Consider the following 57671-nt stretch of genomic DNA (forward strand, 5'->3'; position numbering starts at 1 on the left):
CCAGGGCTTCCTCGACCGAATCCAGCAGCGTGTCCTGCAGCAGGATGTCGTCGATCGAATAACCCGACAGCGTGAGCTCGGGGAACACCGCGAGCGCGACGTTGTCGTCGTGGCAGTCCCTGGCCATCCTCAGCACCGATTCGGCGTTGGCAGGTGGGTCGCCGAGTGCGGTGTGGTGGGTGCAGGCAGCGACCCGCACGAAGCCCTGGTGGTACGCCGAGTAGAAGTCCATCGCGTTCATTGTCGCCCGAGAAGTGTCAAGAACGGGTGACGGGGTATCAACACTTGATGAGCGATACCGCCGTTCTCGTCATCGACATGCTCAACGCCTACGAGCACGAAGACGCCGAAGAGCTCGCTGCCAACGTCACCGGGATCATCGAACCGCTCGCCAAACTGGTCGCGACCGCGAAGGGACGCGACGACGTCGACCTGATCTACGTCAACGACAACTACGGCGATTTCACCGCGGACTTCAGCGACCTCGTGCGTGCGGCGCTCGACGGCGCGCGGCCGGATCTGGTGCAGCCGATCGTCCCCGAGGACGGCTGCCGGGTGTTGACCAAGGTGCGGCACAGCGCGTTCTACGCGACCGCGCTGGACTATCTGCTGGGCCGGCTGGGAACCCGCCGGGTGGTGCTGACCGGGCAGGTCACCGAACAGTGCATCCTCTACAGCGCGTTGGACGCCTATGTCCGGCATCTGGAGGTCGTCGTCCCGCAGGACGCGGTCGCCCATATCGATCCGCAGCTGGGCCAGGCCGCGCTGCGGATGATGCAGCGCAACATGAGCGCCGACATCGTGCCTGCCGCGCAATGCTTGTGAGCCCGGCCGCGCCTATCCTCGTTGACGTGGATGCCCCCGAACTCGTCGCCCTGCTGCAAGGACGCCGGGTCGCGGTGCTCACCGGTGCGGGCATGTCGACGGATTCCGGCATCCCGGACTACCGCGGACCGGATTCCCCGCCGAGCAATCCGATGACCATCCGGCAGTTCACGGCCGACGCGGCGTTCCGGCAGCGGTACTGGGCCCGCAACCACGTCGGCTGGCGGCACATGGACCTGACCATGCCCAACGCGGGCCACCGCGCACTGGCCACGCTGGAGTCCGCCGGCGTGGTGACGGGTCTGATCACGCAGAACGTGGACTTGCTGCACACCAAGGCCGGCAGCCGCGCCGTGGTGAACCTGCACGGCACCTATGCGCAGGTGGTGTGCCTGCGGTGCGGCCACACCATGACGCGGGCCGCGCTCGCCGACGAACTGGAACTCCTCAACCCGGGCTTTCTCGAGCGGGCGGAGCAGGTCGGCGGGATCGCGGTGGCCCCTGATGCCGACGCGGTCGTGACCGATACCGCAACGTTCCGCTATCTCGACTGCCCGGCCTGCGGCGGCATGCTCAAACCCGACATCGTGTATTTCGGCGAGAACGTGCCGAAAGAGCGTGTGGAACGGGCATATTCACTCGTCGACACGGCAGACGCCCTACTGGTCGCCGGATCGTCGCTGACGGTGTATTCGGGCTACCGGTTCGTGCGGCACGCCGTCGCCCGCGGCATGCCCGTCGCGATCATCAATCGAGGGCCGACGCGCGGTGACGAACTCGCGACCGTGAAGATCGACGCGGGATGTTCGGAGCTGCTGACCCTGCTGGCCGGCGAACTCACGAGAACGTACACGGCATCGCTCGGATAGCGTGCACGAAATTGCCCTGCAGATAAGCGGGTTCACCGGCAGCGAGGTCGGGCAGCTGGTGCAGCAGCTCACCGAAGATCGCGCGCAGCTGCGTCCTGGCGACATGCGCCCCCAGGCAGAAGTGCCGTCCGCCACCGCCGAAACCGAGGTGCGGGTTGGGCTTACGGCTCAGGTCGAACACCTCCGGGTGGTCGAACACCTCGGTGTCCCAGTTGCCTGACGCGTAGAACATCACGACCTTGTCACCCGCGGCGATCTGCTGTCCGCCGAGTTCGACATCGACCGCGGCGGTGCGGCGGAACGTCATCACCGGCGTCGCCCACCGGACGAACTCCTCGACTGCTCCGCCGATCCGATCGTCGAAATCTTCCATGAGCCAGGCTCTTTGGTCGGGGTGGTCGGTGAGCGCCTTGAGCGCGTGGCTGGTGGCCTGGCGCGTGGTGTCGTTGCCCGCGACCGCGAGCAGCACGAAGAAGGCGGCCACCTCGGCGTCGGTCAGCCGGTCACCGTCGACCTCGGCGTGCACCAGAGCGCTGATCAGGTCGGTGCCGGGGTTCTCGCGACGGTCGGCAGCCAGCTGATTGGCCACCTGATGCAGGTAGAACTGGTTGGCCACCAGCACTTCCAGCGCATTGCGGCCGTCGAGGTAGATCGGATCGGCCCACGACACCAAAGCGTCGGCGGCATGGGCGACCTGCTGGCGCTCGGATTCGGGGATACCGACCATGTCGGACAGCGTGCGGATGGGCAGTTCCTTGGCGCACTGCTCGACGAAGTCGACACCGCTGCCCGCAGCCTTGAGCTCCGCCACGATGGCCCTGGCGTTGTCCTTGATCGACGTCTCGATGCGGGCGACCTGCCGTGGCGTGAACGCCGAGTGCACGAGCTTGCGGATCAGCGTGTGGCGCGGCGCGTCCATCGCCAGAAACGACTGCGAAGCCTCGAGCAGCTCCTCGGGCACGCTGTCGAACAGCACGCCCTTGCCCGAGAGGAATGTCTCGCTGTCCCGGCTGACGGTGAGGATCTCGGCGTGGCGGGTGACGGCCCAGAACCCGGGATCCTCGGGATCGGGCATAAGCGTCTCCTCGACCGGCCGGTGCCAGCTGACCGGCCGCTCCGCGCGCAACTGCGCGAAGGACTTCTCGCGTTCGGCGGCGGTGGTGGACCAGAAGGCCTTCGAGGAGATGTCGATCGGATCGTACGGACGCGACGACATCGTTGTGATCGGCGACACAGTCATGAGGCTGACAATAAGTCTAGACACTATGTCTAGTCAAGATGTGCCAACGGCCGATACGCTGGTACGCATGCCATCGGTGACCCGAAAGCCGCAGGCCAAGCGCGAGGAACGGCGCGAGCAGATCGAAAGGCAGTTGCTTGATGCCACCGATCGGCTCATGGCCGACGGCACCAGCTTCACCGAACTCAGTGTCGACAAACTCGCCACCGAGGCAGGCATCTCGCGCGCGAGCTTCTACATCTACTTCGAGGACAAGGGACATCTGCTGCGGCGGCTGGCCACTCAGGTCTTCGCGGATCTGACCCGCGATGCGCAGCAGTGGTGGGGTGTCGCGGGCCGTCACGATCCCGCCGATGTGCACGCCGCGATGTCGGCCATCATCTCGAGCTATCGCCGCCACCAGCCCGTGCTCATCGCGCTCAACGAGATGTCGGGCTACGACCCGCTGGTCGGCGAGACCTACCGCGAGTTGCTCACCGGCATCTCGGCACAGCTGACCCGCGTGATCGAATCGGGCCAGGCTGACGGGTCGATCCGGGCGGGGCTACCGGCCGAGCCCACCGCGAGCGCGCTGACCTGGATGGTCGAACGCACCTGTCACGTCAATCTGCCGTCACAGCCCGCGTCCTACGATGCCGAACTCGCCAAGACACTCACCGAGATCGTCTGGGGTGCACTGTATCTGGAGTCCGCCCAGCTGTGATTTGTGTGCGTTTATCGGCGGTGAGCGCCGGTGGACGCACACAAATCACTCAGGTGGCGACCAGGTCGTCGGCGTGCACGGCCGGCCTGCGCATCTCGGCGGGCAGGTCCGGGGTCGAGCGGCCGATGATGCCTGCCAGCTCCGACGCCTCATACGCGACCACACCCCGCGCGACGGTCCGCCCGTCAAGCGCCCGCAGGTCGACGACATCGCCACCGTGGAATCGCCCTGACACCTCGGTGATTCCGGCAGGCAGCAGCGACCGGCGTTGCTTGACCACCGCGCGCACCGCACCGTCGTCGAGGGTCAGCACCCCCGCCGACTCGGCCGCATACCGCACCCAGAACCGCCGCGCCGACATACGTTCGGGACGCGGCGCGAACACCGTGCCCACCGACGCGTCGTCGAGCGCGGCCGCCGCGTCCGAGGCCGCCGCCAGCAGCACGGGCACCCCGGCGTCGGCCGCAAGAAGAGCCGACGACAGCTTCGACGCCATTCCGCCGGTGCCCAGGTGGCTGCCGCGGCCGGCCACCACACCGTCGAGATCACCCTGGGCGGCCACCTCGGGAATGAAGCGCGCGTTGCCTTTTCGGGGATCCGAATCGTAGAGCCCGTCGATGTCGGAGAGCAGGATCAGCGCATCCGCGCCGACCAGTTGGGCCACCAAAGCCGACAGCCGGTCATTGTCGCCGAATCGGATCTCGTTGGTGGCCACGGTGTCGTTCTCGTTGACGATCGCGACCGCGTGCAGTGCCCGCAACCGGTCCAGGGTGCGCTGGGCGTTGTTGTGCTGCACGCGCATCGAGATGTCGTGTGCGGTCAGCAACACCTGGCCCACGGTGCGGTTGTACGCCGCGAATGCGGTGCTCCAGGCGTTGACCAGGGCCACCTGGCCCACGCTCGCGGCGGCCTGCTTGGTGGCGAGATCGGTCGGCCGCTTGGACAGCCGCAGCGGTTCGATACCCGCGGCGATGGCGCCCGACGACACGATCACCACGTCCGAGCCGGCTTTCATCCGGCCTTCGATGGCTTCGACCAGGCTGGCCAACCGGCCTGCGTCGAACACCCCGGACGGCGTGGTCAGTGCGGTGGTGCCGATCTTGACGACGACGCTGCGCGCGGTGCGCACAGCGTCGCGGTGCACACTCACGATTCCTCACCGTCGTCGTGCTGACGGCGCCGTTCCTTTCGGGCGGCCTTGCGCTCGGCAGCGCCGACCCGGTCGCTCTGCTCCAGCCGCACGTCGGTGCCGCGGCCCGTCAACGGCACATCGACACCGGCCGGGGTCTGCGGTTCCCAGTCGAACGTCATGTCGCCGATCGTGACGGCGCAGCCGGGCTTGGCACCCAGCTTCAACAACTCGTCCTCGACCCCGAGGCGGGCCAGCCGGTCGCCCAGATAGCCGACGGCCTCGTCGTTGTTGAAATCGGTCTGCGCGATCCAGCGTTCCGGCCGAACGCCACGCACGATGAACCCGCCCTCGCCGTCGGACGACACGGTAAACCCGCTCTCGTCCACCGGGATCGGCCGGATCACGGGGCGCCGCGGCGCCACCTCGGGCTGCGCGTCGCGGTAGGCCTTGACCATGTCCCACAGCGCAAAGGTCAAGGGGCGCAGGCCTTCCCGGGCGACGGTCGAAACCTCGAAGACCGGCCAGCCGAACCGGCGGGCCACCTCGTCGCGGACGAAGTCGGCAAGTTCCCGCGCGTCGGGCACATCGATCTTGTTGAGCACCACCGCGCGCGGCCGCGACGCCAGGTCGCCCAGCGTCGAATCCCCCTGCAGCGTCGGCGTGTAGGAGGCCAATTCAGCCTCCAGCGCCTCGATGTCGGAGATCGGATCCCGGCCCGGCTCCATGGTCGCGCAGTCCACCACGTGCACCAGCACCGCGCACCGTTCCAGGTGACGCAGGAATTCCAGGCCAAGGCCACGCCCTTCAGACGCGCCAGGAATGAGCCCAGGGACATCGGCGACCGTGAACGTGTTGTCGCCCGCCGACACCACACCCAGGTTGGGCACCAGAGTGGTGAACGGGTAGTCGGCGATCTTGGGTTTGGCCGCCGAGATCGTGGACACCAGAGACGATTTCCCGGCCGACGGGAACCCGATCAGACCGACGTCGGCGACGGTCTTGAGTTCCAGGGTGAGATCGCGGGCCTGGCCCTTCTCCCCCAGCAGTGCGAAACCCGGTGCCTTGCGGGCCCGGGACGCCAACGCGGCGTTGCCGAGTCCGCCCCGACCGCCTGCGGCTGCTTCGAAACGGGTTCCCGCACCGACCAGGTCGGCCAGCATGCGGCCGTCCTCGTCGAGCACAACGGTGCCGTCGGGAACCCGGACCTCAAGGTCCGTGCCCGCGGCACCGTCACGGTTGCTGCCCGCGCCCTGTTTCCCGGAGGGGGCAACGACATTGGGATGAAAATGGAAGTCCAGCAGGGTGTGCACCTGCGGATCGACGACGAGCACGACGCTGCCGCCGCGACCACCGTTGCCGCCGTCAGGCCCGCCGAGTGGCTTGAACTTCTCGCGGTGCACTGAGGCGCAGCCATTGCCGCCGTTGCCGGCGCGCGCATGGATGACGACGCGGTCGACAAACCGGGGCATCGGACATCCTTTCCGTCGAATGTGAAGCTATCGCGAAGTTCTATCGAGAACTCGCAGCTGCTTCACATTCGCGGGCGGTGTCCTCGAAGTCTCAGGCCTCCGGGCGCGGAACGGGAACGATGTTCACCAGTTTGCGTCCGCGCTTGGTGCCGAACTCGACGGCGCCGGGAGCGGTGGCGAACAGCGTGTCGTCACCGCCACGGCCGACGTTGACGCCGGGGTGGAAGTGGGTTCCGCGCTGACGGACGATGATCTCGCCCGCCTTGACGACCTGGCCGCCGAAGCGCTTGACGCCGAGCCGCTGTGCGGCTGATTCGCGGCCGTTACGAGAGCTGGAAGCGCCCTTCTTGTGTGCCATATCCGAACGCCTCCTACTTGATTCCGGTGACCTTGAGCACGGTCAGCTGCTGACGGTGCCCCTGGCGCTTGTGGTAGCCGGTCTTGTTCTTGAACTTATGGATGCGGATCTTCGGACCCTTGGTGTGCTCGAGCACCTCGCCGGTCACGGCGACCTTCGCCAGGTCGTCGGCCTTGGTGGTGACGTTGGCGCCATCGACGACCAGAGCCACGGGCAGCGAAACCGACGCACCGGGCTCGGAGTCGAGCTTCTCAACCTTCACCACGTCGCCGACGGCAACCTTGTACTGCTTGCCGCCAGTCTTGACGATTGCGTATGTCGCCATCGTGTCCTCTGCTCTTGCTCTGCGGGCGCGCGCTACCGGTCGGTGCGTGCGCGGGTCTTGGGTGGCGGGGAGACCCCGCCGTCGCCGGCCTGCGTCTGCAAGCTCTGACGACAACTGGTCAAGGGTACGTGACCAGCTGGTAGAGGGTCAAACCGGCCCTACTCGTGGGTGGGTGGCCCGGCCGGTCGTGCAGCGGCCCGCCGCCGTGGCCGCCGTGCGGGCGCCACCGCGATCGGGGGCTGATAGCCGTCGTCATCGTCATCCGAGTCGTCGTCCTCATCGGAGTCATCGTCGGATTCGGTGATCACCTCGATGTCTTCATCGAGGTCGTCACCGTCATCGTCGTCGTCGAGGTCGATCTCGTCCTCGTCGGACTCGTCATCGGAATCCTCGTCCTCGTCGGACTCGTCCTCGTCGGATTCGTCGGTGTCCTCGAGATCCTCGTCGGTGTCCTCGGAGTCGGACTCGTCGTCGCGTTCGCCGGCGAAGGCGGTCGACTCCAGCTCGGTCTCGTCGACCTCGTCCGTGACGTCCCGCTCGTCGTGATCCTCGGCCTCGTGCGACTCGTCGGTGTCGTCCTCGTGGCGGCCGTTGGCCGCGGCCATCGCCTTGAACATCGGGTGTTCGCCCGGCGTGTGCGTGGGCACCTTGACGACCTGCACCTCGTCGGTGCGCGCGGCGCCCTTCTTCCCGCGCTTGCCGCGACGGCCTCCGCCGCCACCGCCGCCGCTGGATTCAGCTTTCCGCGCCCCGCCGGACGACGCCGAGTCGACCGGGTCACCGTGCAACACGATGCCGCGCCCACCGCAATGCGTGCACGCAGTCGAGAAGGCTTCGATCAGGCCCGTCCCCAAGCGCTTTCGGGTCAGCTGCACCAACCCCAGCGACGTCACCTCGGACACCTGGTGGCGCGTGCGGTCGCGGGCCAGGGCCTCGGTCAGCCGCCGCAGCACCAGATCGCGGTTGGACTCGAGCACCATGTCGATGAAGTCGATGACGACGATGCCGCCGATGTCCCGCAGCCGCAGCTGTCGCACGATCTCCTCGGCGGCTTCGAGGTTGTTGCGCGTGACGGTCTGCTCCAGGTTGCCGCCCGAGCCGGTGAACTTTCCGGTGTTGACGTCGACAACGGTCATGGCCTCGGTGCGGTCGATGACCAGCGTGCCGCCCGACGGCAGCCACACCTTGCGGTCCATCGCCTTGGCGAGCTGTTCGTCGATGCGGTGCACGGCGAACACGTCCGGTCCGTCACCGCCCGCGGGCTCGTACTTGGTGAGCCGGCCCATCAGGTCGGGGGCCACGGTGTTCACGTAGGAGTTGATGGTGTTCCAGGCCTCGTCGCCGGAGACGATGAGCCCTGAGAAGTCTTCGTTGAAGAGGTCGCGGATGACCTTGACCAGCACGTCGGGCTCTTCGTAGAGCGCGACGGCCGCCCCGGCCTTCTTCGCGGTGATCTCGGCGGCCTTGGCCTCGATCTCGGTCCAGCGCTGCTGCAGCCGCTCGACGTCCGAGCGGATGTCCTCTTCCTTGACGCCTTCCGACGCGGTGCGGATGATCACACCGGCATCGGCAGGCACAACCTCTTTGAGGATTTCCTTGAGCCGCTGGCGTTCGGTGTCGGGCAGCTTGCGGCTGATCCCGGTCGACGACGCACCCGGCACGTACACCAGGTAACGGCCGGCCAGGGACACCTGCGTGGTGAGACGCGCACCCTTGTGGCCGACGGGATCCTTGCTGACCTGCACTACGACGTAGTCGCCGGGCTTGAGGGCCTGTTCGATCTTGCGGTTGGCACCACCGAGACCCGCGGCCTCCCAGTTCACCTCACCGGCGTACAGCACACCGTTGCGGCCGCGACCGATGTCGACGAACGCGGCCTCCATCGAGGGCAGCACGTTCTGCACGATGCCGAGATAGATGTTGCCGACCAGGGATGCCGATGCGGCCGACGTCACGAAGTGCTCGACCACGACGCCGTCTTCGAGCACAGCGATCTGGGTGTAGCGGGCGCCCTCGTGCGGCGGCTCGGTGCGGACCTTGTCCCGCACGATCATCGTGCGTTCGACGGCTTCGCGGCGCGCCAGGAATTCCGCTTCGCTCAGGATCGGCGGCCGACGCCGGCCGGCATCGCGACCGTCCCGCCGGCGCTGCCGCTTGGCCTCCAACCGGGTCGATCCGCTGATGCCCTGGATCTCCGAATCGTCTCCTGCGGACTTGTCCGCACGGTCGGACCGCGGAGCGCGCTCGTGCACGACGGTGTTGGGCGGATCGTCCGGCGAACCGGCATCGTCGGCGTCACCCGCACCGGCCTTGCGACGGCGTCGGCGCCGGCGCCGGCGGGTGCCACCGTCGGTACCCGTGCTGTCCTCGTCACCGCTCTCGTCGGAGTCATCCGACTCGTCGGACTCCTGGTCGGACGCGTCGCCCTGTTCGTCGGAGTCGGTGTCGGAGTCACCGGCGGCGTCGTCGCTCTGCTCGCCGCGGCCCCGCCCGCGCCCGCGGCGCCCGCGCCGCCTGCGTCGCGCGGCCGGGCGATCGGCCTGCTCCTCGTCGGTGTCGGTGTCGGTGTCGGAGTCCGAATCGATGTCGGTGTCGTCGTCCTCGTCGTCGTCGTGGTCGACGGGTTCGAAACTCACGGGCTGCGGCGCGACGAACAGCGGCAGGTAATCGGCCCGCTCGATGTGCGCCTCGCGGGCGGCCGGGATGTTGGCGCTCTCGAGGATCAGCCGCGACTCGGGCTCGTCACCCACGAGCACCTTGCCCGTCGTCGCGGCGACCTCGGGCGCGGTTTCCTCGGCTGCGCCTTCCACTGCTTCCGGCTCGGCGGAAGGCTCGGCCGCCTCCGGTTCGGCAGCGGGGACTTCGGCGGCCGGGGCTTCGGCGATCTCGGTCGCCGGAGCCGGGACCGCCGCTTCGACCGGGGCCACCTCGACGGTCTCGGTGACGCTGACGGTGACGGATTCGGTCTGCGCGGGCGCGGCCTCGGCGGCCGACACTGCCAACGCCTCACGCACACGTTCGGCGTCGACCTTGTCGACTGTCGAATGGGCGCTGCGCTGACGTCCGTCGAACTCGGCGAGCGCGTCGAGCACCCGTCGGCTGGTGGTTCCCAGCACGCGAGCCAGCGAATGAACTCTCAGCCGCTCTGGGAGTCTTTCCTGCTCCGGAGTCTGGGTGGATAGGTCTTCGGTATGGGCATCTTCGGCCACGTATTCTCCTCAAGCCCCCGGGCGCGTCTTTACGACGCGGCCACGCGAGGGCTTCCGCTATTGGCCCGGGACACGTTCCCCGGACTTGTTGTGGTCTCGCTCCGAGCGGCTCGATACCGAACCCACCCGGTGCCTGGCTGAATGATGGCTGGACGGTCGGCGCCACACCGGATTGCGGTGGTCGCGCACGTCGAAGTCTTCATTCGGGTTTTCAGCCTCGGTTGAGGCCGGCAACCCGCGACCAGTATCCCACATCACTGACGCGGTACTGACCAGACGGCGCAAAGCGTCCGCACAGGCCCTTCACCACCGGGGCAAAGGGCCCGCGGAAAAGCTAGGAGGCCGTCGCCTGGGCCGGGAACCAGAGCGCGATCTCGCGGGCTGCCGATTCCGCCGAATCCGAACCGTGCACCAGGTTGTCCTGGGTGATCAGAGCGAAGTCCCCGCGGATCGTGCCGGGAACGGCCTTCTCCACCGGATCGGTGCCGCCGGCGATCTGACGGAACGCGGCCACGGCCCGCGGGCCTTCCACGATGGCCGCCACGACCGGTCCGGACGTGATGAATTCCAGCAGCGAGTCGAAGAAGGGCTTGCCGTCGTGCTCGGCGTAATGCTGCCGCGCGAGCTCGTCGCTGACGTTCTTCAGTTCCAGCGCCGCCAGGGTCAGACCCTTGCGCTCGATCCGGCTGATGATCTCTCCGACCAGGTGTCGCTGCACGCCGTCGGGCTTGATCAAAACAAGGGTCCGCTCAGTCACGGAGTGAGAGCGTACCGGTCGGTAATGGGGTGCGCCATCACGGTCCCCCCGGCTATTCGGGCGGGTTTTGCTGCCCGGGCAGCAGACCGCGGGCCTGGCGGCGCTTGACCTCGGCGCGCAGGTACAGGATCAGCAGCCAGACCACCGCGAAAATGACTCCGATGAAACCGATCCCGCCGTGGACGACGACACCGGCGATGACCACAAGTTGCAACCCGAGGTTCGCCCAGATCGCCCACGGCCTGCCCTGGACGCCTGCCATCAGGATCAGCACGACCGCGAGCCCGACCAGGTAGCCGCCGGACCACACCGTCAGACCGCTGCCGCCGACGGCCACCACGGGCAGTGCCAGCAGCACCACGATCGCTTCCAGGATCAGCGTCCCGGCCATCACCCCGCGGAAGCTCTTCCACGGATCGGGCGGTGCGCTCACTGGGGATCCTTCCCGAACAGGGTGCGTGCGGCGCCCGCGGTCACCACCGAGCCCGTGATCACGATGCCGACGCCAGAAAATCCCTCGGCGTCGGCCCCGGACTCCTCGACCATGGCCGTCGCGGTCTCGATGGCGTCGGGCAGGGTCGCGGCGGTGATCACCCGCTCCGGACCGAACCGCTCTTCGGCGTGCAACGCCAGCGCCTCTACCTCCATCGCACGCGGAGAACCGTTGTGGGTCACCACGATCTGATCCAGCACCGGCTCCAACGCGGTCAGGATGCCGTCGACGTCCTTGTCGGCCATCACCGACACCACGCCCACCAGGTACCGGAATTCGAATTCCTCGCGCAGCGTGTCCGCCAGCGCCGCGGCGCCGGCGGGATTGTGCGCGGCATCGATGAACACCGTCGGCGCACTGCGCATCCGCTCAAGCCGGCCCGGGCTGCGCACGGAAGCGAATCCGGCGCGGACCGCCTCGACATCGAGCTGCCGGTCGGCACCGGCCCCGAAGAACGCCTCGACCGCCGCCAGCGCCACCACTGCGTTGTGCGCCTGGTGCTCACCGTGCAGAGGCAGGAACATGTCCGAATAAACGCCGCCGAGGCCCTGCAGTTCGAGCACCTGCCCGCCGATCGCGACCTGGCGGCCCAGCACCGCGAATTCGGAATCCTCGCGGGCCACCGCGGCGTCCGCGCGCACGGTCTCGGCCAACAGCACTTCCATCGCCTCGGGAACCTGACGGGCGATGACGGCGACCGTGTCGGTCGGCACCAGGTCGTCTTCCTGCCTGGTGATGATGCCTGCCTTCTCCCCCGCTATCTCGGCGATGGTGTCACCGAGATAGTCGGTGTGGTCGATACCGATCGGCGTGATGACGGCCACCGGAGCGTTGACGACATTGGTGGCATCCCACCGGCCGCCCATGCCCACCTCGATGACGGCGACGTCGATCGGCGCGTCGGCGAACGCGGCGAACGCCATCGCCGTGAGCACCTCGAACTTGCTCATCTTCGGGCCGCCCGCCGCCTCGGACTGCTGGTCGACCAGTTCGACGAACGGCTCGATCTCCCGGTAGGTCTCGACGTACTGCGCCGGCGTGATGGGCTTTCCGTCGATCGAGATGCGCTCGACCGCGGACTGCAGGTGCGGGCTGGTGGTCCGCCCGGTGCGGCGGTGCAACGCGGTGAGCAACGCGTCGATGATCCGCGCCACCGACGTCTTGCCGTTGGTGCCTGCCACATGGATGGACGGATAGGCCCGCTGCGGGGAGCCAAGCAGTTCCAGCAGCGCCGCGATGCGGGTGGTGCTCGGCTCGAGTTTGGTCTCCGGCCACCGCTGATCCAGCAGGTGCTCGACCTGCAGCAGCGCCGCGATCTCGTCCGGCGTCGGGACCGGATCGGTCATCGGTGCCACCGGCTCTTCGCGCAAGCGCTCATCGGTGCACTCTCCTCTTCGCGCAAGCGCTCATCGGCGCCTCCGGCTCTTCGCGCAAGCGCTCATCGCAAACCCTCCAGGCGCGCGGTGATGCGTTCGACTTCCTCCCCGGCCAGCTGTTGCCTGCCGCGGATCTTGTCGACGACCTCTGCCGGTGCCTTCGCCAGGAACGCATCGTTGCCGAGTTTGGCCGTCGTGGTCGCCAATTCCTTCTGCGCAGCCGCGAGATCCTTCTCCAGCCTGCGCCGCTCGGCGGCCACGTCGACCGTGCCCGACGTGTCGACCTCGACGACCACGGTGGCCTGCGACAACCGCACCTCCACCGAAGCAGACGGGGTGAATCCGTCACCGGGCTCGGTCAGCCACGCCAGCGAGCTGACGGCGGGCAACTGCGCCTGCAGACCGGCCCCGGCGATGTCGGACAGCCGGGCCGGAACCTTCTGCCGGTCGGCCAGGCCCTGGTCGCTGCGGAACCGGCGCACCTCGGTGATCAGCTTCTGCATATCGGCAATCCGTTGCGCGGCAACAGGATCAGGCGCGAATCCGGATGCCTGCGGCCACGGTGCGATCACCACCGACTCACCGCCGGTGAGCGCCTTCCACAAAGCTTCGGTGACGAACGGCATGACGGGGTGCAGCAGCTTGAGCAGGGCATCGAGCACGAAGGCCAGCACCCCAGTCGTGTGAGCGGTGTGGACCTCTTGTCCCAGCTGCACCTTGGCCAGTTCGACGTACCAGTCGCAGAACTCGTCCCACGCGAAGTGGTACAGCGCCTCGCACGCGCGGCTGAACTCGTAGCTGTCGAACGCCGAATCCACTTCGGCGCGAACCGCTTCCAACCGGCCGAGTATCCAGCGGTCGGCGTCGGTGAGCTCCGCGGCGTCGGGCAGCGGCGCCGGGGCGGCGCCGTTCATGAGGGCGAAGCGCGTCGCGTTGAACAGCTTGGTGGCGAAGTTGCGCGACGCGCGCGCGTGGTCCTCACCGATCGAGAGGTCGCCGCCGGGGCTGGCGCCGCGGGCCAGCGTGAATCGCAACGCGTCGGCTCCGAACTTCTCGACCCACTCCAGGGGGTCGATGCCGTTGCCGCGCGACTTGCTCATCTTGCGGCCGAACTCGTCGCGGATCAGCCCGTGCAGGAAGACGTTCTCGAACGGCACCTGGGCGCCGCGCCTGCCCTCCGATGTGATGGCCGGATCGTCGGCGACGAACATGCCGAACATCATCATCCTGGCCACCCAGAAGAAGATGATGTCGTAGCCGGTGACCAGCACCGAGGTCGGATAGAACTTGGCCAGATCCGGGGTGTGGTCGGGCCAGCCCATGGTGGAGAACGGCCACAGCGCCGACGAGAACCACGTGTCGAGGACATCGGGATCCTGCTCCCAGCCTTCGGGCGGCGTCTCGTCGGGGCCGACGCACACGGTCTCGCCGTTCGGGCCGTGCCAGATCGGGATCCGGTGCCCCCACCACAGCTGCCGGGAGATGCACCAGTCGTGCATGTTGTCGACCCACGCGAACCACCGCGGCTCCAGGCTTGGCGGGTGAATCACGGTGTCACCGTTGCGAACTGCATCGCCGGCCGCCTTGGCCAGTGCCTCCACCTTGACCCACCACTGCAGGGACAGCCGCGGTTCGATGGGCTCGCCGCTGCGCTCGGAGTGCCCGACGCTGTGCAGGTAGGGCCGCTTCTCGGCGACGATCCGGCCCTGTTCGGCCAGCGCCTCACGCACCTTGACCCGCGCCTCGAACCGGTCCATGCCGTCGAATTGCGTTCCGGTGTCGGCGATTCGGCCCTTGGCATCCATGATCGACGGCATCGGCAACGCGTGACGCAATCCGATCTCGAAGTCGTTCGGATCGTGTGCAGGTGTGACTTTCACTGCGCCGGTACCGAATTCGGGGTCGACATGGGTGTCGGCGACGATGATCATCTCGCGGTCGGTGAACGGGTGCGGCAAGGTCTTGCCAACCAGGTGCCGGTACCGCTCGTCGTCGGGATGGACCGCGATGGCGGTGTCGCCGAGCATGGTCTCGACGCGAGTCGTGGCCACGATGATGTGCGGCTCGTCGTCGTTCATCGAGCCGTAGCGGAACGAGACCAGTTCGCCTTCGACATCCTCGTACTTGACCTCGAGGTCGCTGATCGCGGTTTCCAGCACGGGCGACCAGTTGACCAACCGCTCGGCCTGATAGATCAGGCCGGCATCGAAGAGGCGCTTGAAGATGGTGCGCACCGCGCGCGACAGTCCCTCGTCCATCGTGAAGCGGTCGCGGCTCCAGTCCACGCCGTCACCGAGGCGGCGCATCTGCCCGCCGATGGTGCCGCCGGACTCCCGCTTCCAGTCCCACACCTTGTCGACGAACAGCTCGCGGCCGAAGTCTTCCTTGGTCTTGCCGTCGACGGCCAGCTGCTTTTCCACCACGGTCTGGGTCGCGATACCCGCGTGGTCCATGCCGGGCAGCCACAGCACCTCGAATCCCTGCATGCGTTTGCGCCGGGTGAGCGCGTCCATGAGGGTGTGGTCCAGGGCGTGGCCCATGTGCAGGCTGCCGGTCACGTTCGGCGGGGGCAGCACGATCGAGTACGGCGGCTTGTCGCTCGCGGCGTCGGCGGTGAAGTATCCGGCATCCACCCAGCCCTGGTACAGCTCGGCTTCTACCGCACCCGGATCCCAGGACTTGGGGAGGGCATCGGCGCGGTTGTCAGGGCTGGGAGTCACCGCGCCATTCTAGGAAGGATGCACACGAATCGGCGAAAGCCCCCGTCACCAGGAGTGTTCACCCGGTGATCAGGGGCTCTCGGGACAGCGAACGGGGCTACTTCTTGCCGCCGAGCAGGCCACCGAGGATCTCGCCGATGGCGTTGCCCTGGCCGCCGCCGAGCACGCTGCCGAGGATGCTGCCCAGCGGGTTGTTGCCGCCGGAGGAGCCCTGCGACGCGCCACCCAGGATGCTGCCGAGGATGTCGCCGAGGCCACCACCGGAGGACTGCGCCTGCGCCTGTGCCGGCTCGGCGTTCTTCTGCGCGAACTGCTTGCCGATGTAGGCGAGCACGATCGGAGCCAGGATCGGCAACAGCTGCTTGACGAGGCCGCCGCCGGCGCCTCCGGTGCCCGCCAAAGCCGAGGCCACCGAATCGCTGTTGTTGCCACCGAAGATGTGCGCGACGAGCTGGTCGCCTTCCTTCTCGTCGACGTCGTTGACGTTGACGCCGCCGTCGAGCAGTCCGCTCGCGGCCTGCTGGGTGACCGCCGATTCGAGCTTGCTTGAGTCGATCTCGTTGGATTCGACGTTTTGCTGCAGACCGCCGACGAGCGCCGGGACCAGCGTCTTGATCGCGTTGTTCACCTCGCCTTCATCGGCGCCAAGCTTGTTCGCAATGTCCGCGACAGGGATCTGCGCGAAAAGTTCGTCGAGACCGGCCATTTTTCCCACCTTCGTTGCTGGCGAACTGTGTGCTCGCCGACGACACTAGTCGAATTTGATCTTGTCCCACAGGCGTTCCGCGCGCGCAGATCCGATCAGCCCAGCGCGTCGGTTTCCAGCGTTACCCCCGCCGCAGGCAGCCGCGCCAGCAGCGCCTCACCCATCGCGGCGGCAGGCGTGAGCACGCCGCGAAGCTCCGAAAGTTTGTCGCGATCCTGCGCCAGGGCCAACCCGCACTCCCCCAACAACACCGCGGTGGCCTTGTAGCCCGGGTCGCCCTGCTGCGCCATGGTCGCCACGTAGCGGGCGCCCGACGACGTCGTGGTGTAGGTCTCGACGCGGTAATGCCCCTTCTCGCGGGTCTGTTCGCTGGGGCCGGTGCCGGGCTTGGGCGCCAGCCGCTCGACGAGGGCGGACGGCAACCGGTCGAAGTACCGCCCGCCGAGGCCGAGCGTTACGGCGTTGGATCCGGTCACCAGGGCAGCGGCCACCGGTGCCACGACCGACCGACCAAGGCTCATCTGCTCGGCATACTCGAACCGGCGGCCGTAGGCGTAATCCAGTAAAGCGTTGCTGCGCCGCACGATTCGAGTGTTGGGACCGGCCATCGCAAACGCACCGGTCCAGTATCCGGCCAGTTCGGGAGCGATCTCCGCACCCCTGCGCCACCGCACGTCGGGCTGGCCACCGAGCTCGGGTTCGGCGGCGCGATCCGGGCTCAACGTGTAGGGATCGTTCATCAACCGGCGGGATTCGGGATCTTCCGATGCCGTGCGCAGCACCTCGAACATCGATGCGACCGTGCCGCCCGACACCCCGCCTGCGAAGGTACGGACCACCAGGTTGGTGTCGCCCAGGTCGCCCGCGCCGTCGGCGAGCGCGCGGCGGTACAACGCGTAGACGGTGAGATCGGATGGGACGGAATCGAATCCGCACGAGTGCACGATGCGCGCACCGGTGTCGGCCGCTTGCTTGTGGTGCAGGTCGATGCTGCTGCGGATGAACATCGTCTCACCGGTGAGGTCGGCATAATCGGTGCCCGCCGCGGCACACGCCGCCACCAGCGGCAGCCCGTATTTCGTGTAGGGCCCGACTGTCGTCACCACCACCTGGGTGCGAGCTGCCATGGCGTCGAGGGTCGACGGCGCCGACGCGTCGGCGACGATCAAAGGCCAGTCCTGCGCACCCGCGCCGAGGGTGTCGCGCACCGCGCGCAACCGGTCCTCGGAGCGGCCGGCCAGCGCGATGCAGGTGGTTCCCGCGGCGGTGGCCAGATACTCGGCGGTCAGTTTGCCTGCGAATCCCGTCGCGCCGTACAGCACCAGGTCGAATTCACGCTGCGTCACCGCTCCGACGCTACCCGAGCAGTTCGGGGAGCTGAACCTCCTCGCCGCGCAGATGCCGGCCGAGGAAGGCCGTCACCACCTGGTACCAGATCTTGGCGTGTTGCGGCGCCAGCACCCAGTGGTTCTCGGTCGGGTAGTAGAGGAACCGGTGCGGGCTCTCGCCGTTCTCGTCGGCCGGCAGACCGGATTCGGTGAGCAGTTCGTACCACAGCCGCAGGGCCTCCCCGATGGGCACGCGGTAGTCCCTGTCGCCGTGGATCACCAGCATCGGCGTGTTGATCCGGGCTACGTGCTGATGCGGCGAATTACGTTGTGTCATTTCGGGTGTCATCTCGCGTGCCCACCAGTACGCGCCATCGGTGGTCGGCCCGAACTGGTCGAGCGCCCACAGGCTCGCGTGCGTGACGATCGCGTCGAACCGGTCGGTCTGACCCGCGATCCAGTTGGCCATGTAGCCACCGAACGAACCGCCCATCGCGGCGGTCCTGGACTCGTCGATCCGCGGATGCTCGCACGCGGCGTCGACCGCGGACATGAGGTCGGTATAGGGCTCGGCGCCCCAGGCACCCCAACCGCGCTGGACGAACTGCTGGCCGTAGCCCGTCGACAGCCCCGGGTCCGGCATCAGCACCGCGTAGCCGTGCGCGGTCAGCAGCCACGGGTTCCACCGCCAGTGCCAGGTGTTCCAGCTCCCCAACGGCCCCCCGTGGATCCAGAGCACCAGTTCGGCCGGCTCGTCCCCGGCCGGCAGCGTGAGCCAGGATCTGATCGGGGTGCCGTCGGCCGCGGTGGCGGTCAGCTCGGTGAGGGTTCCGGGGAGTTCGGGCAGATCCACGCACCGCAGTTCGGTCACGGTGCCGTCCGGGTCGAGCCGGACGGGATGCGGCGGCACGGCGTAGGAACTGCGCAGCGCGTAGATGATTCCGCCGGGGGCCGGGCACACATCGGTGTAGGCGTAGTCGTCGTCGGTGAGCTTGGCGACGGCGCCGCTGCGCGGATCGACCGTGAAGATCGGGCGGCGCCCGGCCTCGTCGGCGGTGACGATCAGCGCCGACGAGTCCGCGGCCCATGCCACCGACGCGGGCCAACGATCCCAGGCCGCGGTGAGTTCGACGGGTTCTTCCCCGAAGCGCATGCAGCACAAGGTGATCCGCGGCGCGGTCGTGGGCGTCGAATGGGTCTCCCTGGTGAATGCCACCGCACTGCCGTCGGGCGCGATGGCGGGGTGCTCGAGTTCGGCGCCGGGTTCCTCGGCGATGGTCGTGCGGGTTCCGGTGCCGCGGTCGATCCGGACCAGGATGGAGCGATTGGCCGCACCCGGCCCGGGGACGTGCCACGACGTGACGACGAAGTCACCGTCGGCGCCGACGTCGAAAGCCGTCTCGCGCAACGCCGCACCGGGATGCGTGGTGAGGTCGGTCGGCCCGTCGACGTCGATGAGGTGAGGCTGGTCGGGACCGAGGTCGTGATCCCAGAACCGGACCGGATAACCGGTGTGCAGCACCGCCGACACCGCGTTGTCCTTGCGCCGGCCCCGCAGCGCCTTGTCGTCGGAGATGCTCTCGGCCGACGCCAGTAGCGCCGCGCTGACCACCGTGACGTCGGCGTCCCGCGCGCTCACCGCGCCGCTGACTCCGCCCGGCATGGCCAACTCCACCACGGCCTCACCGCCTGCAGCGGGCAACCGCCACAGCGCTGTGGGCGGCTTGTCCTCGGTGTCTCCCTGCGCCGGACGCGCGGAGAGAAACAGCAGGTCGCCGCCGCTGGTGAACGCCGGCGCGGACTCGCCTTTGGCGCCGTGGGTCAGCCGTCGCGCGGGCTGTTCGCCGCGGGTATCCAATTCCCAGATCGCCGTGACGAATTCAGTGCGTTTGTCGTTGAGCACGCTGACCGTGGTGACCAGTCGCGAACCGTCCGGCGACACCGCCAGCCCCGATACCCGGGGCAGCGCAAGGTATTCGTCGAGATCGTGGAACGGCGTCATGATCACCCACGGTAGCGGCGCCGGGTCAGACCACCTGGGTGACCTGGCCGGTGGTGTCCGCGCGAACCTGCTTGCTGCTCCGGTCGCTGTCGACGTTGATGAACATGATCACGTTCTCGTCGAACGGCAGGTTGCGTTTGATGCTCACGGTCTGCACGGTGCCGTCCTTGACCTCACTCGCCGGGACTGCGGCCTCGATCGCCGTGGCGATGGCGCTCGTCGGGACGTCGGTGATCGCGAACAGATTCTGCTGCAGCGCTTCGGTGTCGTCGTCGTAGTCGACTGGGCGCGACGGCCCGACGGTGCCCGCGGTGTAGCTCCATTGGTTCAGCTCGGTCGGAGCGTTGGGGTCGACGGCCTGGACGGTGAGGGCCGACGGACTGATGGTCATCTCCACCACCTGCATCGGATTCGCGCCGACCTTCTCGGATATCGCCGCGAGGGCATTGTCCATACCTTCCGCGGTGAGCAGGTTCCCCGAAACCGCTTCGGTGATCTTCTCCGTGCCTGAGGACACCACCTTTTCCGCGGCATCCGAGGCGACATCCCTGAGCTCGGTGACCTTCGAGCAGCCGCTCAGTGCAGAAGCTGCGATCGCCGCAGCGGTGAGCGTGATGCCGAAGCGGGTGAATCTCATCAGTTCTCTCATTCTGTTCTGTTGTCGGGTCGGCAACAGCGTGCCGCCGCGAGCACGCTACCGATCCCAACTCCGGTAGTGGGAACCACCTTTGGTTACTGTCGACGGATGGCAGCGCCGATGCTCGTGGTGGGGGCCGGGATCACGGGCCTCGCGACGGCCGTCGCCCTCCAGCGGCGCGGATTCGAGGTGAGCGTCGTCGAGGCGCGTGCCGACGTCTCGTCCGGCACCGGAATCAGCATCTGGCCCAACGCTCTTGCGGCGCTCGACGAGATCGGGTTGGGCGACGCGGTGCGCGCCGCGGGCGGCCGCGTCACGGCGGGGGCAGTGCGCTGGCACGACGGCACGTGGCTGCGGCGCCCGGCGGCGGACCGCATGGTCCGCGCCCTGGGTGAGCCGCTCGTGGTGATCCGCCGAGCCGCCCTCACCGGCATCCTGACGGCGGCCCTGCATCCGGGCACGGTCGAGTACGGGGTTGCCGTGCAGACAATCGACGCCGACGGCACCCGGGTGGAGTTGACCGACGGCTCCGTCCGGACCGCTGCGGCGGTGATCGGCGCGGACGGCGTCGATTCGGTGGTGGCCCGCCATCTCAACGGGCCGTTGCCCCGCCGCTACGCGGGCTATACCGCGTGGCGCGGTGTCGCCGAACACGTCATCGCCCCGGAGTTGGCGGGCGAGACCATGGGCGCGGGCATCGAAGTCGGTCATGTCCCCCTCGGACTCGACCACACGTATTGGTTCGCGACGCAACGCGCACCGCAGGGCCAGGTCGCCGTGCGCGGCGAGCTGGCGCACCTGCGGCAGCTGTTCGGCGCGTGGGCGGAGCCCATCCCGACACTGCTCGCCACCACGGAGCCCGACGAGCTGTTGCGCAACGATCTCTACGATCGGGTGCCGGCCCGGCATTGGGCGCGTGGACGCGTGGTGGTCGCCGGGGACGCCGCTCACCCGATGCGCCCGCATCTGGGGCAGGGCGGGTGTCAGGGCCTCGAGGATGCGGCCGTCCTCGCCGCGTTGGTCGGCCGGGAGAGGGATGTGGCCGCGGCGTTCGAGCGGTTCGAGTCACGACGGCGCCGCCGGGTTTCGGCGATCGTGCGCGAATCACGGATGATCGGCCGCATCGTGAACCTGCGTCCCGCAGTTCTCAGCGCCGTGGCGGCACGCGCCACCGTGCTGGTTCCCGAGCCGGTGCTCACCCGGCATCTGGCATCCATCGCCGCGTATTCGGCGTTCCAGCCGGTGCGGTGACGCTCAGCGAGGGGTTCCGAGAGCGGTCAGCGGGCCGAGCAGCGACGAGCACAGCTGGCGCAGGTCGACGATGCCGAGCACACTGCCGGGCCTGACCGCGCCGCATCCCGTGGGGGCGGTCGCGGCGGGAGCACCCCATCCGGCCGGGGCGCCGCCCTGCGCGCCGCACTTCGGCCACGCTCCGATGCCCTGCGTGGCCAAGACGTTCTCGGCGACCCGGATCTGTTCTTCGCGCGTAGCGGTGGCCGGCGACCCGACACCGCCGTGCGCGGCCCACGTGGTCGGCTTGAACTGCAATCCGCCGTAGTGGCCGTTGCCGGTGTTCGTCGACCAGTTGCCGCCGGACTCGCATTGAGCGATGGCGTCCCAGTTGACCGTGTCGGCGTTCGCGGTCGCCATGGCGGAACCGGACAGCGTCATCGGGGCCAGTGCGAGCGCGCCGCTCACTGCGGTGAGCCAGAAACCCCTGGTTACAGCCCTACGAATGGTCATCTCGCGGTCCTTCCCCGACCTTCGACACCAGGACCGACACCAGCGAGATCACGTTTCTGCATCAGCGCGGTCACTGTTTACGTCGTGTGACCAACCTCACCTGTTACAGGGGTGGCGAAAGTTTTTTTCGAGGCTTGAGCAACGCTTGATCCTCATGAGTCCGGTCGGGCCCATGGGGCGAGGCAGCAAGGAGTGGAACAAGAGAAAGCAAACGGCACCGGGGCGAACCCGGTGCCGTTGCGAGCCAGAATCCTGGCGGAAATATCGATCGGCTAGCCGCGCTTACCGCACACCGGCCACGCGCCGATGCCCTGCGAGCGCAGCACGTTCTCGGCGACGCGGATCTGCTCCGAGCGCGACGCATTGTGGGGCGAACCGGACCCACCGTTGGCACGCCAGGTGCTCATGGTGAACTGCAGGCCGCCGTAGTACCCGTTACCGGTGTTGATCGCCCAGTTGCCGCCCGATTCGCAGGCCGCAACGGCGTCCCAGTTAACGCTGTCCGCATTGGCGGTGCCGGCGCCCAGCGCGATCGGAGCAACAGCGAGCGCTCCGGCGATGATGCCCAGCCCAAACGTCTTGCGGATGTTCTTCACTTCATTCCTTTCGCCAAGCGCGCGCCATCGGCACCCGCTCACGCGGGCGCGACTGCCGGAATCCGGGCAGGAGGAGTTGGTTCGTGCCGTCTCGGTCAGGCACGAAAGGGGTGGCCAGAACGCCCTGCCGGGACCGCGTCCCGGCTCCCGCTTGGGCGCTGTCGCCGCCGCGGCCCCACTCACACGCAGGTTCGTGGTTTTGAAATTATTTGCTCCGTTTCGGAGACGTCAGGGACGGTACAAAGGTCTCGAACAGAAGTCATATCGATCTACAAGCGATAGCGGAAAGATCACGAGCAGATAACGAGACGATGAGAGAATCGTTTATGCAGGTCAACTCTTACTTTTGCGGATCGGGCGATTGACCAGCGCCGCGTACCAAACGTGAGGTATATCACCGGCATTTTGTGAGCTGGGCCACCAGAATTCGCCGAACCGTCCGCCGAGTTGGCGCCCACCTCGACCCAAAAGCGCTGGTAGATGCCATCAGCGAGTGTTATCGTGCGCCGACCAGGTCAACAGTTCGCTGCAGCACAACAGCCACGACGCCTCGCAGTAGAACCCAATTCTGCTGCCCGACAGAGTATTACGACTCGACGACGGGAAGCGCGAGGTGCGGCGTCACGGTTGCCCATCCGCTGCCGTTGGCAGGTATAGCATTGTGTATCAACAGTTTTCACGAGCACACAACAGTCGCGCAACGCCCGCGACAGTGCCGGCCCGCGACCCGACCGCCACACGGCGACGGCCACCTCGCCAAAATGCGACCGTGATCACCGGTTCTTCGGTGCTTTTTCCTTGGTTTCTCGTGGCGGAAATGCCCACGATTCCAGCGCAATCACCCAGTTTCAACGTGAAAACCGCTTGATGCCAACGGTTTTCGATTCCCACCCGCGGAGGTGCGGGATGCGCCCAGGCGGATTCGCGAATGGCGGGGCGGAATTCTGACAGAGAGTTAGATGAACGAAGTATTGCTGATTAATATCGGAACGATAAATTCACTCTGAGAACGTGTCGAATTCGCAATTTGCTGGGCGGTGCACAGCCGTTCGGGCGAGGCTCAGCTGAGGTCTGCTGCGGTGTTGACGTTGGTCAACGAACGCTGGTCGGCGGGCAGCACGATGCGTTGAGTGTCGACAGTCTCGGCCAGCGCGCGCATGCTGCGCTCCCCGGCGGCCACGAGGGACGCGATCTGCTCGGTCAGCGCGCTGCGATAGATACCGGCCAGGTAGTGGTCGCGACCGTCCCAGGGCAACACGATGTCTGCCCCCAGTCGCACCGCTGGGCCGGCCAGTTCGTCGATGAGGTCGGCCGACAGGTACGGCATGTCGACCGCGCAGACGAACGCGAGCTCACGCCCGGCTGCCCCGGCCGCACGCAAGCCGCGCCCGGTCGCGACGAGCGGGCCGACACCGCGCACGTCGTCACGCAGGATCTGCGCATCGACATGCGGCAGCGGCTGGCCGGGAGCGGCGATGACGAAGACCGGATCGCACCGGACCCGCACGGCCGCGACCACCCGCTCAAGAAGCGTCGAACCTTCGAAGGGCAACGTGGCCTTGTCCCGTCCCATGCGCCGGGATGCCCCGCCTGCCAACACCACTGCAGCCAACGGGATGGGGTGCGTCACCCCTACAGAACTTAGTCCACAGTCCAGGTGTCTTTGCCGCGAAGCAGCGATTGCAGTGCGGTCGTGTCGTACGGTTTGGCCGCACGTGCGTCGGCCACCTGCTGGCGGGCGGCGTCGTCGTAGGTGGGCTTGTTCACCTTGCGGAAGATGCCCATGACCATGTGGTCGAGGTTCTGCTCGCTCAACCGCGACAGCGCGAACGCGTAGGCGGGATCCTCGACCTCGGCGTTGTGCACCACGATCTCGTCGGCCGCGACGTCGGCGGTCTTGGCGACCTCCAACCCGTAGCCGGACTTGACCACGCAGTACTCGCCGTCGGCGCCGAAGACGATCGGCTCACCGTGGCTGAGGTTGATCAGGCGCTCCTCGGCGCCTTCCTTGCGCAGCGCATCGAACGACCCGTCGTTGAAGATCGGGCAGTCCTGCATGATCTCGACCAGGGCAGCGCCGCGGTGTTCGGCGGCGCCGCGCAGTACCTCGGTCAGGCCCTTGCGGTCGGAGTCCAGCGCCCGGCCGACGAACGTGGCCTCGGCGCCCAGCGCCAGCGACACGGGATTGAACGGGTAGTCCAGCGAACCCATAGGGGTCGACTTGGTGATCTTGCCGGTCTCGGAAGTCGGCGAATACTGCCCCTTGGTCAGGCCGTAGATCCGGTTGTTGAACAGCAGGATCGTGATGTTGATGTTGCGGCGCAGCGCATGGATCAGGTGATTGCCACCGATGGACAGCGAGTCACCGTCACCGGTGACCACCCACACCGACAGATCCGGGCGGGCCAGGGCCAGGCCCGTCGCGATGGTGGGGGCGCGCCCGTGAATCGAGTGGAAACCGTAGGTCTCCAGGTAGTACGGGAACCGGCTCGAGCAGCCGATGCCGCTGATGAACGCAATGTTCTCGCGGCGCAGGCCGAGCTCCGGCAAGAAGTTGCGAATGGTGTTGAGGATGACGTAGTCACCGCACCCGGGGCACCACCGGACCTCCTGGTCACTGGTGAAGTCCTTGCCCTTCTGCGGGGTGTCGGTCGTGGGCACCAGCGCGGTCTTGGTCAACGGGGCTTCGCTGAGCCCCAGATCCGTGCCAATCAGGTCAGTCATGCGTTCGCTCCCACAGCGTTCGACTCGGTAGGTTCCTCGATGGTGGCCGCCGCCAACCGCGCGAACTTGGCCTTGTCCGCTTCCTTCTCACCGAGCGTGCCGTCCAGCGCCGCGTCGATGATGCCCTCGACCTCATCAGCCAGGAACGCCATGCCCTCGACCTTGGTCACCGACTGCACGTCGACGAGGTAACGGCCGCGCAGCAGCAAGGCCAGCTGGCCGAGGTTCATCTCCGGCACTACGACCTTGGGGTAGCGCCGCAGCACCTCACCGAGGTTGGCCGGGAACGGGTTGAGGTGACGCAGGTGGGCCTGGGCCACCTTGATGCCCTTGCGCCGGGCACGCCGGCAGGCCTCGCCGATGGGGCCGTACGAGCTGCCCCACCCGAGCATCAACAGTTCGGCGTCGCCGCTGGGATCGTCGACCTCCAGATCGGGCACCGTGATACCGGCGATCTTCTCCTGGCGCAGCCGGACCATGAGGTCGTGGTTCTTGGGCTCGTACGAGATATTGCCCGAACCGTTGGCCGCCTCGAGGCCGCCGATGCGGTGTTCCAGACCCGGTGTGCCCGGCACGGCGAACTGGCGGGCCAGGGTCTCCGGATCGCGCGCATACGGCTGGAACGGCTCGCCCGACTTCGCAAACGTGTGCTCGATCGGCGCATACGTGCTGACATCCGGGATCCGCCACGGTTCGGAGCCGTTGGCCACCGCGCCGTCGGACAGGATGATCACCGGCGTGTGGTAGTCGACCGCGATCCGGGCGGCCTCCACGGCGATGTCGAAGCAATCCGACGGTGACCGCGGCGCCAGCACGGCGACCGGTGACTCACCGTTGCGGCCGAACAGCGCCTGCAGCAGGTCGGCCTGCTCGGTCTTGGTGGGCAGGCCGGTCGACGGGCCGCCGCGCTGCACGTCGATGACGATCAGCGGAAGCTCGGTCATCACCGCGAGACCGATGGCCTCCGACTTCAGCGAGACGCCGGGGCCCGACGTGCTGGTGACGCCCAGCGCGCCACCGTACGACGCGCCGATGGCGGCTCCGATGCCGGCGATCTCGTCCTCGGCCTGGAACGTGAGGATGTTGAAGTTCTTGTGCTTCGAAAGCTCGTGCAGGATGTCGGACGCCGGGGTGATCGGGTAGGTGCCCAGCACCACCTGAACACCCGCGAGCTGACCGGCCGTCACGATGCCGTACGCGAGCGCCGTGTTGCCCGAGATCTGCCGGTACTCACCGGACGTGAGCTTGGCGGGCGACACCTCATAGGTGGTCGCGAATGCCTCGGTGGTCTCGCCGTAGTTCCAGCCGGCCTTGAGCGCCAGCACGTTGGCCTCGGCGACATCGGGCTTGCGGGAGAACTTCTCCCGGATGAACGCCTCGCTGTGTTCCAGCTCGCGTCCGTACATCCAGGACAGCAGGCCGAGCGCGAACATGTTCTTGGCGCGCTGACCGTCCTTCTTGGTCGCGCCGATCTCCTCGACCGCGCCGAGCGTGAGGGTGGTCATCGCGACCGACTGCACGACGTAGTCGGACAGCTCGTCGGTCTCCAGCGGGTTGGCGTCGTATCCGACCTTCGCGAGGTTGCGCTTGGTGAACTCGTCGGAGTTGGCGATGATCAACCCGCCGCGCGGCAGATCCGACACGTTGGCCTTGAGGGCCGCGGGGTTCATCGCGACGAGAACGTCGGGGCGGTCACCGGCGGTGAGGATGTCGTAGTCCGCGATCTGGATCTGGAACGACGACACCCCGGGCAGCGTGCCCTGTGGAGCCCGGATCTCGGCGGGGTAGTTCGGCTGCGTGGCCAGGTCATTACCGAACAGCGCGGCCTCGGAGGTGAACCGGTCACCGGTCAGCTGCATACCGTCGCCGGAGTCGCCGGCGAAGCGGATGACAACCTTCTCCAGCTTCTGCCGCGGCGCGGCACCATTGCCGTTGCCGTTCTCACCCACGGCTACCGCCTTTCACGCGCATTTCGACCACGTCTTTCCGATCCGTCACCGGGCCCGTCATAGGGAACACTGCCGGGGAGGGCCATCGGTTCAAGCGTGGGTCAAAATTTTGATGTCACTAGCAGTACCGATTATTGCACTGTTCTTAGGCTGGGCTTTACCGCGGCCGGGTCCGACACGCGGCGCAGCTGCAACCGAAGATGCTGCTCATGGACGTGAAGAACGACGACTTGAGACACAAGTGTGGTTTTCGTCACGTTCAGGAGAACGACATTCTCTAAGGAAAAGCTACCCGCGGGTAGCTGGTGGCTAGCACTCGTCGGTGCGTTCTTGACACCCGTCGAGTCAGGCCGTCGACCTGCGGTTACGCCCGTCGGCGGGGCGGCGCGCGGTACCCACGTGTACTCGCTTGTCGAGCTCACGCGCGACGAGTTCACTGGCCCGTTCCGCGGCGAGCCGGGGGTCGGCACCGGCTGCCCGATTGGCGACATAACAGGCCGTGAACATGTCACCCGCGCCCGTCGTCTGGACATCCATCACGCGCCACGCCGCGGGCACGCGGACCACCGTGCCCTCGAGATAGATCACGCAGCCTTCCGAGCCGTAGGTCACGACGATCTCCGGCACGCCGAGTCGCTCGGCGGTCGATGCGTCGAACTCCCCGTCGGCGACCACGACGGCTTCGTCCTCGGCGAGCTTGAGCACATCGAGGTGCGTCAGCAGATCGCGCGGAAAGTGCCGGTCCTCCACCAACGGGCCGAGGCTGTCCGCCCGCACCAGCCCCTGACCGTCATACGCGACGCGGTGCCCGCGGTCCGCCAGCACCGCAAGCGTCTCCGCGGGAAAATCGGTGCGCAGCAGCGGTGCCAGGTGCACCCATGTCGTCGTGGGGTCGGCGGCCGCGATGTCGTCGGCATCCCACACCGGGCCGATGGCCTCCACCGCCATGTGCCGGTGGTCGGTGTCGTCGTAGTCGAGTCGGAACGAACTCGTGACGTCGGACGGCAGGATCGCGACCATTCCGTCGAAGCGCTCCTGCAACGCGTCGAACAGCGCGTGATCGGCCTCGGCACCCATCGCGACGATCCGCCCGACGCCCCCGGCGGCTTCCAGCGCGACACCGGCGAACGACGCGCATCCACCGGGGCTCCGCGGGGCACCGTTGATGATGTCGATCGCCAGGTTGCCCAACACGGTGACGCCCGGGATCAACTCGTTGGGCATAGATCAGGTCTCTCGGTCGTGGTCTGGTTTGCGGCCGGCATATGAGCAAGACCGTGCGGCGAAATGGTAGCGGCAATGACTGTGAGCCGAGGACGCGGCAATCATGCAGGCACGTTGTAAGGGGTGATCACCTGGATCGGAGTGGGCCGCACCGGCTCGGCGGGCAGGGCGCCGTGTCGCTGCAGGATCACCCGGATGGCCAGCCTCGCGTCGGCCCGCAGATCGTTGTGCAGAACCACCGAAATCCGGCCGTCACGGAGCAGCCTGCGGTTGTCGGCGTCGAGATCGTGCGCGACGAACACCCGGCAGCCCCGTCCGAGCGCCTCGAACGCCGCGACCGTGGCCGTGTTGCCGCCACCGGGCGAGTAGACGGCCCGCACCGACGGATGCCGCTCGAGGGCGTCGAGCACGAGGCGTTCCACGGTGGCGTCGATGCCGTCGCTGTCGGTGACTTCGACGATCTCCCGGCCGGAGTTCCGCAGCCCGGACCGGAATCCCACCTCTCGTTCGCCCTCACCACGAAAGACCGTGCGACTCAACGTGATCAGCACGTCACCGGACTCCGTGCCGAGCCACTCGTTGACGAGGTAGGCAGCGGTCACCCCGGCACCGTGATTGTCGATCCCGACGTAGGCCTGCCGCGCGCTGCCGGGAATGTCGGTGGCATAGGTGACAACCGGGACTCCGGCCTCGACCAGACGGTCGACCGCCTCGACCACCGCCGGCTCGTCCTGCGCCTTGAGGATGACGCCGTGGCTGCCGCGGATGCCGGCCAGCACCTCGACCATGCGGTCCGCCGAGCCCGACTCCGAGAGGTGGAACCGGGCCCGCGGCATGGCGGGCGCGAACGTAGGCAACTCGGCCTCCACCGCGCTCCGGAAGGCGTCCGAGAACCGTTGCGGGGTCTGCATGACGACATCGATGAGGTATCGGCGACCGTTGAGCCGCAACTGCGCCCGCTGCTTGTCCAGGTCGGCGATGGCCTGATGCACCTCGGCGCGCGTGTTCTCCCGCACCCCGGGCCGGTTGTTGAGGACTCGGTCGACCGTGGCCTCGCTGAGCCCGCATTGCTGCGCGATCTCGCGGACCTTGTATCGGTGCGCCATGTAGAGGTGTCCCTTTCCCGGCCGAGCAGACGCATAGGTACCCGGGTAACGCAGTTACGGGGTACCGGAGTGACTGCTCGCCGAAAGAGGTGATGGTTTTTTGATGGATTTTTGCCGTTGATTGTGCCACAGAACACAGCAAGACTGTCAGCCATGACCGCGACATTGCGCACCGGGAACCGGGCCTGGATCGAGGATGCCGACTGCTCACTCGACGACTTCCGCGCCCAGGTCTCCCGCACCACCAACGCCTCCGACTACCCGTGCGCCTCCGACATCCGGCACAACGTGCCGGTGTACTCGGCTGCCACCGTGGCGGAGTGCGACCGTCGCGCACTGCAGACCGAACTGATCGGCGCGCTCGCCGACGGCCCGGGCGTGGTGGTGTTCGAAGGTGCCTTCGACGGTGATGTCGTCGACCGCGCGAGTGCGGCATTCACGGCGCTGATCGACGCCCAGCACGCCGAAGGTGCTGCCGCGGGTGACCACTTCGGCAAGGCCGGGGCCAACGACCGCATCTGGAACGCGCAGCAGAAGCTGGCGCTGCACTCCCCCGAGGTCTATGCCGAGTACTACGCCAACGACACCCTCGCCGTGATCTCGCAAGCCTGGCTGGGGCCGCGCTACCAGGTGACCTCTCAGGTCAATGTCGTCAATCCCGGTGGCGCCGCGCAGGTTCCGCACCGCGACTATCACCTCGGGTTCGTCAGCCCCGATCAGCTCGCCGCCTACCCGGCGCACATGCACAGGCTGTCACCCGCCCTGACGCTGCAGGGTGCGGTCGCCCACTGCGACATGCCGCTCGCGAGCGGGCCGACCATGCTGCTGCCCTACTCGCAAACCTTCGAGGCGGGTTACATCGCGTTCTACCGGCCCGAGTTCATCGAGTTCTTCGCGGACCGTCAGGTGCAGATCCCGTTGGGCAAGGGCGACGCGGTGTTCTTCAACCCCGCGCTGTATCACGGGGCAGGCACTAACACCTCGGCCGACATCCGCCGCATGGCGAACCTGCTGCAGATCTCGTCACCGTTCGGCCGCGCGATGGAATCACTCGACCGTGCCGCGATGATCCGCGCGGTCTACCCCGCGCTGCTGGCGATGCAGGCCGCCGGCCGCTCGGAGCGCGAACTCGCCAACGTCGTCACCGCGACCGCGGAGGGATACGCGTTCCCGACCAATCTCGACCGCGACCAGCCCATCGGCAGCCTCGCGCCGCCGAGCCAGGTCGACACCGTCCTGGCGGCACTGGCCGACGCGCTCAATCCCGCAGAACTCGACGTCATCCTCGACCAGCAGAACGAACGGAGAATCCCATGACCACGCTCGGCGTAATCGGATTGGGCCGCATCGGCGCCTTCCACGTCGACACGCTGTCCGGCCTCGACGGCATCGACGGCCTGGTGGTGGCCGACGAGCGACCCGAGATGGTTGCCGCAGTCGCCGCCAAACACGGTGCAAAACCTGCTGATTCGGTCGAAGACCTGCTTGATTCCGGGGTCGACGGCGTCGTGGTGGCGGCAGCCACGCCGGCCCACGCGGAGCTGACCCTTGCTGCCGTACACCGCGGGCTGCCGACGTTCTGCGAGAAACCGATCGCCTCGACCGCGGCCGAAAGCGCCCACGTCGCAGATGTCATCGCGCGGGCCGGCGTACCGGTCCAGGTGGGCTACCAGCGCCGGTTCGACGCCGCCTTCGCCGCGGCCAAACATGCCGTGGATTCGGGATCGCTGGGGCACCTGCACACGGTGCGCAGCACCACGATGGATCCCGCTCCCCCGCCCATGGAGTACATCAAGGGCTCGGGCGGAATCTTCCGCGACTGTGCGGTCCACGATTTCGATGTGCTGCGTTGGATCACGGGCCAGAACGCGGTGGAGGTGTACGCCACGGGAACCGTGCAGGGTGATCCGCGCTTCACCGAGTACGGCGACGTCGACACCGCGGCAGTCGTGGTGAAGTTCGACGGTGGCGCGATGGGCATCGTGTCGGCCGCACGCTACAACGGCCGCGGCTATGACTGCCGACTCGAAGTGCACGGCTTCAACGACACCGTGGTCGCGGGCTGGGATCAGGGCGCGCCGATGCGGAACATGGATCCCCGCAATGACTTTCCGGCCGGGCCCTACCACCACTTCTTCATGGACCGGTTCACCGACGCGTTCCGGGCCGAGCTGGCCGGGTTCGTCTCGGTGGTCAAGGGCGAGCAGATTCCCGGTGCCACTGTAGCCGACGCGGTCGAAGTGGCGTGGCTGGCCGAGGCCGCCACCGAGTCACTGCGCCGCGGCGCACCGGTGCGTATCGAGGAGGTTCGTAACGCATGAGCACGATGAAGATTGCGGGAGCCCCGATTTCGTGGGGTGTGTGCGAGGTGCCCGGCTGGGGCCACCAACTGCACCGTGACCGGGTGCTGTCCGAGATGCGCGAGACGGGGTTGACCGCGACGGAGCTGGGGCCCGACGGGTTCCTCCCCGCAGACACCCGAGAGCTCACCGGAGTCCTTGCTGCGCACGGTCTTTCCTGCGTCGGCGGATTCGTCCCGGTGGTGCTGCACGACGCCGCGCACGATCCCGCGGGTGATCTCTCGGGCCCGCTGGCCTCGCTGCGCGCGGCGGGCGCGGGTGTCGTCGTACTGGCCGCCGCCACGGGCGCCGACGGCTACGACTCACGTCCCGAACTCGACGACGAGCAGTGGGCCACCTTGTTGGCCAATCTCGATCGGCTCGCCGAGATCACCGCGGCGGCCGGACTGCTCGCCGTGCTGCACCCACACGTCGGCACCATGGTGGAGACGCACTCCGACGTGGACCGGGTGCTGGCCGGCTCGGCGATCCCGCTGTGTCTTGACACCGGCCACCTGCTGATCGGCGGCACCGATCCGCTGGAGTTGGCCAAGGCCGTGCCGCACCGCATCAAGCACACGCACCTCAAGGATGTGGACGCGGCCTTGGCCGCGCGCGTGCAGGCCGGCGAGATCAGCTACACCGACGCGGTGCGGGCCGGTATGTACACGCCGCTGGGCACCGGCGACGTCGACATCGCCGGCATCGTCTCGGTGTTGCGGGACAACGGCTTCGACGGGTGGTTCGTGATGGAACAGGACACCATCCTGACGGCCGAGCCCACCGACGAGGGGCCGGTGCGCGACGTGCTGACCAGCGTGGCCTACCTCAAGTCCGTGACGGCATGAGGATCGGCGTTCTGGGCGCTTCCCGGATCGCGGAGTTGGCGATCGTCGGTCCCGCGGCCGAACTCGGTCACCGGCTGGTGGCCGTGGCGGCCCGGGACCGCGGGCGCGCCGAGGCATTCGCAGGGAAGTACGGCGTGGAACGGGTGCTCGATTCGTACCAGGATGTGATCGACGACGCCGAGGTCGACGTGGTCTACAACCCGCTGGCCAACGCGTTGCACGCGCCGTGGAACCTGGCGGCCATCGCGGCGGGCAAGCCGGTGCTCAGCGAAAAGCCGTTCGCCCGCAACGCGGCCGAGGCGCGGCGGGTTGCCGACGCGGCACAGGCATCCGGTGTCCCGGTGCTGGAGGGATTTCACTACGCATTCCACCCGGTGACGCAGACCGCGTTCGAGCTGGCCGCCGACGGCACACTCGGGGAGATTCGCTCCGTCGAGGTCCGGATGGCGATGCCCGCGCCAAGCCCCGATGACCCGCGGTGGTCCCTGGGGCTGGCCGGCGGAGCGGTGATGGATCTGGGATGCTACGCCGTGCACATCATGCGCACCCTCGGGCGCCTGGACGTGCCGGGCGTGGCGGGTGCACCGTCGGTGCTGCGGGCGCACGCCGAGCAGCGCGGCCCCGGCGTGGACGCCCGCTGTGATGCCGAGTTCTCATTCCCGGGCGGAGCCCGCGGACTGTCGACCAATTCGATGGTGGCCGATGACTATTCGTTCACCTTGCGGATCACCGGCACCGACGGTGACGCGTTCGTGCATGATTTCATCCACCCCGCCGAGGATGACCGGCTGTCGGTGACCACCTCCGCCGGCACCACGGTGAAGCATCTGGGCACGCGGCCGAGTTACAGCCACCAATTGGAGGCGTTCGCCGCAAGCGTCGAGCACGGCACACCCCTGCCGTTCGACACCGACGACGCGGTGGCCAACATGGCGTTGGTCGACGCGGTGTACCGGGCGGCGGGCTTGCCGGTGCGCTAGGTGGTCGCGAACGCCTCCCGATTGGTCAGCAGAAATTCCCGCAGGGTGACCGGCTCCCGGCCGGTGATTTCACGGAAAGCGTCCGGATCGGCCGGAAGGGTCCGGCCGCTCTGGGCCACCATTTGTCCAACTGCCGAAATATGCTGCGCCATAGCGGCATTGACCGTCTCGGCACGCGTCGCCTGGGACAGCGCGAGCAGATCATCGCGCCACTGGTCCTGCCCGATGGGTTCGTAGCGGATCGTGCCGGCCGAGGATTCGGTCAGCAGATCGGCGATCTCGACATGGCTGTACTCCTCGGAGCCTTTGGCGAAGTACACGGTGTCGGTGAACCGTTCGGGGTGCAGCAGGGCGGCCAGCGCCAACTCCGCGGCGTCGCACCCGCCGATCCACGCGATCTTCCCAAGGCCGAACGAGTTGCGGATGACTGCGTGCTCGCGCACCGAACGACCGTGCAGGACAAGCAGATTCTCGTGGAACAAGGCCGCGACCCGCAGGATCAACAGATCGAGGCCGGCCCAGTCCAATATTTGCTCTGCCAGCCATTGGGCACGCCCCAGGTTCGATGGGCTGTCCGGATGTGCGGGCCCCATCGACATCACCACGGTCCGCGGCGAGCGGCCCACCTCCCGCACCGCGGCGGCGTAATTCGACGCCGCGGTCACCACGCCGGAGTCGATCGGATACGTGAAGTAGGCCAGGTCGACATCGGCGAGAGCCAGTACCAGGGTGCGGCGATCATGGAGGTCGCCGACCGCGATCTCGGCACCCAGCGCCGCAAGCCGCTCGGTTCGCTCACTGCGCCGGCGGGTCAGGATCCGGACCGGGTGGCCCGCCTCCCGGAGTCGGCGCACGAGGTGTTCCCCGGTGTTGCCGTGACGCCCGGTGGCGCCGGTGATGAGGATCGGGTTGGTCACAATGAGTTCCTCTCGTCGTGGTGATCTCAGTCGAAGGTGAACAGGACTTTCCCGCCGCGTTGCGTTGTCTGAGCGTGCTGGAAGGCCTTGCGATAGTCGTTCAGCTGGTAGGTAGCTTCGATGGGAACGTGGAGTTGGCCATCGGCCATCAGGCCGGCCAAGTGGCCCAGAACGGCCCGGATTTCGCGCGTCGGCGCCCGAAAGTACCAGTTGCCGAGCCAAAATCCGGTGTGGCGGATTTCGCGCTGGAACAGGTCGGCCGACGTCAACCCCGCAGACGCAGCGGTCAGAGTGCCGTAGCTGACGACGGACCCACCGAATTCCAGCGCGGAGGTCAACGGGGCCGCGGCCGTACCGCCCAGCGGGTCGAGCACCAGGCGCAGGTTCTCCTCGCCCAGTTCCCTGGTGATGTCCGCCGCGAGATCCGGTCCGCTGACCAACACGACATCTCCCCCGGCGCGACGCACGTCGTCGACGGCGTCGGCGCGCCGAACGACGTTGAGCGTCTTGATGCCACGCCGCTTGGCCAGCGTGATCACGTGCCGTCCGACCGCGGAGTTGGCGGCGGTTTGCCCCACCCAGTCTCCGATCTCCAGGGGCGTGATCTTCTCCAACAACAGGTGGGCGGTCACCGGGTTGATGGACAACATCGCCAACTGGGCGGGATCCCGCCCCGGCACCAGGACGACATCTTCTTCGGCCGCAACCACTTTCTGTGACCACGTGCCGTACTTGAAGGTGGGCAGGACGATGACGCGCCGTCCGACGAGGGCGCCGTTCACACCCGGCCCGGTCGCCTCGACGATGCCGACGCCCTCGGCGCCGACGGTGGCGGGTAGGGCGGGACGAGCGAGGTAGCGACCCGCGATCAACAGCAGATCGGAGGGATTGATCGCCGCGGCTTCCATCCGAACCACCACGTGGCCCGGTCCCGGGGCCGGATCCGCGCCGTCGACCAGCTGAAGGCATTCCTGGGGATCTCCGAATTCGGTCAGTACCAGATGCTGCATGGGGTCAGTCCTCCCGCGAGTAAAAATATTGGGTGGTCAGGGATTTCGCACCGCGGTCGCCGGATCACGGGACGTCACGCGCAGGCCGGTGAAGCGGAGTGACACCAGCGGGAGCTGCGACCGTGGTTGCCAGAGGTCATCGCGCAGGTAGGCCCGCCGAATCGTCGGGATCTTCAAGCCGTCGACGTCCACGTAGTCTTCGATGTACTGGATCACGGGGATACGGCCCGCGATGTCGAGGTGGTAGCCATGCCGGGCCAGCAGCAGATCCGGCCCGAAGAAGAACTGTTGGTGTCGGCAGTGACTGGGCAGGCCGGCGGGCAAGGTCGCGCCCAGGCCGACAAGGCGTCGGCCGCCGGAGCCGATCGGCTCGATGGCGTGCGTGTGGACCCCGGACAGCGTCAGCAGGAACGGAAGATTCAGGTAGTTCCACAGTGCATAACCGCTGAAATACCCCCGCTGCAACGGGTTCCACGGGCTTTCAAGGACGTGTCCGGCGAAGGTATCCCGCACGTTGCGCCGCCGGGACAGCTCGGTGCCGTCCTCGGAGACCAGCGCGGTGCCGTCCGCGGTGAATTCGACATGCGATGTTTCGCCGGCCGGCCACACTGCCGCCCAGACGTCCCGCATAGCGACGGCGATCTCCCGCTTCGACCGGCCGGGCATCTTCTTGATCTCGAACAGCGACCCGCTGCTTTCCAGCGTGCCCAGCACCTGTTGGCCGGCCTGCCAACGGTCCAGTCCGCCAGCTGCATTCACGATGTCGTCGAGCAATGCCATGTGCCCTCCCCGGTGCCGGTGTACCGCGTGTCAGATCACCATCACCCGCTGAGTATAGTTTTGTCAACCCAGACTCACGACATGGAGGAACGATGACCGCCGAGCCCACCCACGCCCACATCGACGGCTGGGGCCAGAAACGAACCAAGACCGTCAGCTGGCACGATCCCGCACCGGCCACCGCGATCGGCCTGTCGATGGCCGGGATCGATTACCTGAACGCGGTGATCGACGGCACCCTGTCCCCGCCACCGATCGCCGGATTGCTGGCGTTCACCATGACTTCGGCGGAGCCCGGACGCGTGGTGTTCACCTGCACGCCCGACGAATCCGCATACAACCCGATCGGCTCCGTACACGGCGGACTCGTGTGCACGCTGCTCGATTCTGTGACGGGCTGCGCCGCGCACAGCGCGCTACCCCAGGGCAAGGGCTACACCTCGATCGAGATCAAGGTGAACTACCTCAAGCCTGTTCGCGCGGGTATCGGTGAGCTGACGGCGACCGGCACCCTGGTCAAGTCCGGTGCGCGCGTCAGCTTCGCCGAGGGTGTCGTCTCCGATGCCGCCGGCGCGGTCGTCGCGACGGCATCCAGCTCGCTGCTGATCTTCGATCTCTGAGCCACGTCTACCTGAACCCCCGCCAGCTCACCGCGGCGCGGCAGTCGAGCTGCGCACGACGAGTTTGGGTTCACACACCAGGTCCACGCGACCACTCGTCGTGTCGATACGTTCGACGGCGCGGCTCACGGCGAGTTCGGCCAGTTGAGCGGTGTCCTGGCCGACGGTGGTCAGGTCGACGTGCGCCAGGCCCGCAAGCGGGCTGTCGTCGAACCCGATGACCGACACGTCCTGCGGTATCCGGACGCCCGCCCGGATGGCGACGTCGATGAAACCCAGCGCGCAGCGATCGTTGAACGCGAATACCGCGGTGGGCAGAGGGGGGTGTTCAAGCAGCCGGGTCGCGGCGGCCGCACCATCCCGTTCGGTGATGCCGCCGGCGGCGATCGTCGCTTCGATGCCCGCCGCGGCGGTGGAGGCGCGAAAGCCTTTGCGGCGCTCTGCCGCACCAGGTGCCCGTCCACCGTCGAGATAGGCGACAGCCGTGTGTCCCAGATCGGCCAGGTGATCCACCGCGAGGGTCGCCCCGAACGCATCGTCGCTGCGGACGGCGTCAACGCCGCGGACTTTGCGCGCGACCACCGTGACCGGCAGCCGGGTATCGATTTCCACCAGTTCCCGCGCGGGCAACCCGGAACCGATCAGCACGAGCGCCTCGACCCGGTCGTCGAGCAGGGTCCGCACCGCACGAACCTCGTTGTGGTGCGGCGTGACACAGCTCAGCAGCACGTCATAGCCGCGCATCTCTGCCGCCCGGTAGACGCCGTCGACCAGCCCGGCATGGAACTCCTGGCCCGCCGTGAACACCACGCCCAGCAGATTGCTGCGCTGTGACCGCAGCATCCGCGCGCGCGGGTCCGGCCGGTAACCGATCTCGTTGGCCGCACGCCGCACGCGCTCACGGGTGGCCTCACTGGCCCCCGGCGCGTCGCGCATCACGATCGACACCAACGCCCGCGAAACACCCGCGCGTTGCGCCACGTCATGGAGAGTTGGCCGATCCCGCATGCGGCCAGTCTAGAACGTTCTAGAGAAATCTTGACGAATGCACTCCGCGACCGCTTTACTCGTCTCGGCACTAGAACGTTCTAGAATATCGGGAGTCCTCATGTCGGATCAGTTGCGCTTCGGCCTCATCGGAACGGGGTGGATCGGCCGCTTCCATGCCGAGTCGCTGGCCGGCCGGGTTCGCGGCGCCACACTCGTGGCAGTCGCGGATCCGAATCTCGAAGCGGCACAGTCGATAGGTGCACCCCGCTCCTATGCCGACCCGGCTGACCTGATCGCCGACCCGGCAGTGGATGCCGTCGCCATCAGCTCCCCCGCCGCAACGCACACCGAGCTGGTGGTGGCGGCCGCACGGGCCGGCAAGCACGTGTTCTGCGAGAAGCCGATGGCGCTGACCCTCGACGACGCCGACCGCGCGATCGGGGCTGCCGCCGACGCCGGGGTAGCCCTGCAGGTCGGGTTCAACAGACGCTTCGCCACCGACTTCGCCACGGTCCACGCGGCCATCACCGCGGGCACAATCGGCACCCCCCAGATGCTGCGGTCGCTGACCCGCGACCCGGGCATCTCGGCCGAGGTGGCCGCCCGGGTCAAGCCGTGGACGATCTTCAACGAGACCTTGATCCACGATTTCGACACGCTGTGCTGGCTCAACCCGGGCGCGCGGGTGACCGAGGTCTACGCGCAGGCCGACGCGTTGATCCACCCGCAGTTCGCCGATGCCGGGTTCCTGGACACCTCGGTGGTCCAAATGCGCTTCGACAACGGCGCGTTCGCCATCGCGGAAGCCAGCTTCCAGGCCGTCTACGGCTACGACGTGCGCGGTGAGATCTTCGGTTCCAACGGCGTACTACTGGCGGGCCGCGAACCCGCGCAAGCCGGCCGACTCAACACCGAATTGTTCCACGACGCGTACGTCGCACAGTTCGCCCATTTCGTCGACTCGGTACGGGCAGGCACCACGCCGTCGGTCACGGGCCACGACGCCCGGGTCGCTCTCGAAATCGCCTTGGCAGCAGCACAGTCCGTCCGGACCGGAGCACCGGTGACACTGGCCGGAGTACCCGCATGACGTTCGAGCTGGCCGTGTGCGCCGAGATGGTGTTCACCGACCTCGACATCGTCGAGCGGGTCCGACGAATTTCCAGCCTCGGATTCGCGGTGGAGATCTGGGGTTTCGCCGACAAAGATCTCCTTGCCCTCGCCGCGACAGGCGCCCGCTTCTCGTCTATGACGGGCTACCTGCACGGCGACCTCTACGATCCCGATGGGGCCCGCGAGGTCGTCCGCACCGCACGCGAGGCCGTCAAAGCTGCTGCGGTCCTCGGCGTTCCGCGCCTCGTGGTGCACCCTGGCGAGCTCGTCGACGGCCAGGCCGCGCGCCCGCAGTACCGCGCGACCGGCGACATGTGGCTCTCCGCGCTGCGCGGTCTCGAATCCCTCGGCGAACTGGGCGCCGAGGCCGGCGTCACGTTCTGCCTGGAGAACCTCAACACCATCGTCGATCACCCAGGGGTACCGCTGGCCCGCGCGAAGGACACCTTGGCCCTCGTCGAGGCTGTCGGACATCCCAACGTCAAGATGATGCTCGATCTCTACCACGCCCAGATCGGCGAGGGCAATCTCGTCGAGCTGGTACGTCGGGCCGGGGCCGCGGTCGGCGAGATCCAGGTCGCCGACGTGCCGGGCCGCTGCGAACCCGGCACCGGCGAGATCCACTACCCGGCCGTGGCAAAGGCGTTGCGGGACAGCGGCTATACCGGGCCGGTCGGCATGGAGGCCTACGCGGCCGGCGACAGTGTCGCTGCCCTCGAGGCGTTCCGCACGGCCTTCTCCTGACGCGCCGAAACTACGGTTCTTGCGGGAATTCGGCCCAGATCCCGCCACAAAGCGTAGTTTCGGCGCGGTTGTGGGCTCAATACCGGACAGCACTGGCCAGCAGCGGCGGGTAGACACCGGACGGCTGACCGTCGACCGTGGTGCCCGCGAACTGCAGTGTCGTTCGCATCGCGCCGTTCAAGTCCGCGGGGTAGTTCAGCGTGGGAGCCGAGACCTCGTCGAGGCGCTTGAGCTGCTGAGCCTGCAGCTCGATGTCGAGCCCGGCCAGGTTCGACTCCAGGTGCGCCAACCGCCTGGCACCGATGATGGGCACGACCGTGCCGGTGCGCGCCCGCAACCACGCCAGCGACACTGCAGCCGACGAGGTTTGGAGTTCATCGGCGATGTCGGCGACCACCTCGATGACGGCGTACTCGTCGTCGCTCGGACCTCCGACGTAGGCGGCGCGAGCCGAATCCGCGACGTCTGCGCCGCGCCGGTACTTGCCCGACAAGAACCCGTTCTTCAACGGGCTCCACGGCACCAGCGCCATGCCCTGGTCGAGCGCCAGCGGCGCCAGTTCTCCCTCGACCGTGCGGGCCAGCAACGAGTATTCGACCTGCAGTGCGATCAGCGGAGTCCAGCCCCGCAGCACTGCCATGGTTTGCGCCTGGGCGGTGACCCAAGCGGGCGTGTTGGAGAACCCGATGTAGCGGATGGTGCCCGCGCGGACCAGATCGTCGAGCGTGCGCATGGTCTCTTCGATCGGGGTGTGCCGATCCCAGTTGTGCAGCCAGTACACGTCGAGGTAGTCGGTTTGCATGCGGCGCAAGGTCTCGTGCAACTGCGCGATGATCGACGACCGGCCGGCGCCGCCACCGTTCGGATCCCCGGGGAACAGATTGGTGAAGAACTTCGACGCCAGCACGACGCGGTCACGGCGGCCGGGGCTGCGGGCGAAGAAATCGCCAAGGATCCGTTCGGAATGTCCGTTGGTGTAGAAGTTGGCTGTGTCGATGAAGTTGCCGCCGCGCTCCAGATACGCGGCGAGGATGCGCTCCGACTCCTCGACACTGGTTCCCGCGGCACCGGGATCCTCTCCGAACGTCATCGCACCGAGCGCGAACGGACTGACGCGCAGGCCGGATCGACCGAGGGTGACGTAGCTGTCCAGCGACATGGAATTGCTCCTTCTTGTAGCAGAATTGGATATCTACATCGAAGCTCCACGGTGGCAGGCACGGTAGACCGATCCTCGCCGGATCTTGCACGATCCTGCTCAATTCGCGCATATCCGGCTATCCACCGCCTTCTCGGATGGTTAGGTGAGGTCATGCGAACCGCAGCCGATTCCCTCGCCGAGATCCGCGGGCTGATCGACACGCACGCTCGCCCCGACCTGAGCACGCCCATAGACGGCCTGCTGCTGTCGAAGGTCGCGGGCCCGCAAAGCCCGGACTACTCGCTGACCGAACCGCTGCTGGTCGTCATGGCCCAGGGCGGCAAACGACTGCTGCTCGGCGACGAGGTGTTCGAATACCGGGCCGGGCAATACCTGCTCGTCGCCGCAAGCCTGCCTGTCACGGGTCACTACCTGGCCACGACTGCGACGCATCCGTCTCTGGCGATGGGACTGGTGCTGCGCCCGGCCGCCCTGGCAGCACTGATACTGCACGCACCGCCCGAATCCTGGTCCCGCGCAGCCGCTCCCGCGATCGCCACGGGCGATGCCGACGCGGACCTGCTCGATGCCGTGGCCCGGTTGCTGCGCCTCCTCGAGCGTCCCGCAGATGCCCCGGTACTCGCACCGCTGATCGAACAGGAGATCCTGTGGCGCGCGCTGACCGGCAGGCACGGCGCCACGGTGCGCCAGATCGGCATTGCCGACAGCCATCTGTCACACATCAACCGGGCGATCGGCTGGATGCGGGACAACTTCGCCGAACCCATCCGGACAGAACAACTCGCCGAGATGTCCGGCATGAGTGTCTCGGCGTTCCACCGGCAGTTCCGCGCCGTGACCGCCATGAGCCCCTTGCAGTTCCAGAAGCGGATCCAGCTGCAGCAGGCGCGATCCCTGCTGCTCGCCGATCCCGGTGACGTCGCCGGGATCGGTCACCGCGTGGGCTACGACAGCCCCTCACAGTTCAATCGCGAATACCGCCGGATGTTCGGCGCACCCCCGGGTCAGGACGCGGCGCGGATGCGCACCGCCGGGGTGTCGGTGGACCCGACACACTTCCCGTGATTCCGTCACGCCGCTGCACACACCTGCGCACAATTGCGGGATGCCAGAGGCTTCCTTTCCACGCGGCGGCTGGGGTCGTGACGACCTCTCCCCTGTGTTCAAGCCGGTTTTCGCGTTCGCCGCGTCGCCGTTCGGGTCGAAAGTGATCCGGGCCGTCGTTCCGCTCGACGAGCGCGTGGTCAACCGCACCAAGGGCCGGTTCTCGCTGTTCGGGCCGTTGTCGATGCCTGAACTGCTGTTGACCACCACGGGCCGCAAATCGGGTCAGCCACGCACCACCGTGCTCAGCTACGTCCACGGCGACATCCGGCTATTGGTGTTGGGCAGCAACTTCGGACAGCGACGTCATCCGTCATGGTCGACAAATCTGGTGGCCGATCCCCGGGCATCGGTATCGATGGCGGGACAAGATATCCCGGTCACCGCGACGCTGCTCACCGACGGCGAACGCGATGCGGCTCTGCAACGGTTTCTGGCATACCCGATGTACCGGGCCTACCAGACCCGCACGGATCGTGATCTGCGGGTGTTCGCCTTGACGCGTCGCTGACTGGGCACGCTGGACCGGGTACGAACGTGCGCGGGCTGCCACCCGATTACGGCGCGGCGAGCAACAGACCCGCACGCTCGCGCGGTTGGACAGTCCGAAACGCTACTTGCGGCCCAGTTCGTGGCTCAGCGCCTCGAGTTCGTTGCCGCCCGCCATCTCCTGCGTGAGGTGTTCCAGCGTGATCTCGTCGTACGTGCAGTCCAGCTTCTGCCTGCCGCGGTTGAGCAACACGAAGTGGTCCCCCACCATGTGCGCGTGGTGCGGGTTGTGGGTGATGAAGATGACACCGAACCCCTGCTCCTTGGCCGCGGTGATGTAGCGCAGCACCATGCCGGATTGCTTGACGCCCAGTGCGGCGGTGGGCTCGTCGAGGATCAGCACCCGGGCGCCGAAGAAGATGGCCCGCGCGATCGCGACGCACTGACGCTGACCACCCGACAGCGACCCGATGGGCGCGTCGACATCGGGCAGGTCGATACCCATCTTGTGCAGTTCGGAGATGGTCGTCGCACGCATCGCGGAGATGTCGAGCGATTTGAAGATGCCCTTCTTGCGCAACTCGTTGCCGAGGAAGAAGTTGCGCCACACCGGCATCAAGGACACCACCGCGAGATCCTGGTACACCGTGGCGATGCCGGCGTTGAGCGAATCCTTGGGCGACTCGAACACCGTGGCCTTGCCGTCGATGAGCAGTTCGCCCTCGGTCGGCTTGTGCAGCCCGGCGATGATCTTGATCAGGGTCGACTTGCCCGCACCGTTGTCACCGAGCACGCCGGTCACCTCGCCGGCACCGACCCGCAGGTTGATGTCCGCCAGGGCGATGATGTTTCCGTAGCTCTTGCCGACGTGTTTGAGTTCGACAAGCGGGGTTTCGCCGCCCGACGGGGTCTCGGCGATCGGGGCTTCCGCAGTTGTGCTCATCTACTTACCTTTTCGCTGCGTAGTTGCGGACGACGTTGTTGGCGATCACCGCGAACAGCAGCATCGCGCCGAGGAAGAACTTGAACCAGTCCGGGTTCCACCCCGCGTAGACGATGCCCTGGTTGGTCATGCCGAAGATGAACGCGCCGATCAGGGTGCCGATGGCGGTTCCGTAACCACCTGTCAACAGGCAGCCGCCGACCACGGCCGCGATGATGTAGAAGAACTCGTTGCCGATACCCTGACCGGACTGCACGGTGTTGAACGCGAACAACAGGTGCATGCCGACGAACCAGGCGCAGAAGCTGACGACCATGAACAGGCCGATCTTGACCTTGGTGACCGGCACACCGACTGCGCGGGCACTGTCCTGATTGCCGCCGACCGCGAAAATCCAGTTCCCCACCCGGGTCTTGAACAACACATAGGTGGCGAGTGCGGTGAACAGGATCCACCACACCACGGTGATCCGCACCGAAACCCCGAACACCGTAAACGACGACGCGAACACTGCCCGGCCGGAATCGAAGCCCTGCATGTCCGATACGCTGGGGGTCGCTACCTGCCCCGAAAGCAGCTTGGTCACTGCGAGATTGATGCCCGTCAGCATGAAGAACGAGCTGAGCGTGATCAAGAACGACGGAATCTTGGTCTTCATCACCATGTAGCCGTTGAAGAACCCGACGGCCAGCGCGATGACCAACGCGAGCGCCGCACCGGTCCACAGATTGAGGTGCAGGTTGTAGCTCAGCATCGAGGCGGCCAGCGACGCCGTGGTGACCGCGACGCCCGACGACAGATCGAACTCACCGCCGATCATCAGCACGCCCACCCCGACGGCCATGATGCCGATCGTCGAGCTCGCGTACAGCACGGTCGCGAGTGCCTCCGGGGTACGGAACGGCGGAGCCACGATGAGGAACAGCACGAAGATGCCGATCGCGCCGATCGCCGCGCCCATCTCGGGGCGGATCAGCAAGCGCTGCAGCTTGTTCTGTTCCTTGACGCGTTCGTCTCGGACGACCTTGTGGGTCTCGAGATTGAGGTCTGCCTGGGTAGTCATGTCTAGCGTGTCCCGTTCTTCGCGTACTCGGCCACCGCATCGATGTTGGTCTTGTCGATGAACGACGGCCCGGTGAGCGTCGGCTGGTTACCGCCGATCACGTTTCCGTTGTTGAGGTAGAGCCACAGCGAATCGACCGCGAGGTAGCCCTGAAGGAACGGCTGCTGGTCGACGGCCCATTGGACGTCGCCGTTCTGGATGGCGTCGACCAGTGCGGCATTGGTGTCGAAGGTCGCGACCTTCGCCTTGCTGCCCGCGTTCTTCACCGACTGCACCGCGGTGAGTGCGAACGGCGCACCGAGAGTCAGGACCGTGTCGATGCTCGGATCCTGTTGGAGCTTGGCGGTGATGGTCGATTCGACCGACGGCATGTCCTTGCCGTTGACGTTGAGCACCTCGACGGCCGGGAAGGTGTTCTTGACGCCTGCACACCGGGCTTCGAGGTCGACGTGGCCCTGCTCCTGGATGACGCAGATGACCTTCTTGGCGCCCTCCGCGGCCAAGCGCCTCCCGGCTTCCTGGCCGGCGATGTAGCCGTCCTGGCCGAAGTACTCCTTGACGCCCAGCTTCTGCCACGCGTCGAGGCCTGCGTTGAACGCGACCACCGGAATCCCCTTGGCGGTGGCGTTCTCGATGGCCGGCTTCATGGCGTCAGGCTTGGCCAGGGTCACCGCGATGCCCTTGACCCCGCTGTCGATCGCAGTCTGCACGAGGTTCGCCTGGTTGGGCGCCTCGGGGTCGTTCGAGTAGCGCAGTTCGATGTTGTCCTTCTTTGCCGCGGTCTCGGCGCCCTTGCGCACCAAGTCCCAGAAGGAGTCGCCCGGCACCTCGTGGGTGATCATCGCGATGGTCACCCGCGGGGTGTCAGCCGTGCCGCCACCCATGCCGCCGCCGTTGCTCTGCGGCTTTCCGCCGGTGCTGGAACACGCGCCCAACGCGAGCACGCCCGCCGCAGCTACCGCCGCGAGCCGAGTGAACCTCATTGCTTCTCCTTGTCATCGACCTCACCGCGGTTGCCTGTGCGTCCTGGGCTCCAGTGACAAGCGACACGGCCTCGCAGATGATGTAATACCGCTCACATCTGAATGTCAAGACTTTGTTCGGACATTAGGACTGCATATCAAACCAGCGTCGCGTCGACAACGCGGACGAGCCTCCGCCGAGTACCGCGGAGGCCTCACGAAACACGCTGGAACAGAACCTTTTTGATGCCTAGCGGTCGACCAGCGTGGTGTCGAAGTAGTACCGCGAGGCACGGTAGGCATGGCTGCCATACTCGACGATGCGCCCAGAGTCGTCGAACGCGGTACGTTCCATGACCAGCAGTGGCGCCTTCGGCTTCTCGTCGAGCAGTTTGGCCTCGTCGCGATCGGCAGCCTTGGCACCGATACGCTGCCGGGCCAGCCGGATGTGGACGCCGCGCGAGCGCAGCGACTGGTAGAGACCGGACCGTTCGAGCTCATCGCGATCCGGAGCGATGGCCGCGGGCAGGTGGTTCGTCATGAGGGCCAACGGCTGGCCACCCGACGTGCGCAGCCGGCGCATCGTGACCACTTCACTGCCCGGCTCAAGGTTCAGCCGTTCGGCGATCTCGTCGGGCGCCGGCCCCACCGTGTATTCGAGCACCCGGGTGGCAGGCTCCTGGCCCGCCCGCGCCAGGTCGTCATACAGGCTCGTGAGCTCGACGGGGCGGTGCACCGGGGTCTGGACCACCTGGGTGCCGACGCCGCGTTTGCGCACGAGCAGTCCCTTGTCGACGAGTTCCTGGATCGCGCGGCGCGTGGTGGGGCGCGACAGGTTGAGCCGGCTGGCCAGCGCCAGTTCGTTCTCGAAACGGTCACCCGGCTTGAGTTGTCCGTCCAGGATTGCCTTTTCGAACACCTGCGCAACCTGGAAGTACAGCGGTATGGGACTCGAACGGTCGAGCTCGACGGACAACGTCGGGGTCACGCTCACTCCAATCCTCGCATGCTCCGCGGGCGGTTCGCCGGAAGTGATTGTTCAGCGTACATGCTTATGACTGAAAGTAAGAATGTCCGAACAAAGTCTTGACAGCACGCGGTGACGGGGAGCACAGTCGACACCGACACCAGGCGCGCCCGGCGCCGCCCAAAACGCACATACGCACATACGCACATACGCACACCGCACTCGGGAGTCAGTCGTGACCGACAACGCCAACCAGCCTTTCGACGTCATCGCCATCGGACGCAGTGGCGTCGACGTGTACCCACTACAGGTCGGGGTGGGACTCGAGCAGGTGCAGTCGTTCGGGAAGTTCCTCGGTGGCAGCGCCGCCAACGTCGCTGTCGCCGCTGCGCGGTTGGGCAATCGCACCGCATTGATCTCCGGCGCGGGCGATGACCCGTTCGGCCGGTTCGTGCGCGACGAACTCGCCCGGCTTGGCGTCGACAATCGGTTCGTCAGTACACACGGCGAGTACCCCACTCCGGTGACGTTCTGCGAGATCTTCCCACCCGACGACTTCCCGCTGTACTTCTACCGCAAGCCCTCTGCCCCGGACCTGCAGATCCAGCCCGACGAGATCGACGTCGACGCCGTGCGCGGCGCTCGCCTGTACTGGTCTACCGTGACCGGTCTGTCCGAAGAGCCCAGCCGCAGCGCGCATTTCGCAGCGTGGGCTGCCCGCTCGCGGGCCCCGCTGACGGTCTTGGACCTCGACTACCGACCGATGTTCTGGGAATCCCCCGCCGCAGCCACCGAACAGGTTCAGCGTGCCCTGCAGCACGTCACCGTCGCGGTGGGCAACCGCGAGGAATGCGAGATCGCCGTCGGAGAGTCCAATCCCCGCAAGGCCGCCGACGCCCTGCTGGACCTCGGGGTCGAGCTCGCGATCGTCAAGCAGGGGCCGCGCGGCGTGCTCGGCAAGACCAAGCACAGCTCGGTCACCGTGCCGCCCAACGAGGTCGATGTCATCAACGGGCTCGGTGCCGGTGATGCGTTCGGTGGCAGTCTGATTCACGGGCTCCTGCACGACTGGCCGTTGGAGAAGACCCTGCGCTACGCCAATGCCGCGGGAGCCATCGTCGCGTCCCGTCTCGAATGCTCGACGGCCATGCCGACAGCGGCCGAGGTTGCCGATCTTGCCGAACAAACCGCCGTGGAGGCCGTCAATGTCTAACCCTGTGTGCCGGAGCTACGCCGAGATCACCGAAGTGCGGGCGGCCGATCCCGCGGCGGTGGCGACGGCCTGGCAGAACCGCACGACCCGGCCCACGGTGCGGGGCGACGGCAACCTGATGATCGTCGCCGCCGACCACCCGGCGCGCGGAGCGCTCGCCGTCGGTTCCCGGCCGACCGCGATGAACAGCCGCATCGACCTGCTGGACCGGTTACGCACCGCGCTGGCCGATCCCGGCGTCGACGGTGTGCTCGCCACGTCCGACATCCTCGACGACCTCGTGCTGCTCGGCGCGCTCGAAGACAAGGTGGTGTTCTCGTCGTTCAACCGCGGCGGGCTGGCCGGCGCGGCGTTCGAACTCGACGACCGCATGACCGGCGCCACCGCGGCTTCGACCGCTGCCGCGAAGATGAACGGCGGAAAGATGTTGTGCCGCATCGATCTCGATGATCCCGGGACGGTGTCCACCATGGTGGCGTGCGCGCAGGCCATCGACGCTCTCGCCGCGGCCGGGCTGATCGCGATGCTCGAACCGTTCCTGTCGACCCGCGTCGACGGCAAGGTGCGCAACGACCTGTCCCCCGACGCCGTGATCAAATCCGTGCACATCGGCCAAGGCCTCGGATCCACGTCGGCCTACACCTGGATGAAGCTGCCGGTGGTACCCGAGATGGATCGCGTCATGGAGTCCACGACCATGCCGACATTGCTGCTCGGCGGTGATCCGACCGACCCCGACGAGGCATTCGCGAGTTGGGAGAAGGCACTGACGCTGCCGTCGGTGCGCGGGCTGATCGTCGGCCGCACGCTGCTCTATCCCGCCGACGACGACGTCGCCTCGGCGGTCGCGACCGCAGTGAAGATGGTGAGGTGAGCATGAACAGCAAGTGGTACATCCCGGCCCGCAGCGCCACGGCCCCCTACACGGTCGACGTCACCCCCGAGTCGGCCGGCTGGGCCGAATCTTCGCTGCAGGTCGTCGAACTCGCGGAGTCCGGCTCGATCGCACTGGCCACCGGCCAGACCGAGGTGATGATCCTCCCCCTCGCGGGCGGCGGCACAGTCGAGTGCGGCGGGACGACGTTCGAACTCACGCCGCGCGGATCGGTGTTCGACGGGCCCGCCGACATGGTCTACCTCGGCATCGACCAGCCCTACACGCTGACCGGTCACGGCCGCATCGCGATCTGCGGGGCCCGCGCCAAACGGTCGTTCCCCAACCGTCGGGTCGCCGCGGCCGATGTGGCCGTCGAACTGCGCGGGGCGGGCAACTGCAGCAGGCAGGTGCACAACTTCGGCACCGCGACCGCGTTCGAGGCCGACTCGCTGATCGCGTGCGAGGTCATCACTCCCGGTGGCAACTGGTCGAGCTACCCGGCGCACAAGCACGACGAGGACACCGAGGTGGAGACCCAGCTGGAGGAGATCTACTACTTCGAGATCGACGACAGTCCCGCGGGTACACCGGGGTTCGGCTACCACCGGGTGTTCGGCACGCCGCAGCGGCCGATCGAGGTGCTTGAAGAGGTGCGCAGCGGCGACGTCGTCCTGGTGCCGCACGGTTACCACGGACCGTCTATCGCAGCACCCGGGCACCACATGTACTACCTCAACGTGATGGCCGGCTCCGGTCCCAACCGGGCGTGGCTGATCTGTGACGACCCGAACCACACCTGGCTGCGGGGCAGCTGGGAACACCAGGAAATCGACCCCCGGCTGCCGTTCGGCACCGGCTCTCGCGAAGGAGCCTGATCCGTGGTATCCACCGCACCGAAGTCGACAGAGAAGCTGGTCGACACCGAGGCCACCGTGCGACTCACGGTGGCCCAGGCCACGATTCGCTTCCTGGCCAATCAGTACGTGGAACGCGACGGCGAGCGAGCCAAGTTCTTCGCCGGTTGCTTCGGCATCTTCGGCCACGGCAACGTGGCCGGGCTGGGGCAAGCGCTCCTGCAGGACGAGGTGGAAGCACACGAGGCCGGCCGGGAACCCGGGCTCAAGTACGTGCTGGGCCGCAACGAACAAGCCATGGTGCACAGCGCCGTCGCCTACGCCCGGCAGAAGGACCGGCTACAGGCGTGGGCCGTGACCGCCAGTGTCGGACCCGGCTCCACCAACATGCTCACCGGCGCCGCGCTGGCCACCATCAACCGCCTGCCGGTGCTGCTGCTGCCTGCCGACACGTTCGCGACCCGGGTCAGCGCGCCGGTGTTGCAGGAACTCGAGCTGCCGTCGTCGGGCGATGTCACGGTCAACGACGCGTTCAAACCGCTGTCCCGGTACTTCGATCGCGTCTGGCGGCCCGAGCAGCTGCCCGCGGCCCTCCTCGGTGCCATGCGCGTGCTCACCGATCCCGTCGAGACCGGCGCCGCGACGGTCGCCATTCCGCAGGATGTGCAGGCCGAGGCGCACGACTGGCCGGAATCGCTGTTCGCCGAACGCACCTGGCACGTGGCCCGCCCGCTGCCCGAGCGCGCGGTGATCGCGCGGGCCGCCGAGGTGATCCGGGCGGCCGCCAAGCCGCTGATCGTCGCCGGTGGCGGCGTCATCTATTCCGGAGCCTCGGATGCGCTCGCGGCCTTCTGCGAGCAGACCGGCATCCCGGTCGGTGAGAGCCAGGCCGGCAAAGGATCGCTGCCGTTCGACCATCCGCAGGAGGTCGGTGCGATCGGGTCGACCGGCACCACCGCCGCCAACGCGCTTGCGTCGGAGGCCGACGTCGTGATCGGGATCGGCACCCGGTACAGCGATTTCACGTCGGCATCGCGCACGGCGTTCAACAACCCCGACGTTCGGTTCGTCAACATCAATGTGGCGTCGCTGGATTCGGTCAAACAGGGCGGCATCAGTGTGGTGTCGGACGCCCGGGAGGCCCTCGAGGCGCTGGCCACGGCCGTGGGCGACTACACCGTGAGCGCCGAATACCGGGCCCGCACCACCGAACTCGCCAAGGAGTGGAACGACACCGTTTCGTCGGTGTACGCGACGTCCGACGACGGCGCGGCGCTGAACCAGAACCAGGTGATCGGCCTGGTGAACACGCTCTCGGATCCGCGGGACGTGGTGGTGTGCGCAGCCGGATCGATGCCCGGAGACCTGCACAAGCTGTGGCGGACCCGGGATCGCAAGGGCTACCACGTCGAATACGGCTACTCGTGCATGGGTTACGAGATCGCAGGCGGTATCGGCGTTCGGATGGCGGCGCCCGACCGCGACGTGTTCATCATGGTCGGTGACGGCTCGTACCTCATGATGGCCACCGAGCTGGTCACCGCGGTGCAGGAGAGCGTCAAGGTCATCCCGGTGCTGGTGCAGAACCACGGATTCGCTTCGATCGGTGGGCTTTCCGAATCCGTCGGCTCCCAGCGGTTCGGCACCGCGTACCGATACCGCAGCCCCGATGGGCGACTCGACGGCGCCAAGCTCCCGGTGGATCTGGCCGCCAACGCCGCGAGCCTGGGCGCCGACGTCATCAAGGTCAGCACGGCAGCCGAGTTCGCCGACGCGGTCAAGGTCGCCAAGGCCGCCGAACGCACGACGGTGATCCACGTCGAAACCGACCCGATGGTCTTCGCACCCGACAGCCACTCGTGGTGGGATGTCCCGGTCAGTGAAGTGTCCAGCCTGGAGTCGACCCGGGCCGCCTACGAACGATACGCGGACTGGAAGAAAGTCCAACGCCCCCTTGTCAATCCGTCAGATCGCTAAAGGAAATCCACAGTGAGCAAGATTCTCGTCGGTTCTGCACCCGACTCGTGGGGCGTCTGGTTCCCCGACGACCCCAAGCAGACGCCGTACACCCGGTTCCTCGACGAGGTCGCCGAATCCGGTTACGAGTGGATCGAACTGGGGCCGTTCGGTTATCTGCCGACCGATCCGCAGCAACTGCTCGACGAGCTGGGTTCGCGCAACCTCAAGCTCTCGGCCGGAACGGTGTTCGAGCACCTGCACCAGGATGATTCCTGGGACGCCGTCTGGAGCCAGATCGAGGACGTCGCAAAGCTCACCGCGGCGGTCGGCGGCAAGCACGTCGTCGTGATCCCGGAGATGTGGCGCGATCCCGCAACGGGCGCCGTGCTCGAGGACCGCAACCTCACCCCCGAACAATGGCTCAAGAAGACCCGGGGCATGAACGAACTGGGCAAGGCCATGTTCGAGAAGTACGGTGTGCGTGCGCAATACCATCCGCACGCCGACAGCCACGTCGACACCGAGGAGAACGTCTACCGCTTCCTCGACGGCACCGATGGTGAGTTCGTCAACCTGTGCCTCGACACCGGGCACATCAGCTATTGCGGCGGCGACAACATCGCGATCATCCGCCGCGCCCCCGAGCGGATCGGTTACCTGCACCTCAAGCAGGTCGATCCCGAGGTCCGCGCCAAGGTCGAGGCCGAGGATCTGCCGTTCGGTGAAGCCGTCAAGCTGGGCGCCATGACCGAACCACCGCTGGGCATCCCGGAGATGCCGCCGCTGCTCGCCGAGATCGAGAAGCTCGGCATCGACGTGTTCGCGATCGTCGAGCAGGACATGTATCCCTGCGAGCCCGACGCCCCGCTGCCCATCGCCAAGCGGACCCAGTCCTACCTGGGATCGTGCGGTGTTCCGTCCGTGAAGTTCCGCTAGGAGAGCAATGTCCGACCTCCGTATCGCCGTGCTCGGGGTAGGCATCATGGGTGCCGACCACGTCGACCGGCTGTCGTCCCGCATCTCCGGTGCCCGGGTGACGGTGGTGAACGACTTCCTCACCGAGAGGGCCGAAGCCGTCGCCGCCGATATCCCCGGTTGCCGGGTCATCAGCGACCCACTCGACGCGATCGCCGATCCCGATGTCGACGCCGTGGTGCTCGCGACGCCCGGACCGACTCACGACAAGCAACTGCTCGCCTGCCTGGACCACGGCAAGCCCGTGCTGTGCGAGAAGCCGCTGACCACCGATGTCGAATCGTCCCTCGAGGTGGTCAAACGCGAGGCCGAGCTCGGCAAGCGCCTGATCCAGGTCGGTTTCATGCGTCGCTTCGACGAGGAGTACAGCCAGCTCAAATCCCTGCTGGACGCGGGCGAGTTCGGCACACCGTTGCTGTTGCACTGCGTGCACCGCAATCCCGCCGTGCCGCCGAGCTTCGACAGCTCGATGATCGTCAAGGACTCTCTGGTCCACGAGGTGGACGTGACACGATTTCTGTTCGACGAGGAGATCACGTCGATCCAGATCCTCAAGCCCGCCACGAATCCCGGTGCACCCGAAGGAATTCAAGATCCTCAGATCGCGATCCTGCGGACCGCGTCGGGCAAGCATGTCGACGTCGAGTTGTTCGTGACCACCGGCGTGGCGTACGAGGTCCGCACCGAACTGGTCGGCGAAACGGGTTCTGCGCTCATCGGTCTGGACATCGGGCTGATCCGCAAGGGAGCGTCCCACGGACGATCAGGATCGGCGACGTGGGGCGGCCAGATCACTCCCGGGTTCCGGGAGCGCTTCGGCCGCGCGTACGACATCGAGTTCCAGCGGTGGGTCGACGCGGTGCGCTCGGGCGCCGACAGCGGAAATTACGTGGACGGCCCCGCCGCGTGGGATGGGTATGCGGCCGCGGCGGTGTGTGCCGCAGGCGTCGAATCGCTGCGCAGCGGTGAGCGCGTCGACGTGCAGATGGTGGCCCGCGACTCCATCCCCGGCGCTTGACAGACGGCCCGGCCGCCACAGTGACACCAGCACGTCTGATCGCCACCGCGTGGACCAGCGCGGGCAACATCTCGCCGGTCGACGTTCCCGCCGTCAGCCCCGTACCCATCGTCGAACGGGTGCGCGCGGTGGCCGACGCGGGTTACTTGGGCCTCGGATTGGTGGCCGACGATCTGGCGGCCCTTCGGGAATCGATCGGCTTCGCCGGCCTTCGCGATCTCGTCGCCGACGCCGGGCTCACCCACGTCGAGATCGAACTGATCGAGCGCTGGTGGATTCCGCGAGGCGGGCCCGGCCATTCGTACGCCGTGCGGGATCTGCTGTTCGAGGCCGCCGACGTGCTGGCGCCCGCGTTCATCAAGATGGGCTCGGAGCAGGGGCCTCGGACACCCCACCCGGAGTCGCTGATCGCACCGTTGCGGGTGTTGGCCGACGAGGCCGCGGCACACGGAACCCGGCTGGCGATCGAGACCATGCCGTTCTCGATCATCGAGACCGTGCCGATGGGCGCCGACATCGTCCGCGCTGCCGGGCATCCGAACGTCGGACTCTTGGTGGACGCCTGGCACGTGTTCCGCGCGGGAACGTCCCTGGACGAGTTGAGCACCGCGTTGACGCCCGAGATGGTGTTCGGTGTCGAACTCGACGATGCTGCCGACGCTGTGGTGGGATCGTTGTTCGAGGACACCGTCGACAACCGATTGCTGTGCGGCGAAGGCACATTCGATCTTGCCGGCCTGGTGGCACTGCTGCGCGATCTCGGTTTCGACGGCCCGTGGGGCGTGGAGATCCTGTCGAGGCAGTTCCGGGCACTGCCAGTGCCCGAAGCGCTCAAACTGGCGGCCGAATCAGCGCGCTCGGTGCTCTGATCCGCCGGATCGCCGGATGCGGGGCTGCGGTTACCGGGGCCCCGAACGGGACCAACCCCACACCCGGCGACGACCCGGTCAGAGGATGTAGAGCATCTCCTGATATGTCGGCAACGGCCACAGGTCGTCGGCCACCAGACCCTCCAACGTGTCCGATGCGGCACGGACGTCCGCCATCGCGGGCAGCAGCGTGTCACGGGCGTTGACAGCCTCTTCCAGCGCGCTGTCGCTGTGGTGTGACAGTCCGGCCTTCAGCGCCGCCAAGGCCACCGACAATGCGCTGATGGGCTCTGAAACCTGGTGCAGCAGAGTCATGTCCGCCTCGATGCCGGCAGCCTTGAGGGTCGCGACATTGTGGGCGAGCTCGGTTTGATACCGGATGGCGGCCGGCAGGACCACCGTGGAGGCCAGCTCGAGCGCGAGCTTCGCCTCCACGCCGATCGTCAGCGCGTACTGCTCCAACCGGACCTCGTAACGGCTGTGCAGCTCCCGCTCGTTGAACACTCCGTACTTCTCGAACAGCTCGACGGACTCAGGCGCGATCAGCGCAGGCAACGCGTCCAACGTGGTCTTGAAGTTGGGCAGGCCCCGGCTGGCGGCTTCGACCTGCCAGTTGTCGGAGTACCCGTCGCCGTTGAACACCACCGCGCCGTGTTCGGTGATGATGTCGGTGAGCAACTTCTGCACGGCCGTGTCGAACTCTTCACCATCGGCAATCGCCTGCTCCAGCAGCGTCGCAATGTGGTCGAACGAGTCGGCCATGATGGTGTTGAGGATGATCATCGGCACCGCGACGGTCTGCCCCGAACCGGGGGCGCGGAATTCGAAACGGTTGCCGGTGAAGGCAAACGGGCTGGTGCGGTTGCGGTCGCCCGGGTCGGTCGGCAGTACCGGCAGGGTGTCGACGCCGATGATCATCGAGCCCTTGCCCTTCGACGATGTCGCCGCGCCCTTGGCGATCTGCTCGAACACGTCGGCCAGCTGATCACCGAGGAAGATCGAGATGATGGCCGGTGGCGCTTCATTGGCGCCCAGCCGGTGGTCGTTGGTGGCCGAGGCGACCGAAACACGCAGCAGCCCGGCATATTTGTGGACCGCGCGGATGACCGCCGCGCAGAACACCAGGAACTGCGCGTTCTCGTGGGGAGTGTCGCCCGGAACCAGCAGCGATCCGAGTTCGGAGTTGCCGACCGAGAAGTTGACGTGCTTGCCCGACCCGTTGACGCCCGCGAACGGCTTCTCGTGGAAGAGGCATTCCATGCCGTGCTTCTTGGCGATGGTCTTGAACACAGTCATCAGCAGCTGCTGGTGATCGGAGGCGAGGTTGGCCCGCTCGAACATCGGCGCCACCTCGAACTGACCGGGTGCCACCTCGTTGTGCCGGGTCTTGGCGGGGATACCGAGCTTGAACAGCTCCCGCTCGGTGTCCATCATGAAGCCCAGCACCCGCTCGGGTACCGCACCGAAGTAGTGGTCGTCGAACTCCTGGCCCTTGGGTGGCTTGGCACCGAGCAGTGTGCGACCCGCGTTGATGAGGTCTGGCCGGGCCAGGAAGAAGTGCCGGTCGATCAGGAAGTACTCCTGCTCGGGGCCGCAGAACGATACGACCTTCTCCAGGTTCTTGTGACCGAACAGCTTCAGGATGCGCTCAGCATGTATTCCCATGGCCTGTTGGCTGCGCAACAGCGGGGTCTTGTAATCCAGCGCTTCGCCGGTCATCGATACGAAAACCGTTGGGATACACAGCGTGTTTCCGTTCGGGTTCTCCAGGATGTAGGCCGGGCTGGTGACATCCCAGCCGGTGTAGCCACGTGCCTCGAAGGTGCTGCGCAGGCCGCCCGACGGGAAACTCGACGCGTCGGGCTCACCCTGGATGAGCGTCTTGCCTGCGAATTCGGCCAGCGTCTGGCCATCGGAGACGGGTTCCAGAAAAGAATCGTGCTTCTCGGCGGTCAGCCCTGTCATGGGGTAGAAGACGTGTGCGTAATGGGTGGCACCCTTCTCCAACGCCCAGTCCTTCATGGCCGCGGCGACCGCGTCGGCCACCGAGGGATCGAGCTTGGCGCCCTTCTCGATGGTCGCGACGACGGATTTGTACACCGATTTGGGCAACCGCGCCTGCATTTCGGCCTTCGTGAAAACGTTCGCACCGAAGATCGAGCCAGGTGCCTCGCCGGGCACGAAACTGATCGCCGGTGGCACGTACGCCTCGACATTGGTGATGGCCTGAAGACGGGCCGCGTTTCCGCTCAATGGACTTCCTATCGCTACAAGTGCGTGACCGGCCCACAGTAGGAAGACCCGATGGCGGCCCTGTTACGCAGACGTCAAGGACGGAATACTCGCGTCAACATTGCGTGTCGGTGTGGTCGGCAGCCGCACAGTCGGGTGCACACACCGCAGCGATCCCAGCGGAGGACAATGGAGCCATGTCCGCCCGCAACGACCAACGCACCACGTCCTGATGGGCCGCGTCACCGCGCGCCGCCGCGCGCATCACGTCACCGCCGATCAGGCCGTCGTACGGCCCGAAACCCTGGTGGTCGAGGAGCCGCTGGAGATCCGGGTCAACGGCACTCCGCTGACCGTCACCATGCGTACCCCCGGCTCCGACGTCGAACTCGCGCAAGGATTCCTCCTGACCGAGGGGGTCATCCGGCGCCGCGACGATGTGCTGACGGTGCGGTACTGCCGCGGCGCCAACGAAGACGGCGTCAACACCTACAACGTGCTCGACGTGACCTTGGCCGCCGGCGTTCCGGCACCGGCCGTCGACGTCACCCGCAACTTCTACACCACATCGTCGTGCGGGGTGTGCGGCAAGGCCTCGCTGGAAGCGGTCCGGCTGATCAGTCAGCACTGCCCCGGTGACGACCCGACATCCGTCGCCGCCGAGACGCTCACCGCGATGCCCGACCAGCTCCGCGACGCCCAGAAGGTCTTCGCGACCACCGGTGGCCTGCACGGGGCGGCGCTGTTCACCGTGGACGGAAAGATGTTGGTGGTCCGCGAAGACATCGGCAGGCACAACGCCGTCGACAAGGTGATCGGCTGGGCCGTCGAGCAGGACCGCATCCCGTTGACCGGGACGGTCTTGCTGGTCAGTGGCCGCGCGTCGTTCGAGCTCACCCAGAAGGCCGTGATGGCGGGGATACCGGTGCTGGCCGCGGTGTCGGCGCCGTCATCGCTGGCCGTGGACCTCGCGAGCCAGTCCGGGCTGACGCTGGTCGCATTTTTGCGCGGCGAATCGATGAACGTCTACACCCGTCCCGATCGTGTCAAGTACTAGCCGCTGACGCGCGTTCTACCGGCAATCTCCACCCGATCTCCACGCAACCTCCAAGCCGCTCCCCGCGGTGATCGCCGACGATCGATTCGCCCGAT

General features: G+C 67.1%; 53 protein-coding genes (1 of these 53 only partly in view). 21 read left to right on the plus strand and 32 right to left on the minus strand.

What is annotated here, in order from left to right:
* On the minus strand, nt 1-232 hold the beginning of the coding sequence (locus G6N67_RS37885; protein ID WP_036443341.1) for an NAD(+) synthase. Its footprint begins 1811 nt before the window's first position; 232 of the gene's 2043 nt are visible here — the first part of the coding sequence; the start codon lies at nt 230-232; its stop codon lies off the left edge, out of view.
* Between the two features lie 56 nt (nt 233-288).
* Here G6N67_RS37885 and G6N67_RS37890 point away from each other — a divergent pair, with 56 nt between their 5' ends.
* Both G6N67_RS37890 and G6N67_RS37895 read left to right on the plus strand, forming a co-directional pair.
* The gene (locus G6N67_RS37890) at nt 289-825 is read left to right on the plus strand and encodes a cysteine hydrolase family protein (RefSeq protein WP_036442642.1); all 537 of its coding nucleotides are present in this window, start codon (nt 289-291) and stop codon (nt 823-825) included.
* Nucleotides 826-851: 26 nt separating this feature from the next.
* On the plus strand, nt 852-1694 hold the full coding sequence (locus G6N67_RS37895; RefSeq protein ID WP_036442640.1) for an NAD-dependent protein deacetylase: 843 nt from the start codon (nt 852-854) through the stop codon (nt 1692-1694).
* Here G6N67_RS37895 and G6N67_RS37900 read toward each other — a convergent pair.
* Complete coding sequence (locus G6N67_RS37900) at nt 1663-2934, minus strand: cytochrome P450 (protein WP_036442638.1); 1272 nt, start codon at nt 2932-2934, stop codon at nt 1663-1665. The two genes, G6N67_RS37895 and G6N67_RS37900, sit on opposite strands and share 32 nt — an antisense overlap.
* Before the next feature lie 67 nt (nt 2935-3001).
* On the opposite strand from G6N67_RS37900, the gene G6N67_RS37905 reads away from it, so the two are divergent.
* Nucleotides 3002-3637: a TetR/AcrR family transcriptional regulator gene (locus tag G6N67_RS37905; RefSeq protein ID WP_036442636.1), complete on the plus strand. Its 636-nt coding sequence runs from the start codon at nt 3002-3004 to the stop codon at nt 3635-3637.
* Between the two features lie 49 nt (nt 3638-3686).
* Here the strand turns inward: G6N67_RS37905 and proB are convergent, their stop codons facing one another.
* From proB to G6N67_RS37970, 13 genes are all read right to left on the minus strand, one after another.
* Nucleotides 3687-4787 carry a glutamate 5-kinase gene (gene proB, locus G6N67_RS37910; protein WP_036442634.1) on the minus strand — a complete coding sequence of 367 codons (1101 nt, stop codon included), beginning with the start codon at nt 4785-4787 and terminating at the stop codon, nt 3687-3689.
* Nucleotides 4784-6238: a GTPase ObgE gene (obgE, locus tag G6N67_RS37915; RefSeq protein ID WP_036442632.1), complete on the minus strand. Its 1455-nt coding sequence runs from the start codon at nt 6236-6238 to the stop codon at nt 4784-4786. Before obgE ends, proB begins: the two co-directional genes overlap by 4 nt.
* 91 nt (nt 6239-6329) lie before the next feature.
* Nucleotides 6330-6596, minus strand: a complete 267-nt coding sequence (gene rpmA, locus G6N67_RS37920) for a 50S ribosomal protein L27 (RefSeq protein WP_036442630.1) — start codon at nt 6594-6596, stop codon at nt 6330-6332.
* A 13-nt stretch (nt 6597-6609) separates the two neighbouring features.
* Nucleotides 6610-6921 (minus strand): 50S ribosomal protein L21, encoded by a 312-nt coding sequence (gene rplU, locus G6N67_RS37925; protein ID WP_036442628.1) that lies wholly within the window; start codon nt 6919-6921, stop codon nt 6610-6612.
* A gap of 158 nt (nt 6922-7079) precedes the next feature.
* On the minus strand, nt 7080-10130 hold the full coding sequence (locus G6N67_RS37930; protein WP_036442626.1) for a ribonuclease E: 3051 nt from the start codon (nt 10128-10130) through the stop codon (nt 7080-7082).
* A 334-nt stretch (nt 10131-10464) separates the two neighbouring features.
* The gene (gene ndk, locus G6N67_RS37935; protein WP_036442624.1) at nt 10465-10887 is read right to left on the minus strand and encodes a nucleoside-diphosphate kinase; all 423 of its coding nucleotides are present in this window, start codon (nt 10885-10887) and stop codon (nt 10465-10467) included.
* A gap of 52 nt (nt 10888-10939) precedes the next feature.
* A complete protein-coding gene (locus G6N67_RS37940) occupies nt 10940-11278 on the minus strand; it encodes a DUF4233 domain-containing protein (protein ID WP_081812891.1) in 339 nt (112 codons plus the stop codon).
* A gap of 38 nt (nt 11279-11316) precedes the next feature.
* The gene (folC, locus tag G6N67_RS37945) at nt 11317-12726 is read right to left on the minus strand and encodes a bifunctional tetrahydrofolate synthase/dihydrofolate synthase (protein ID WP_036442620.1); all 1410 of its coding nucleotides are present in this window, start codon (nt 12724-12726) and stop codon (nt 11317-11319) included.
* Between the two features lie 92 nt (nt 12727-12818).
* A complete protein-coding gene (locus G6N67_RS37950; protein WP_036442618.1) occupies nt 12819-15476 on the minus strand; it encodes a valine--tRNA ligase in 2658 nt (885 codons plus the stop codon).
* A gap of 97 nt (nt 15477-15573) precedes the next feature.
* Nucleotides 15574-16182 (minus strand): DUF937 domain-containing protein, encoded by a 609-nt coding sequence (locus G6N67_RS37955; RefSeq protein ID WP_036442616.1) that lies wholly within the window; start codon nt 16180-16182, stop codon nt 15574-15576.
* Nucleotides 16183-16277: 95 nt separating this feature from the next.
* The gene (locus tag G6N67_RS37960; protein ID WP_036442614.1) at nt 16278-17528 is read right to left on the minus strand and encodes a saccharopine dehydrogenase family protein; all 1251 of its coding nucleotides are present in this window, start codon (nt 17526-17528) and stop codon (nt 16278-16280) included.
* Nucleotides 17529-17538: 10 nt separating this feature from the next.
* On the minus strand, nt 17539-19512 hold the full coding sequence (locus G6N67_RS37965) for a S9 family peptidase (RefSeq protein ID WP_036443339.1): 1974 nt from the start codon (nt 19510-19512) through the stop codon (nt 17539-17541).
* Between the two features lie 25 nt (nt 19513-19537).
* Nucleotides 19538-20149, minus strand: coding sequence for a hypothetical protein (locus G6N67_RS37970; RefSeq protein WP_036442612.1), 612 nt, complete (start codon nt 20147-20149; stop codon nt 19538-19540).
* A gap of 108 nt (nt 20150-20257) precedes the next feature.
* Between G6N67_RS37970 and G6N67_RS37975 the strand changes: the two genes are divergently transcribed.
* Nucleotides 20258-21400 (plus strand): FAD-dependent oxidoreductase, encoded by a 1143-nt coding sequence (locus G6N67_RS37975; protein ID WP_036442610.1) that lies wholly within the window; start codon nt 20258-20260, stop codon nt 21398-21400.
* A 3-nt stretch (nt 21401-21403) separates the two neighbouring features.
* On the opposite strand, the gene G6N67_RS37980 is transcribed toward G6N67_RS37975, so the two are convergent.
* From G6N67_RS37980 to G6N67_RS38010, 7 genes are all read right to left on the minus strand, one after another.
* Nucleotides 21404-21892 (minus strand): transglycosylase family protein, encoded by a 489-nt coding sequence (locus G6N67_RS37980; RefSeq protein WP_036442608.1) that lies wholly within the window; start codon nt 21890-21892, stop codon nt 21404-21406.
* 272 nt (nt 21893-22164) lie between these two features.
* On the minus strand, nt 22165-22488 hold the full coding sequence (locus G6N67_RS37985) for a transglycosylase family protein (RefSeq protein WP_036442606.1): 324 nt from the start codon (nt 22486-22488) through the stop codon (nt 22165-22167).
* Between the two features lie 1060 nt (nt 22489-23548).
* Nucleotides 23549-24118: a molybdenum cofactor guanylyltransferase gene (mobA, locus tag G6N67_RS37990; protein ID WP_073906678.1), complete on the minus strand. Its 570-nt coding sequence runs from the start codon at nt 24116-24118 to the stop codon at nt 23549-23551.
* Nucleotides 24119-24129: 11 nt separating this feature from the next.
* Complete coding sequence (locus G6N67_RS37995; protein WP_036442603.1) at nt 24130-25212, minus strand: 2-oxoacid:ferredoxin oxidoreductase subunit beta; 1083 nt, start codon at nt 25210-25212, stop codon at nt 24130-24132.
* On the minus strand, nt 25209-27161 hold the full coding sequence (locus tag G6N67_RS38000; RefSeq protein ID WP_036442601.1) for a 2-oxoacid:acceptor oxidoreductase subunit alpha: 1953 nt from the start codon (nt 27159-27161) through the stop codon (nt 25209-25211). Before G6N67_RS38000 ends, G6N67_RS37995 begins: the two co-directional genes overlap by 4 nt.
* 345 nt (nt 27162-27506) lie before the next feature.
* Nucleotides 27507-28385: a PfkB family carbohydrate kinase gene (locus G6N67_RS38005; protein ID WP_051579305.1), complete on the minus strand. Its 879-nt coding sequence runs from the start codon at nt 28383-28385 to the stop codon at nt 27507-27509.
* A gap of 101 nt (nt 28386-28486) precedes the next feature.
* Nucleotides 28487-29491 (minus strand): LacI family DNA-binding transcriptional regulator, encoded by a 1005-nt coding sequence (locus tag G6N67_RS38010; RefSeq protein ID WP_036442599.1) that lies wholly within the window; start codon nt 29489-29491, stop codon nt 28487-28489.
* 153 nt (nt 29492-29644) lie between these two features.
* On the opposite strand from G6N67_RS38010, the gene G6N67_RS38015 reads away from it, so the two are divergent.
* The 4 genes from G6N67_RS38015 to G6N67_RS38030 are packed head-to-tail and all read left to right on the plus strand — an operon-like array spanning nt 29645 to nt 33658.
* Nucleotides 29645-30808, plus strand: coding sequence for a phytanoyl-CoA dioxygenase family protein (locus G6N67_RS38015; RefSeq protein ID WP_036442597.1), 1164 nt, complete (start codon nt 29645-29647; stop codon nt 30806-30808).
* On the plus strand, nt 30805-31812 hold the full coding sequence (locus G6N67_RS38020) for a Gfo/Idh/MocA family protein (RefSeq protein WP_036442595.1): 1008 nt from the start codon (nt 30805-30807) through the stop codon (nt 31810-31812). The genes G6N67_RS38015 and G6N67_RS38020 overlap by 4 nt, the downstream gene beginning before the upstream one ends.
* Nucleotides 31809-32678: a sugar phosphate isomerase/epimerase family protein gene (locus tag G6N67_RS38025; protein WP_036442593.1), complete on the plus strand. Its 870-nt coding sequence runs from the start codon at nt 31809-31811 to the stop codon at nt 32676-32678. The genes G6N67_RS38020 and G6N67_RS38025 overlap by 4 nt, the downstream gene beginning before the upstream one ends.
* Nucleotides 32675-33658: a Gfo/Idh/MocA family protein gene (locus G6N67_RS38030; RefSeq protein ID WP_036442591.1), complete on the plus strand. Its 984-nt coding sequence runs from the start codon at nt 32675-32677 to the stop codon at nt 33656-33658. Before G6N67_RS38025 ends, G6N67_RS38030 begins: the two co-directional genes overlap by 4 nt.
* Here G6N67_RS38030 and G6N67_RS38035 read toward each other — a convergent pair.
* The 3 genes from G6N67_RS38035 to G6N67_RS38045 are packed head-to-tail and all read right to left on the minus strand — an operon-like array spanning nt 33655 to nt 36365.
* Nucleotides 33655-34575 carry an NmrA family NAD(P)-binding protein gene (locus G6N67_RS38035; protein WP_230021855.1) on the minus strand — a complete coding sequence of 307 codons (921 nt, stop codon included), beginning with the start codon at nt 34573-34575 and terminating at the stop codon, nt 33655-33657. The genes G6N67_RS38030 and G6N67_RS38035 overlap by 4 nt on opposite strands.
* Nucleotides 34576-34601: 26 nt before the next feature.
* Entirely contained in the window at nt 34602-35585 is a 984-nt protein-coding gene (locus tag G6N67_RS38040) for a zinc-dependent alcohol dehydrogenase family protein (RefSeq protein ID WP_036442589.1), read from the minus strand.
* Between the two features lie 36 nt (nt 35586-35621).
* Nucleotides 35622-36365, minus strand: a complete 744-nt coding sequence (locus G6N67_RS38045; protein ID WP_051579304.1) for a hypothetical protein — start codon at nt 36363-36365, stop codon at nt 35622-35624.
* 92 nt (nt 36366-36457) lie between these two features.
* Between G6N67_RS38045 and G6N67_RS38050 the strand changes: the two genes are divergently transcribed.
* Entirely contained in the window at nt 36458-36985 is a 528-nt protein-coding gene (locus tag G6N67_RS38050) for a PaaI family thioesterase (RefSeq protein WP_051579303.1), read from the plus strand.
* 27 nt (nt 36986-37012) lie between these two features.
* Here the strand turns inward: G6N67_RS38050 and G6N67_RS38055 are convergent, their stop codons facing one another.
* Nucleotides 37013-37993 (minus strand): LacI family DNA-binding transcriptional regulator, encoded by a 981-nt coding sequence (locus tag G6N67_RS38055; RefSeq protein ID WP_036442587.1) that lies wholly within the window; start codon nt 37991-37993, stop codon nt 37013-37015.
* A gap of 100 nt (nt 37994-38093) precedes the next feature.
* Between G6N67_RS38055 and G6N67_RS38060 the strand changes: the two genes are divergently transcribed.
* Together G6N67_RS38060 and G6N67_RS38065 are read left to right on the plus strand one after the other, a co-directional pair.
* Nucleotides 38094-39065: a Gfo/Idh/MocA family oxidoreductase gene (locus tag G6N67_RS38060; RefSeq protein ID WP_036442585.1), complete on the plus strand. Its 972-nt coding sequence runs from the start codon at nt 38094-38096 to the stop codon at nt 39063-39065.
* Nucleotides 39062-39832: a TIM barrel protein gene (locus G6N67_RS38065; RefSeq protein ID WP_036442583.1), complete on the plus strand. Its 771-nt coding sequence runs from the start codon at nt 39062-39064 to the stop codon at nt 39830-39832. Before G6N67_RS38060 ends, G6N67_RS38065 begins: the two co-directional genes overlap by 4 nt.
* Nucleotides 39833-39908: 76 nt before the next feature.
* Here the strand turns inward: G6N67_RS38065 and G6N67_RS38070 are convergent, their stop codons facing one another.
* Entirely contained in the window at nt 39909-40991 is a 1083-nt protein-coding gene (locus tag G6N67_RS38070) for an aldo/keto reductase (protein ID WP_036442581.1), read from the minus strand.
* A gap of 153 nt (nt 40992-41144) precedes the next feature.
* On the opposite strand from G6N67_RS38070, the gene G6N67_RS38075 reads away from it, so the two are divergent.
* Both G6N67_RS38075 and G6N67_RS38080 read left to right on the plus strand, forming a co-directional pair.
* Nucleotides 41145-42059: an AraC family transcriptional regulator gene (locus G6N67_RS38075; RefSeq protein WP_036442579.1), complete on the plus strand. Its 915-nt coding sequence runs from the start codon at nt 41145-41147 to the stop codon at nt 42057-42059.
* A 40-nt stretch (nt 42060-42099) separates the two neighbouring features.
* Nucleotides 42100-42609 carry a nitroreductase family deazaflavin-dependent oxidoreductase gene (locus G6N67_RS38080; protein WP_036442578.1) on the plus strand — a complete coding sequence of 170 codons (510 nt, stop codon included), beginning with the start codon at nt 42100-42102 and terminating at the stop codon, nt 42607-42609.
* A gap of 102 nt (nt 42610-42711) precedes the next feature.
* Here G6N67_RS38080 and G6N67_RS38085 read toward each other — a convergent pair whose 3' ends face one another.
* From G6N67_RS38085 to G6N67_RS38100, 4 genes are all read right to left on the minus strand, one after another.
* A complete protein-coding gene (locus tag G6N67_RS38085) occupies nt 42712-43530 on the minus strand; it encodes an ATP-binding cassette domain-containing protein (RefSeq protein WP_036442576.1) in 819 nt (272 codons plus the stop codon).
* Between the two features lie 4 nt (nt 43531-43534).
* Entirely contained in the window at nt 43535-44593 is a 1059-nt protein-coding gene (locus G6N67_RS38090; RefSeq protein ID WP_036442574.1) for an ABC transporter permease, read from the minus strand.
* 2 nt (nt 44594-44595) lie between these two features.
* Nucleotides 44596-45576 (minus strand): sugar ABC transporter substrate-binding protein, encoded by a 981-nt coding sequence (locus G6N67_RS38095; protein ID WP_036442572.1) that lies wholly within the window; start codon nt 45574-45576, stop codon nt 44596-44598.
* A gap of 229 nt (nt 45577-45805) precedes the next feature.
* Entirely contained in the window at nt 45806-46543 is a 738-nt protein-coding gene (locus G6N67_RS38100; protein ID WP_036443323.1) for a GntR family transcriptional regulator, read from the minus strand.
* A 214-nt stretch (nt 46544-46757) separates the two neighbouring features.
* Between G6N67_RS38100 and iolC the strand changes: the two genes are divergently transcribed.
* Genes iolC through G6N67_RS38135 form a run of 7 tightly spaced genes read left to right on the plus strand, consistent with a single transcriptional unit; the run spans nt 46758 to nt 54287 of the window.
* Entirely contained in the window at nt 46758-47735 is a 978-nt protein-coding gene (gene iolC / locus G6N67_RS38105) for a 5-dehydro-2-deoxygluconokinase (protein ID WP_036442570.1), read from the plus strand.
* Complete coding sequence (locus G6N67_RS38110; protein WP_036442567.1) at nt 47728-48609, plus strand: Cgl0159 family (beta/alpha)8-fold protein; 882 nt, start codon at nt 47728-47730, stop codon at nt 48607-48609. Before iolC ends, G6N67_RS38110 begins: the two co-directional genes overlap by 8 nt.
* A gap of 2 nt (nt 48610-48611) precedes the next feature.
* Nucleotides 48612-49487: a 5-deoxy-glucuronate isomerase gene (gene iolB, locus G6N67_RS38115; protein WP_036442565.1), complete on the plus strand. Its 876-nt coding sequence runs from the start codon at nt 48612-48614 to the stop codon at nt 49485-49487.
* A gap of 3 nt (nt 49488-49490) precedes the next feature.
* Entirely contained in the window at nt 49491-51443 is a 1953-nt protein-coding gene (iolD, locus tag G6N67_RS38120; RefSeq protein WP_036442563.1) for a 3D-(3,5/4)-trihydroxycyclohexane-1,2-dione acylhydrolase (decyclizing), read from the plus strand.
* 12 nt (nt 51444-51455) lie between these two features.
* Nucleotides 51456-52361, plus strand: a complete 906-nt coding sequence (locus G6N67_RS38125; RefSeq protein ID WP_036442561.1) for a sugar phosphate isomerase/epimerase family protein — start codon at nt 51456-51458, stop codon at nt 52359-52361.
* Nucleotides 52362-52368: 7 nt separating this feature from the next.
* The gene (locus G6N67_RS38130) at nt 52369-53418 is read left to right on the plus strand and encodes a Gfo/Idh/MocA family protein (RefSeq protein ID WP_036442558.1); all 1050 of its coding nucleotides are present in this window, start codon (nt 52369-52371) and stop codon (nt 53416-53418) included.
* Nucleotides 53419-53438: 20 nt separating this feature from the next.
* Nucleotides 53439-54287 (plus strand): sugar phosphate isomerase/epimerase family protein, encoded by an 849-nt coding sequence (locus tag G6N67_RS38135; protein WP_179976789.1) that lies wholly within the window; start codon nt 53439-53441, stop codon nt 54285-54287.
* A gap of 78 nt (nt 54288-54365) precedes the next feature.
* Here the strand turns inward: G6N67_RS38135 and G6N67_RS38140 are convergent, their stop codons facing one another.
* The gene (locus tag G6N67_RS38140; RefSeq protein WP_036442553.1) at nt 54366-56540 is read right to left on the minus strand and encodes a glutamine synthetase III family protein; all 2175 of its coding nucleotides are present in this window, start codon (nt 56538-56540) and stop codon (nt 54366-54368) included.
* Between the two features lie 211 nt (nt 56541-56751).
* Here G6N67_RS38140 and fdhD point away from each other — a divergent pair, with 211 nt between their 5' ends.
* Nucleotides 56752-57576, plus strand: coding sequence for a formate dehydrogenase accessory sulfurtransferase FdhD (gene fdhD / locus G6N67_RS38145; protein ID WP_036442550.1), 825 nt, complete (start codon nt 56752-56754; stop codon nt 57574-57576).
* Nucleotides 57577-57671: the final 95 nt, after the last annotated feature.

Source organism: Mycolicibacterium mageritense (assembly GCF_010727475.1).
GTDB lineage: Bacteria > Actinomycetota > Actinomycetes > Mycobacteriales > Mycobacteriaceae > Mycobacterium > Mycobacterium mageritense.

Excerpts from the sequence above, each read along its gene's own strand:
- G6N67_RS37890 (WP_036442642.1), top strand. The coding sequence starts at position 289 with ATGAGCGATACCGCCGTTCTCGTCATCGACATGCTCAACGCCTACGAG.
- G6N67_RS37900 (WP_036442638.1), bottom strand. The coding sequence starts at position 2,934 with ATGACTGTGTCGCCGATCACAACGATGTCGTCGCGTCCGTACGATCCG.
- G6N67_RS37905 (WP_036442636.1), top strand. The coding sequence starts at position 3,002 with ATGCCATCGGTGACCCGAAAGCCGCAGGCCAAGCGCGAGGAACGGCGC.
- obgE (WP_036442632.1), bottom strand. The coding sequence starts at position 6,238 with ATGCCCCGGTTTGTCGACCGCGTCGTCATCCATGCGCGCGCCGGCAAC.
- rpmA (WP_036442630.1), bottom strand. The coding sequence starts at position 6,596 with ATGGCACACAAGAAGGGCGCTTCCAGCTCTCGTAACGGCCGCGAATCA.
- rplU (WP_036442628.1), bottom strand. The coding sequence starts at position 6,921 with ATGGCGACATACGCAATCGTCAAGACTGGCGGCAAGCAGTACAAGGTT.
- G6N67_RS37940 (WP_081812891.1), bottom strand. The coding sequence starts at position 11,278 with ATGGCCGGGACGCTGATCCTGGAAGCGATCGTGGTGCTGCTGGCACTG.
- folC (WP_036442620.1), bottom strand. The coding sequence starts at position 12,726 with ATGACCGATCCGGTCCCGACGCCGGACGAGATCGCGGCGCTGCTGCAG.
- G6N67_RS37955 (WP_036442616.1), bottom strand. The coding sequence starts at position 16,182 with ATGGCCGGTCTCGACGAACTTTTCGCGCAGATCCCTGTCGCGGACATT.
- G6N67_RS37965 (WP_036443339.1), bottom strand. The coding sequence starts at position 19,512 with ATGACGCCGTTCCACGATCTCGACGAATACCTTGCGCTGCCCCGGGTA.
- G6N67_RS37970 (WP_036442612.1), bottom strand. The coding sequence starts at position 20,149 with ATGAGATTCACCCGCTTCGGCATCACGCTCACCGCTGCGGCGATCGCA.
- G6N67_RS37975 (WP_036442610.1), top strand. The coding sequence starts at position 20,258 with ATGGCAGCGCCGATGCTCGTGGTGGGGGCCGGGATCACGGGCCTCGCG.
- G6N67_RS37980 (WP_036442608.1), bottom strand. The coding sequence starts at position 21,892 with ATGACCATTCGTAGGGCTGTAACCAGGGGTTTCTGGCTCACCGCAGTG.
- G6N67_RS37995 (WP_036442603.1), bottom strand. The coding sequence starts at position 25,212 with ATGACTGACCTGATTGGCACGGATCTGGGGCTCAGCGAAGCCCCGTTG.
- G6N67_RS38005 (WP_051579305.1), bottom strand. The coding sequence starts at position 28,385 with ATGCCCAACGAGTTGATCCCGGGCGTCACCGTGTTGGGCAACCTGGCG.
- G6N67_RS38010 (WP_036442599.1), bottom strand. The coding sequence starts at position 29,491 with ATGGCGCACCGATACAAGGTCCGCGAGATCGCGCAGCAATGCGGGCTC.
- G6N67_RS38015 (WP_036442597.1), top strand. The coding sequence starts at position 29,645 with ATGACCGCGACATTGCGCACCGGGAACCGGGCCTGGATCGAGGATGCC.
- G6N67_RS38020 (WP_036442595.1), top strand. The coding sequence starts at position 30,805 with ATGACCACGCTCGGCGTAATCGGATTGGGCCGCATCGGCGCCTTCCAC.
- G6N67_RS38025 (WP_036442593.1), top strand. The coding sequence starts at position 31,809 with ATGAGCACGATGAAGATTGCGGGAGCCCCGATTTCGTGGGGTGTGTGC.
- G6N67_RS38030 (WP_036442591.1), top strand. The coding sequence starts at position 32,675 with ATGAGGATCGGCGTTCTGGGCGCTTCCCGGATCGCGGAGTTGGCGATC.
- G6N67_RS38040 (WP_036442589.1), bottom strand. The coding sequence starts at position 35,585 with ATGCAGCATCTGGTACTGACCGAATTCGGAGATCCCCAGGAATGCCTT.
- G6N67_RS38045 (WP_051579304.1), bottom strand. The coding sequence starts at position 36,365 with ATGGCATTGCTCGACGACATCGTGAATGCAGCTGGCGGACTGGACCGT.
- G6N67_RS38050 (WP_051579303.1), top strand. The coding sequence starts at position 36,458 with ATGACCGCCGAGCCCACCCACGCCCACATCGACGGCTGGGGCCAGAAA.
- G6N67_RS38055 (WP_036442587.1), bottom strand. The coding sequence starts at position 37,993 with ATGCGGGATCGGCCAACTCTCCATGACGTGGCGCAACGCGCGGGTGTT.
- G6N67_RS38060 (WP_036442585.1), top strand. The coding sequence starts at position 38,094 with ATGTCGGATCAGTTGCGCTTCGGCCTCATCGGAACGGGGTGGATCGGC.
- G6N67_RS38065 (WP_036442583.1), top strand. The coding sequence starts at position 39,062 with ATGACGTTCGAGCTGGCCGTGTGCGCCGAGATGGTGTTCACCGACCTC.
- G6N67_RS38070 (WP_036442581.1), bottom strand. The coding sequence starts at position 40,991 with ATGTCGCTGGACAGCTACGTCACCCTCGGTCGATCCGGCCTGCGCGTC.
- G6N67_RS38075 (WP_036442579.1), top strand. The coding sequence starts at position 41,145 with ATGCGAACCGCAGCCGATTCCCTCGCCGAGATCCGCGGGCTGATCGAC.
- G6N67_RS38080 (WP_036442578.1), top strand. The coding sequence starts at position 42,100 with ATGCCAGAGGCTTCCTTTCCACGCGGCGGCTGGGGTCGTGACGACCTC.
- G6N67_RS38085 (WP_036442576.1), bottom strand. The coding sequence starts at position 43,530 with ATGAGCACAACTGCGGAAGCCCCGATCGCCGAGACCCCGTCGGGCGGC.
- G6N67_RS38090 (WP_036442574.1), bottom strand. The coding sequence starts at position 44,593 with ATGACTACCCAGGCAGACCTCAATCTCGAGACCCACAAGGTCGTCCGA.
- G6N67_RS38095 (WP_036442572.1), bottom strand. The coding sequence starts at position 45,576 with ATGAGGTTCACTCGGCTCGCGGCGGTAGCTGCGGCGGGCGTGCTCGCG.
- G6N67_RS38110 (WP_036442567.1), top strand. The coding sequence starts at position 47,728 with ATGTCTAACCCTGTGTGCCGGAGCTACGCCGAGATCACCGAAGTGCGG.
- iolB (WP_036442565.1), top strand. The coding sequence starts at position 48,612 with ATGAACAGCAAGTGGTACATCCCGGCCCGCAGCGCCACGGCCCCCTAC.
- G6N67_RS38130 (WP_036442558.1), top strand. The coding sequence starts at position 52,369 with ATGTCCGACCTCCGTATCGCCGTGCTCGGGGTAGGCATCATGGGTGCC.
- fdhD (WP_036442550.1), top strand. The coding sequence starts at position 56,752 with ATGGGCCGCGTCACCGCGCGCCGCCGCGCGCATCACGTCACCGCCGAT.